Consider the following 57,671-nt stretch of genomic DNA (forward strand, 5'->3'; position numbering starts at 1 on the left):
ACACTGGCGCAAGCATGCTTTTAGGACCAACAATGGACAGTTTGCGTTCTGCAAGTGTGATGAAAAACCTGAGAACACTTCATATTAGAATTAAACAGCACAGTCATAATGCGCATTTTCTAGCAGATCAATTTGAAAAAGACGGTTTAAAAACGGTTTATCCGGGATTGAAAAGTCATCCGAGTCATGAATTGTATAAAACGATGATTAATCCCGAATATGGTTTTGGTGGTATGCTGACCATTGATGTTGGATCTTTGGAAAAAGCTAATGAATTAATGGAATTAATGCAGGATAGAAATCTGGGTTATTTAGCAGTAAGTTTAGGTTTTTATAAAACGTTATTCAGTGCACCGGGAACTTCAACTTCAAGTGAAATTCCGTTAGAAGAACAAAAAGAAATGGGATTGACTGATGGTTTGATTCGTTTTTCTATTGGTTTAGACAATGATATTCAGCGTACTTACGAAATGATGAAAGCTTGTATGATTGAACTTGGGGTTTTACAAAAAGATTCTAAGGTTCTGAGCTGCTAAGGTTCTAAGTTTTTTAATCCTCTTGCTGATCTTGCTGATCTTTTTCTTAGCAAATAATCTGTTTAATCGGCGAGAGAAAAAATTACCCACAATAAATAGGAAACATTACTTTATAAATAAATTTGCATCATTTTTTTAGATTGTTTCAAATCCGCTGGAGATTTTCTCTAAGCGGATTTTTTATTTTGAAGTTTGAGTAAAAAAGCCGTTCTGAATATTCAGAACGGCTTTATAATTATCTAGGCTCGTAACCTCTAAATGTTCGCCAATATTTGTCTTTATAAATTTCGTAGCTTATCTCAAAAGTGCCATTGAATTTTTTAATTAATTCATCGGCTATTTTAGTTGGTTTTCTGAAATCTTTACACGCAAAAAAGATTTCTCTTTTATTGGTGCGTGTTTCTCTTCCTATGTTCAAATAACCATCCAAATCTTTAAGTTCCAATACTACATCATCCTCAATTTCATTTAATAATTGATATGTTTCTTTATCCGGCATTCCGCTATTGTTGCTTCCATCAAATGGAATTGTAATAATAAATACCCACGGATGAGATGCTTTTTTATCCCATTGTAAAATATCACTATTTATAATGGCGATAATAGCCCCACCATCTTTTGCAGTACCCTCAAGACTTGAATAATTATCATTTTCTGTATTATGTCTCGTGCCTTCATATTTCTCAACAAATTCCTTCTCTCTCCAGATTAAATAATCTTTTAATTTTTCGATTGGAATTAATTCTTCTGAAATTTCATTAGATCCAACAACATTCATGTTATCTATCAATGTCAAAGAATTTAGTTCTCCTAAATAATTATCTAGAAAAATATAAACCCCGTTTGTTACTTTTCCTTTTTCTTCTTCAACAAATCCATCGTATACTATTGTCAAATCTATTTCGTCTGGATAACCTTCGTGAATATTAGGGTAAAATTTTAAATTCTCTTTATCAAATTTGAAATTTTCATACTCAATACCAACACCCTTAATATCTGAAGCTGGTTTAAGAGCAGTAATTTTCCATCCTACCATTTTTGGAGCCGCATTTACCAGCTCTTCTATAGCATAAATATTTCTGATTGCTCCATCTGGCGTTAAGATTAATTCAACTGTATTGTCATCAAACATTCCAGTTAAAAAATAAATTCCGTAGTGAACTTCATCTAGTTTCGGAGCTAATTTTTCAAAAAAACCTTGGTGGATATTTCCTCTGTTTTTAACGATTTTAAAAAACTCTTTTTCCTTTTTTAGAAACCAATTCCAGAAGTCATTATTAGATTGTATTGGAGCATCATTTTTGCCCAATATTTTATCAAGAAAACTCATTTATTACAAATTATATTTTAAAATTTACTGAAAACAAACTTAAGGAAAAGCCTTTTAAAACATAAGATTATTTGTATAAAAATTAGAACATTTTAAAACACTCTCAACCAGAATGAGTTAAGTTCATAAAAATCATTTTTACCCAGATTTAAAGAGATTAAGGCAGATTTAAACTGATTTTTTATATAAAAATCCAAACTAGATCTGCTACAATCATTTAAAATCTGCGCGCAAATATCCCATAAAAAAAGCCGTTCTGAAATTATTCAGAACGGCTCACTTCTAATTTATAACTCTTAACTTATAACTTCTCCACGAAGTTCAATTTACTATTTTTTCGGCTGTAGCCAAAGTAAATCAGCAGTCCGATTATTAACCAAACGGTAAAATAAATCCAGTTCCAAACGCTTAATTCGGCCATCATATACAAACAGCAGATTAATCCTAAAAGCGGAATCAGAGAAAGATTTTTTCTGAAAGCCCAAACTGCCAATCCAACTAACACAAACAAGAAAATCCACATTGGAATTTTATGTTTGAATAACTGAAATCCCGTTTCGTATTTTAATGAATCTTTAATTGGAAGTCCTTTTACAACCTCAGCATATTTAACTTCATCATCCTGATATTGGCTTAACAAATGCTCTAAATCTGAAGTTTCAGAAGTTTTGTTGGTGGCATCTATACTTTTTAAATAATTAAACACTTTTTCAGAATCTTCTTTGTCTAAAGACGTTACAATAGATGTGGCATCAAAAGTTTGTGCCTCATTATTAATAAATGCCATTGTTGCTTTATTATTGAACGCAAAAGCATAATATAAACCAGCGATAATTAAAACTGGTAAAATGTATTTTGAATTGATGTAAGGCGTTTTGAATTTTCCTCTTGGGATTTCAGGTTTATTCTGCAATACTAAAACTCCGGCACAAACCAATACAAAGGCAAATAAAGTCCCGATACTGCATAAATCAGTAACCATTGTCAAGTTTAAAAATAATGCTGGAATCGCTACTACAAATCCTGTAACAATAGTGGCAAAAGACGGTGTTTTGAATCTTGGGTGAACGGTTGAGAATTTCTTTGGCAATAATCCGTCACGGCTCATACTCATCCAGATACGAGGCTGTCCCATTTGAAAAACCAATAAAACGCTTGCCATTGCTACTACAGCACTCACCGCAATAATTCCTGACATCCATTTTAAATCTAATTTATCGAAAACAAATGCTAGAGGATCTCCAACATTTAATTCGTGATATTTTACCATTCCAGTTAAAACCAAAGCAATAGCAATGTATAAAAGGGTACAAATGATAATCGCCCACATCATTCCGCGTGGTAAATCTCTTTGCGGATTTTTACATTCTTCTGCTGTTGTAGAAATAGCATCAAAACCAATATAAGCAAAGAAAACTGCCGATACACCTTTTAAAACCCCGCTAACTCCATTTGGCGCAAACGGATCCCAATTGGCAGTATCTACATAAAACACTCCAACTGCAATTACCAGCAGCACCACACAAAGTTTTACAACCACCATTAAATTACTTGCATTACGAGATTCTTTCATTCCTCTGTAAACCAAAGCGGTAATCAAAATAATGATGAATAAAGCTGGTAAATCAGTCACAAAGTGAAATGATCCTATTGTTGGTGCTGTTTGCCAAGCTGTATGCGCTTGTTGTAAAGCTGTGCTTAAATTTTCGAATGATTTTCCGCCTCGCATTAAAGCTTCAGCATCTTTAAAACCGTTTGAAGCGGTTAAGTAATCCATTTGAATCCATTGCGGTAAATGTATTCCGCCACTCTGGAGAAGTCCTGTAAAATAATCACTCCACGATATGGCAACCGTTATATTTCCTACAGCATATTCCATGATTAAAGCCCAACCGATAATCCAGGCAATGATTTCTCCAAAAGCTACATACGAATACGTGTAAGCACTTCCAGAAACGGGAACCATTGATGCAAACTCGGCATAAGCAAAGGCCGCAAAACTACAGGCAAGAGCAGTAAAAAGAAACAAAAATATTACGGCTGGTCCTCCGTCGGCACTCGCTTTTCCGATGGTGCTGAAAATTCCCGCTCCCACAATTGCAGCAATTCCGAAAGCAGTTAAATCTTTGGTTGTAAGATGCTTTCCTAATGCTTCATGCCCATCTGCTTCATTCTTTGCAACCTGTTTCAGAATATCCTGCACTGTTTTTTTTCGGAATAAACTTGAAAATGCCATATATTTTTCGCTATTATAAATTGATTTAATTCAGTCGTTCTGGTTTTATTTTGCAAATAATGCAAAAATTATCCTGATTTCAAATATATAAAACGATTTTGTTTTTTTGTGATTTTTTTTTCATGCCACGACCCGAGCGATAGCGAACAGGCGAAGCAATTCACGAATTATTTTTTCAAATCTTTGTCTTTAAATTTTCTCTCGCAGATTGAGCAGATTTGATTTTAAAATCTACATAAATATTTTCATCACAACAAAAATCTGCATTATCTGCCAAATCTGCGAGAGAAATAAAATCTTTGTGAACTTTGCGTAATTCTTTGCGCTCTTTGCGGTTAAATAAATTGCAAGTGTAACATTTCTCAAAATGAGCTTACTAATACAAGTAGTATTTAATTTAAAGAATCATTTTTATGGAAAAAATCACGAGACGTTCTTTTGTAAATAAATTTGGACTTGGCGTTGGCGCTTCTGTTGTCATGACTTCACTTCCTTCTTTTATCACCGAAACAGAAAAGGTTCACAAACCCTACTCTGGAAAAAAATTAAATATTGCACTGTGCGGTTTAGGAAACTACGCTTCGTTATTAGCCGATGGTCTTCAGGTTTCTGAATACTGCCAGCTTGCCGGAATCGTTACAGGAACGCCTTCTAAAGCGGAAACTTGGAAAAAGAAGTATAACATTCCAGAGAAAAATATTTACAACTACGAAAACTTCGATTCAATCGTAAAAAACAAAGATATTGATTTGGTGTATGTTGTAACTCCAAACTCACTTCATAAAGAATTTACTGTTCGCGCTGCAAAAGCAGGGAAACATGTTATTGTTGAAAAACCAATGGCCATTACAGTTGAAGATTGTAAAGAAATGATAAAAGCCTGCAACGATAATAATGTACAACTGGCAATGGGTTATCGTTTGCATTACGAACCGAATCATTTAGAAGTAAAACGATTGGGACAAGAAAAAGTTTTAGGGCAAGTTAGATATATAGAAGCTTCTCTAGGTTACAGCACTTATGACATTCATGACGTAAATAAACCTGTTGATTTAAATGCCCGTAACGAATGGAGATTGACTAAAAAGTTTGCAGGCGGTGGTGCATTGATTAATTTAGGAGTTTATTGCATTCAGGTTTCGCGTTATGTTTTAGGCGAAGAACCAATTGCAGTTACGGCACAATTTGGAACTGTAAACAACAAAAATAGATTTGCTCAGGTTGAAGAAAATATCACTTGGCAAATGGAATTTCCAAGCGGTGCTGTTGCTAATTGCTGCAGTTCGTATGGTTTTGGCATTGATAGATTTCACGCTGCTGCGGATGAAGGTTTCTTCGAAATGAGTCCTGCTGTAAGCTATGGGCCTTTTGTAGGTAAAAGATCTGACGGAAAATCATTTAATTTTCCTGTCATAAATCAGCAGCAAACTCAAATGGATGAGATTTGTAAAGTGATTTTAGCCAACCAGAAACTCCCAAATCACATTACAGGTGAAGAAGGCATTAAAGATGTTAGAATTATCAATGCTATTTATAAAGCCGCTGAAACAGGAAAAAAAGTTAGTCTGAAGTAGTTTTTCTGCCACGACCCGAGCGATAGCGAACAGGCGAAGCAATTCACGAATTATTTTTTTTTGCGTAAAATATTTTTTTAATGACGAATTAAAGAATTACTCAAATTTTTTAATTTGTGAAATCAGCGCAAAGTATAATTTGTGTAATTCGTGTAATTTGTGGCTAACTTTTTAAACAGCTACGCAGAATACTAACCGGATGCTGCGCTTCACGACTCGTTCCATCATAAATTTGATGGCGACAGCTTGTTCCTGCTGCAGCGATTTTTACGTTTTCAGCTGTTGCACGGACTTTTGGAAATAAAGTGTCCTCGCCCATTTGCATGCTCACTTGATAGTGCTCTTTTTCATAACCAAAAGAACCTGCCATTCCGCAACAGCCCGAATTGTAAATCGTAACCGTATTATTTTTAGGAAGATTCAGCATGGCGAAAGTCGCTTCAACAGAACTTAAAGATTTCTGATGGCAATGTCCGTGGATTTTGATTTCTTTAGTTTCTTCTGAAAAAGAATCGGCTGTGATTTTTCCGTCTATGATTTCTTTTTTGAAGAATTCTTCGATTGTAAAAGCATTTCTTGATAACTTTTCCGCAGCTTCTTTATCATCAGCTAAACGAAGATATTCATCTCTAAAAGTCAAAATCGCTGAAGGTTCAATTCCGATTAAAGGTGCATTTGCCAAAACCAAATCTTTAAAAACACTTACATTATGATTGGCTATTTTTTTCGCTTCTTCTAGAAATCCTTTTGAAAGATACGTTCTGCCACTTTCTTCATGATCAACAACTAAAACTTGATAACCTAATTTCGTCAATAATTCAAAAGCATCGATTCCGATATTTACATCATAATAATTCGTGAATTCGTCTACAAACAAATACAATCTTCCGTTTGGAAAATCTGTTTGTGATGGTTTATTATTGGAATACCATTTTCTAAAAGTCTTTTTCGCCAATAACGGAACTTGTCTTTCAGGTGCAATTCCCATAGTTTTTTTGACCAAAGACTGATTTGAAATAAAATTCGTAATCGCTGGGAATTTGCTTCCCATCTTGTTCAATTTGGCATTGTTGGCAAAAATCTTATTTCGGATTGAAAAGCCGTTTGCTTTTTGATATTGGTATAAAAATTCGGCTTTTAAAGTGGCTACGTCTACGTTACTCGGACATTCGCTTGCGCAGGCTTTACAGCTTACACACAACTCAAAAACTTCGTATAATTCTTTCTGGTCAAATTTATTTTCTTTTTCAGAATACGTTAAATATTCTCTCAAAGCATTTGCTCTTGCACGCGTAGTTTCTTTCTCGTTTCTCGTCGCACGATAACTCGGACACATCGCTCCTCCGCCCGACGGCAATTTTCGGCAGTCGCCGGAACCGTTGCATTTTTCGGCAGCACGTAAAATTCCTAAACTGTCTGAGAAATCCTGAAACGTTTTAATATCTGGTTCTACCCTTCCCGAAACCACACGATGGTTTTCGTCCATTTTCAGAGCGTTTACAATCTTACCGATATTTAGAACCGAGTTGGGATCAAATGCCAGTTTGATTCTTTTCAGCAATTCGTAATTCTTGTCGCCAATCATAAACGGAATAAACTCACCACGCACAATTCCATCGCCGTGTTCACCGCTTAACGAACCTCTATATTTTTTTACCAAATGCGCTACTTCTGTCGCAATGGTTCTGAATAATTTTAAATCAGATGTTTTCTTCAAATTCAAAACCGGACGAAGGTGCAATTCTCCCGCACCAGCATGAGCGTAGTAAATCGCTTCTTGTCCGTGGCTTAACATCATCGCCGAAAACTCTGCAATATAATTTGGCAAATCGCTCAATTCAACCGCAGTATCTTCAATAGAATCGGCTGCTTTATCATCGCCAACAATACTTCCCAAAAGTCCAAGACCTGCTTTTCTTAGTTCGTTGGCTTTGTCAATATCATTTCCGTAGATTTTTACTCGAGCGTAGCCAAAATTGTTGTTCTCTAAATCGGCAATCAAAGCATCGGCTTGTTTTTCGGCATCTTCCAAAGTGTGCGATGCCACTTCAAACAACATAATCGCTTTTGGTTCTCCAACCAAAAAGAAACGGTTTTTAATGTGCTCGCGATTCGTTTTCGTACAATCCAAAATTGTGTCGTCGATCATTTCGCAAGTGTACAAATGATGTTTCATCGCTACCACAACCGATTCTAAAGATTCCTGAATCGTATGATAATGCCCAACGACCATAATACTGTGAGGCGGCGGCAGATCATCAACTTTCAGCGTTACTTCGGTTGTAAAAGCCAAAGTTCCTTCGCTTCCGCAAAGTAGTTTTCCTAGATTTATGGTTGGTTCGGTTCCGCCAAATAATTCCGATTTCAAAAGAATATCAACCGCATAACCTGTATTTCTTCTGTGAATTTCTGGTTTCGGAAACTCTTTTACAATTTCTTCCTGCGCTTCTTTTATCGAAAGTTCATCATAAATTGTTTTGTATATTTTATTTTCTAAAGAATCGCCTTTTGTTTTTTCCATGAACTCAGCCGAAGTCAGGTCTTTAAAAACGACTTCAGAACCGTCACTTAAAAGTGCTTTTACTTCTGCAATTTTATCGCGCGTAACGCCGTATCGAATCGAAGTTGTTCCCGAAGAATTATTTCCCACCATTCCGCCAATCATCGCGCGGTTTGAGGTTGATGTAATTGGGGCAAAAAATACGCCGTGAGGTTTTAAGAACAAATTCAGCTCATCGCGAATTACGCCAGGCTGAACCGTTACCGTTTTCTTTTCGGCATTGTAGGAAATGATTTTTGTAAAATGTTTCGACACATCAACCACCAATCCATCTCCTACTGCTTGTCCTGCCAGTGAAGTTCCCGCAGTTCTTGGCGTAATCGACAGCTTATGTTCTGCCGCGAACTTAATCAGCTTGGCAATATCTTCGGTTGTTTTAGGAATTGCCACCGCATTCGGTTTAATTCGGTACACCGAAGCATCTGTGGAATAAAGCGTTTTATGAAGTTCATCGAATAAAAGGGTACCTTCGAGACTCGCGGATAATTGCTCTAAATGAGATTGGGTCAACATGTAAATGTGCTTTTTATAAAAATATTTCCTGAAAAAACTCAGACCACAAAGATAAAAATATCACAAGGTAAAACGATTCTATTTTTGTGAATTTATCTAACAACTCCGTCAATATTTTATAAAATTCGAAGAGAATCCTGTAAGTGTTTTATTTACTAAAAAAGTAATTTTAGAATTTTCGTTTGTTGGACGAAATAATTTTAAACACATAGAAACATAGATTTATTTCTTTAAATTCTGAGAATAGTTGAAAAAATCTAGATTTTAACACATAGCACTTTACGTTAAGCTATGTGAATTGAAACAAATGAAATGCCTTTAAGTGCAAACAAAAACTATGTTTCTATATGTTAAAAAAACAACTCAGCGAGTTTAAACATTTTACGCCTTAATTATTATGGAAAATTTCTTTCAGGACGTCATTAATCACCTCGAAGGTTACTACAATAGCATTGTCGATCTTACGCCAAAATTTATTTTAGCAATTTTGGTCATTCTGGTTTCATGGTTTATTGCGAGCCGTGTGGGTATTTTTGCAGGAAACCGACTCAAAGCTAAAATGCACGATCGTTTGCTTGCCATTTTTATTGCCCGTTTAATTAAATCGGTTTTGATTATTATCGGAATCTTATTTATGTTCCGAATTATTGGTCTCGAAGGCGTTGCACAAAGTATGTTGGCTGGTGCGGGAATCTCGGCTTTTGTAATTGGTTTTGCGCTTAAAGATATTGGCGAAAATTTCCTTGCCGGAATTCTGCTGGCTTTCAAAAGACCATTTTCTATTGGCGATATTATCGAAAGTAATGGTGTAAAAGGAGAAGTCATCAATCTTAATCTTCGTGATACTGAGGTCAAAAGCGATTCAAAAATCATTTATATTCCCAACGCACTTCTTATAAAAAACACGCTCATTAACTACAACAGCGAAGGTTTTCTGCTTCAGACTTTCACCGTCGGACTTGAATATGGTTCTGATTATACGCGAGCGATTGAACTTGTTAAAGAGATTCTAGGAAAGGACGAAAATGTAACTGAAAAAGACCACGAAAACGCCGCCGTAATTACCGATGTTATTGCTGGAGGTATTATTCAGCTTAATATTCGATATTGGGTTAAAACGGCATCAACAACCGAAAATTCAGAATGCCGATCTAAAATTATTGCTGCTGTTTTGAAAAAGTTGAAGGAAAATGGATTTATACTTAAATAAAGGTTCTAAGGTACTGAGATGCTAAGTTTTCTTTAAACACGATTGTCACCCTGAGCGTAGTCGAAGGCTTATGAAATCTAAAATTTACTAACTATTACCGATAGCGCGGATTTGCAATCCGTGCACGTAAAGTATATTTTTTTTTACTTATAATCTGTCCAATCCAATCTATGCGTGCACGGATTGCAAATCCGCGCTATCGGGTTGACGATTCTCTTTGCAGAATCCCGCGTGTGATTTCTCGTTCCTCGAAATGACAAACTCTCTGGAAATTTACTTCCGTTTATCTTTTCTCAAAATAACGTTTTATATTTACCGTGCAGAGATGATTTACTGCAAGGAAATTATTTTTAAATATAATATTTTTCTTACTTAAAATATTTTTTTTGATATCTTTACAATCCTAAACACAAAGAAAATGATATCAAAAAAACTTTTGCCCGTATGGTATGGTGGCGGTATTGGAAACAACTGCAACGCACTTTGTGGCGTAGGACACCTTAGCTGTACGGGTTTCTTTTCCTAAACACAAAGATTATGAGTATTAACACAATTTCACGAGAAACTGAAATTCGACTTTTGAATTTTTTCAGCGACAGAATCCTGCCCGAAGAAATGGCAAAAACACTAAGGCAGATTAATTTCACATTAGCTTTAGGCATTATGAGCGAGCACGAAACACTTCAAAATGAAATCGCAAAATTAAGAGACGGTTTATACTGGCTCAATGAATTAGCTGAAACTTTAAATCCTTATTTGGATTTGGAGTAGAAGTTTAAAAAATGAAAAACCTCGAATTAAAAAATCGAGGTTTCTTTATATTATTGATAGCGTGAATTTTATTTTATATTATAATCCAGCTTTTAGAGAAGTTCATATTTATAACAAAATTATTTTTCACCTATAATTATTTCGCTCCAAATGAAATATTTCTTTAAACTCATATTTCATTTGGAGCGATTTTTTTAGTTTGAAAAAATAAAATTCAAAGTTTATTTACCTTTATATCCGAAATAACCTGATTTTAGCGTTACTAATAAAATGACTTCTATAAAACCTCATTTTAAATGAATAAAAATATATCCGCACTTTATACTATAGCTCAAAAAGAAACCCGAAAAATACTGGGTTTAATGTCTGGAACTTCTCTCGACGGACTTGACATTGCTTTGTGCGCTGTTTCTGGTTCTGGCGAAAACACAGATGTAAAAATCCTTGAATTTGAAACGATTTCTTATTCTGAAGATATTAAAAATGAAATCAGAAAAGTATTTGCCCAAAGAACAATCGATTTTCAGCATTTGGCTTTGTTAAATGAGTGGATCGGAATATTGCATAGCGGCATGATTAACGATTGTTTGAAAAAATGGAATATTTCGTCAAGCGAAGTAGATTTAATTGCTTCGCACGGGCAAACAGTTTTGCACGCTCCGAAGTTTTTGCATCAGCAGGAAAAATTTCCAGATGCGACTTTACAAATTGGCGACGGCGATCATATTGCGGTGAAAACGGGAATTATTACACTATCCGATTTCAGACAAAAACACGTTGCGGCTGGTGGCGAAGGCGCGCCTTTGGCGGTTTACGGCGATTATTTATTATTTGGAAAAAAAGGCGAAAACAGAATCATGCTCAACATGGGCGGAATTGCAAATTATACCTATCTCCCAGCCTCTCTAAACGCCGAAGAAGTTTTTGTAACCGATACTGGAACAGCAAATACGTTAATCGACATTTTTACCAAACATTATTTCCCTAAAAAAAGTTACGATAAAGATGCTGAAATCGCCAAGCAAGGAACTGTAAATCAAGAACTTTTAGAGGAACTTAAAAAAGATGATTTCTTCCAGAAAAGTTTCCCAAAATCGATTGGACAAGAGTTATTTAATTTCGGTTTTGTACAGTCGGCTTTGGTAAAATGCAGTTTAGAAAACATTTCGGCATCAGATTTGCTGGCGACTTTAACGCGCTTAAGTGCTGAAACTATTGCAGAAGCGATTTATTTCACCATACAAAAAACTTCAATTCTGGCAGAAGATTTTCATATTTACATGTCGGGAGGCGGGACTAATAATCCGTTATTGGTAAAATGGCTGAAAGAATTATTGCCTTGTCAATTTCACACTAGCGACGATTTGGGCATTTTAAGCGATGCGAAAGAAGCCGTTTTATTTGCGCTTTTAGCAAATGAAACAGTTGCTGGAGGCGATTACAATTTTGGAAACAGCAAAATCCCATCTGTGACAATGGGAAAAATTTCGTTTCCTGATTAAAAAAGATATCCATGAGTTGACGAATTATTTTTAATGATTGAATATAATCCAATCGGCATAATTCGTTTTTAATTAGTAACGTTTTTTCGAATAGGTGATAACGAAATTCGTGAATTCGTGGCGGAAAAACTTTGATTAAAAAAAAATCGTGGCAGAAAAAAAATTAAACCTATTTTTGATTCCTGTTAAAAAACAATAAAATGCATAAAAAACAGCACTTAATATTTTCACTTTTATCTCTATTTTTCTTCACTTCGTTTATGAATGCGCAGGAAAACCTGCATCCTAAAAATGAATTCAGAGGTGTCTGGATTGCAACGGTTGTAAATATCGACTGGCCTAAAACGGCAATAGACAACGTAGAAAAAGAAAAAGCTGATTATCTTGAGATTCTGGAAACGTATAAAAAGTTAAATTACAACGCTGTCATTGTCCAAATTAGAAGCGTTGGCGATGCTTTTTATCCGTCAGAAATGGCGCCTTGGTCACGTTTTTTAACAGGTAAAGAAGGTCAAGCTCCAAATCCGTATTATGATGCTTTGGCTTGGATGATCGAAGAAGCCCACAACAGAGGTTTTGAATTTCATGCTTGGCTGAATCCGTATCGTGCAACTTTCGATTTAAACAAAAATCTTTTGAGTCCAAATCACGATATTTTCAAACATCCGGAATGGATGATCGAATACGGCGGAAAATACTATTACGATCCTGCATTACCTGAAGTGCAGACACATTTGACAAAAGTAGTTAAAGAAGTGGTTGACAAATACGATATCGATGCTATTCATTTTGATGATTATTTCTATCCATATGCCGTTCCTGGAAAAGTTTTTAACGATACCGCATCTTATAAAAAATACGGTGCAGGCTTAAGCCTTGCCGACTGGCGTCGAGCTAACGTGAGCAACTTCGTTCATACAATTTCAACTACCATAAAAACGAGTAAACCTTGGGTTCAGTTTGGAATTAGTCCGTTTGGGGTTTGGCGAAATAAATCGCAGGATCCTAGAGGTTCAGAAACACAGTCAACCTCTAATTACGACGATTTATATGCTGATCCTGTTTTATGGATGGAACAAAAATGGATCGATTATATTCTGCCTCAATTATATTGGAGTATGAACAACCCGAGAGCCAATTATTCAAAATTGGTAAAATGGTGGTCTGAAAATTCAAACAATACAGCTGTTTACATTGGTCACGCCTCTTATAAAATTAGAGGAGATGCTGATAAAAGCTGGAATTTTGCTACCGAAATTCCAAATCAAGTTGATTTTGCAAGAAGTTTTAAAAATGTTTCCGGAAGTGCATATTTCAGCGCTAAATGGTTCATGGATAAAAACTTCGACATTACACGTCTTTTAGCAGAAAACCAATATAAATATCCCGCACTTCCTGCAGCTGTTCCGAATTTAAAACGCATTATCATTGATAATCCTGTTTTTACTGAATTTACAAAAGACAGTTTAAAATATACTTTTTCGCTGAAAAGTCCGCTGAATACAAAAGTACGTTACATTGTAATTTATGGAGGTGAACACATGTCAAAAGTGAATACAAATGATGCAACTAAAATAATTGACAAAGTAAGAGCCATTGAAAAAGATGGCGAGATAAGCTTTTCAATTCCTGCTGAAAAAATCCGTCAGTATAAAGCTTGCGCTGTGACATTTATTGATTATTTTGCAAACGAAAGCACACCAGCTTCAGCCGACATAAAAAAGAATTTTAAAATCTATTCACCTGCTCAGCCAAATGAAAACAGATAATACTAAACCGTGGTTTTGGATTCCGCTTCTTAATTTTGCCTCAGGATTACCATATGCCGTAATAATTTCGGTTTCGGTATTGATGTACAAAAATCTCGGAATCAGCAACGAAGACATTGGTCTTTATACCAGTTTATTATATCTGCCTTGGGTTATTAAACCGCTTTGGAGTCCGTTTATTGAACTCACAGGAACCAAAAGAAAATGGTTTTTATCGATGCAGCTGTTAATTTCAATTGCATTTCTTCTAGTTGGTTTTACGATTCCAACAAACGGATTTTTCATGATGACTTTGGCAATTTTCTGGGTTGCCGCTTTTGCTTCGGCTTCAAATGATATTGCGAGCGATGGTTTTTATTTATTGGTTTTACCAAAAGAACAGCAGTCTTTTTTCCTCGGAATCAGAAGTACTTTTTACAGATTATCCATGCTGGCAGGAAACGGATTAATCGTCCTTTTTGCTGGATATCTAGAACATAAATACAGTGACAATACAAAAGCATGGTCATACACCATGATTTGTGTGGGCTTGCTAATGACTTTTATTACGATTTACAATTTTATTTTTACACCTAAAAACGAAATTAATCCAGCTGAAAATAGCGAACACCATCATCAAAACTTTGGAACTATTTTCATTAGCTTTTTTAAGAAAAAACAAATCGCTGTTGTTTTAATTTTTATTCTGGTTTTTAGATTAGGAGAATCACAGTTATTAAAAATGCTGACGCCATTTTTGATTGATCCTATTAAATATGAATTAGTAGAAAAAAGCTCAGATTTAGATGAAAATAAGGCTTTAGAATTATATAATACTAAAGTAAAAGCAGGTATAAAACTTGAAAATTCAGAATTAGAACTATTATATTCAAAACTACCAGTAGTGGTTGAAACTAGAAAAGGTAAAAAACCTATAGCAGAAACTAAACCTAAAGCGAATGAAGAATATAAAAAAGTAAATGAAGCAAGAGTTAGTTTTATTGATGGATTGATTTCTAAAAATGGAAATCAAAAAACCGTTCAAGTAGGCGGAATGGGTCTTGACACTGAAGACGTTGGTTTGATATATGGAACTTTGGGATTAATTGCTTTAACGATTGGAGGAATTTTGGGCGGAATCGCAATCTCAAAACAAGGACTTACTAAATGGATGTTTCCAATGTTTCTGGCTATGCACCTTCCAATTTTAGGTTTTATTTTATTGGCTTTCTTTCATCCTTCATTCATTTATTACATTTATGCCGTTGTAATTTTAGAACAATTTGGCTATGGTTTTGGCTTTACGGGCTTTATGATGTATTTAATTCATGTTGCCGAAGGAGAATCAAAAACAGCACATTATGCACTAGCAACTGGATTTATGGCATTAGGAATGATGCTTCCAGGAATGTTAAGCGGTTTTATACAAAAATATTTAGGCTATCAAAACTTCTTTATTTGGGTTTTTATTGCCACAATTCCAGGTCTAATTTTATCTCGTTTTTTAATTTTCCCGAAAGATTTTGGGAAAAAATCTGAAGAAGTTTAAACCCAAATCAAACTCTTACAATATGGAAATCAATGAAAATTTGCAGGCCGAACGCAATCTAAAAGGAGCTGAGTTCGAAAAAACAGGAGATTTTGAAAAAGCTATTGCTTTGTATGAAGAAAATGTAACTGAAGGTTTTAAAGGAAATCATCCTTATGATCGATTAGCTACAATATACAAAAACCAAAACGATTTGGATAATGAAATCCGCGTTTTAGAAAAAGCTATTATTGTTTACGAAGAAATCACGATCGAAGATCGATTAGAAGGACTTCCAAAACTTTTTCGTTTTAAAAACCGATTAGAAAAAGCAATTGAAACCAAAAAACAATTGGCTAAGCAAAAGAAAGCGAAATTGAAATAAAAGAATAATCTCAAAATCTTCAATAAACGATGAAAACAAAGATTTACATAATAACATTCATAATGTTAATATTATCTTGTGGACAAACTAATGAGAAGAAAAACAAAATATTGGATAAAAAACAGCCTGTTGTAAAAACGTTTGAGCAAAGAGAAAAAGATCGTTTAAAGAAAAGAGCTAAAATTGAAAAAGAGGAAAAAATAGATAGCATAAGGTTAGATAAAGTTTTATCTGACGCTTTGAAAATAGCTTCTCTGGAAATCAAACAAAATAAATTTCAAAAGAAATATAAAGTTAGACCTGATAACGAATATGATGTTGAAGTTGAAATAAATATAGGTGATTATTTCATAAAAAATAATCCTCAACTTATTATCCGAAGATTAGAACCTAATAATGTACATATAGATATTTATTCTAAGGATGGAAATAAATTTAAAAAAGTTCTATCTCATAAACAATGGAATTTAACATACGTAAATGACACAATCAGAGATATTAATGGAGACAATTTAAAAGATTTTGTTATTAATTGGTATGGTGCAACTGGATGTTGCTTAAAAGGATTTAGCGATGTTTACTTGCTTAGAAATGATAAGAAAACATTTTCTAAAAATTTTGAATTTATCAATCCTACTTTCTCTCCTCGTGAAAAAATAATAAGAGGAGTTACTTATGGTCATCCTGGACATACTGAAATGTATAAATATAAATGGAATGGCGAGACAGTTGACACCTTAGAGTATGTCTATTATGAAACTATCGAGAATGAGAAAAAAACTGGAAAAATAGTTATTTCAAAAAAAAGAGCTTACAGCAAAGATAAAAAAAACATAAAAAAACTAAACTCAATACCTGCTGAATATAAAAAAATTGAAGGTTTTGATTGGTTTACTGGAAATTTCCTTAAATAGAAAAATATAAGATAGGATATGATTAACCTAAATCGTACAAATTCAGACGATATTGATTTTATCAATCTGGTTGCTTTATTAGATCAAGATTTGGCTATTAGAGACGGAGATGATCATGCGTTTTACAATCAGTTTAATAAAACCGATAAAATAAAACGCACAATTGTTTATTACGAAAACGGAGTTCCTGTTGGCTGTGGCGCTTTTCGTGAAAAAGAAAGTGACAAAACCGAAATCAAAAGAATGTATGTTCATCCTGATTATCGCAAAAAAGGAATTGCATCAGCGGTTTTAAACGAATTAGAAATCTGGGCTAAAGAAGTCGGTTATAGTTATACGATTCTCGAAACCGGAAAAAATCAGCCTGAAGCCATCAACTTATATCAAAAATTAAATTATACCATAATACCGAATTATCCGCCTTACGAGAAAATGGATAATAGTGTCTGCATGCAAAAGACTTTATAATAATAAAAATGACAGCTGAAGCTCTACGACAAAGAATAGGACAATTTTTCTTTCCTGCAGTATTCATCAACGATACTGAAGAAAATATTCAAGAAACCGAACGTCTCATTAAAGAATATAATATTGGCGGACTTACCTTTTTCCATAGTCGTGCAAGCGCTGCCACAAATTACGAAAGCAAGCAAAAAATTGTTTTTAACGATGACAGTTACGAAAAAATCAAAGCGTTAATTGTTCGTTATCAAAAAGCTGCTTCCACTCCACTTTTAATTAGTATTGATGCCGAATGGGGTTTGGCAATGCGCATCGAGAAAACACCGCAATATCCGTATGCGATTACGCTTGGCGCTTTGCCGGAGAATAAATCAAATTTGGTTTACGAAGTGGGAAAACAAATTGGTTTGGATTTAAAAGCTGCTGGAATTCATTACAATTTGTCGCCTTTGGCAGATATCAATAATAATCCGAACAATCCGGTTATTGGCTATCGTTCTTTTGGTGAAAACAAAGAAAAAGTTGCCAATTTTGCTGTTGAATATCTAAAAGGAATGTCGGAAGTTGGCGTTTTGGGCTGTCTGAAACATTTTCCCGGACACGGAAATACCAATGTAGATTCGCATTTAGGATTACCGGTTTTAAAAGAAACTTTAGAGGAATTATTAGAAAACGAATTATATCCTTTCATCAAAGGAATCGAAAACAATGTCGACTCTATTATGATTGGACATTTGGCTGTTCCGAGTTTAAATGAAGGGAAAGATACTTCTGCAACATTATCAAAAGGGATAATTCAGGATCTTCTGCGTGACAAATTAGGTTACGACGGTTTAGTAATTTCTGATGCTTTAAACATGCACAGTGTTTCGAAATTGTACGAGACAAAAGGACAGTTAGAATGGGAAGCTTTCAATGCTGGAAATGATGTTTTATGTTTTGCCGAAAATGTTCCCGAAGGAATTGAAGCTATTTATAAAAATGCTTCGCCAGATCGTATTTTTGAAAGTTATAACAGAATCATGAAAGCGAAAGAAAAAGCAGGAATCCTTTCTGGAAATACTGCCGTTTCAGGCGAATTAAATTTCGAAAAAACATCTCAACTGAATCTTGAAATTGCTCAAAATGCAATTACGAAAATTATTGATAACGGAATTTTAGATTTAGCTGTTGAAGCTCAGAAAAACAGTAAATTAGCCAAACTCAGTTTGTATAAAAATACCGAAAATACATTTTTCAAAACTTTAAATTCAAAATTACCTTCACCTGAATTTGCTTTCGAAAGTTTAGAAACTTCGGATATTTCGTCTATTAACAATGAATTAGAAAATTTCGAAACGATAATTGTTTCATTATTTGTCCCAAAGGCAAAACCTTTGAATAATTTTGAAGTAAATAATGAAGTTTTTGAACTGCTTTCTAATCTTTTACAAACCAAAAAATGCATTATTTACGTTTTCGGAAATCCGTACGTTTTACCACTTATTCCAAATCTTAAAAAGGCTTCAGGATTAATTCAGGCTTATCAAGATTTTGAAGAATTTCAAAAAACAGCAGGAATTCAATTTTTAGAAAAAAATAGTTCCAATGGCATCTTACCTGTAAATATTGATATTCAATAGATTACAATTAAAGATAACCAAAATTTATCAACTTATAAATTTTTATAATCACATCTTATTGTAAGTACCTGTACTTATGCCCTACTTTTGCACCAAATAAATTTTTAACGTAAAACGAATATTATGTCTTTAGTAGGAAAAAAATTCCCAAGTATTGCAGTAGATGCTATCTCTGAAATGGGTGACAATTTAAAAATCAACATTTTTGAAGAAGCAGTAAACAACAATAAAAAAGTACTTTTATTTTGGTACCCAAAAGATTTTACTTTTGTATGTCCAACTGAATTACACGCCTTTCAAGCTGCATTACCAGAATTTGAAAAAAGAAATACTATCGTAATTGGTGCTTCTTGTGACACAAACGAAGTTCACTTTGCTTGGTTAAATACTCCAAAAAACAATGGTGGAATCGAAGGTGTTACTTACCCAATCTTGGCTGATACAAACCGTAACTTAGCTAACATTTTAGGTATTCTTGATATCGAATCTACAAGCTACAGCGAAGATACAGATTCAGTTATCATCGAAGGTTCAAACGTAACTTACAGAGCTACTTACCTAATCGACGAAACTGGAAAAATTTTCCACGAAAGCGTAAACGATATGCCATTAGGACGTAACGTAAACGAATACTTAAGAATGGTTGATGCTTACACACACATCCAAACTAAAGGTGAAGTTTGTCCTGCTAACTGGGAAGCTGGTAAAGAAGCAATGTCTGCTGACAGAGTTAGTACTGCTGAATACTTAAGCGCAAACTAATTTTTTATAAAGGTACAAAGGTTCAGAGGTACAAAGTGGCAAAGTTTTTTTTTGCTACGTACAAACAAAGTCAAATACTTTGCCCCTGAACTTTTGTTACCTTAAATTCCTTTCTAAATTAAATAAATGCAAAGGTCAAAATGCAAAAATCTTATTTGCATACTACCTCATAGACAGAGTTTTCAAAACTTTGTCACTTTGAACCTTTGCCACTTTGAACCTTAAAAAATAAACAAATGTTAATCGACTTAAACGAAGATACGTTAGCAGATTTAGTTGCTAAAAACGAAAAAGTAGTAGTACAATATTCAGCTTCATGGTGTGGAAATTGCCGTATTATGAAACCAAAATTCAAAAAATTAGCAACAGAAAATGAAGCTATTACTTTTGTTTTGGTTGATGCAGAAAATTCTCCAGAATCAAGAAAATTAGCTAACGTAAGCAACTTGCCTACTTTCGCTACTTTCGTAAACGGACAATTAGTTGGCGAAACTCAAACCAACAAACAAGAAGTTTTAATCGATCTAGTGAACGCTATTGTTTAATTGGTTATTTGTTTATTCGTTTAATCGATTAAACAAAAAAACGATTTAACGTTTAAACAAAAAATTATGAAATTACCAGTAATCAAACATTTAACACAATTCATTGAAGAAAACGATCAGGATTACATCATCGAAACGATCGAAGTTCTAGAAGCCATGACTGAAATTCCTTCTCTTAAAGACGAAGAATTGGACGTAATCGGCGAATTGATTTCAAATATGTACGGCGCCCTTGAAGTACAAAAATTGGTAGCTCAGGGAACAGACAAAAAAGAAGCTTTAAATACGTTTATGAAACGTGTTTTAGGATCTATCGATAAATAATCGAGCCTCTTTTTTCAAGAAAAAAACAAAAAAACATGACTGAGAAAGCGTTTCTATATTTTAGGACGCTTTTTTTTGTTTACAGTGATCAGTTTTTAAATCTTCAGTCGCAGTTCTCAGTATTCAGACAATGTTTTGTCAGGCTGAGTGAAGTTGAAGCCCACATAAGTAACTCCACATTCAAAATCAAACTTTGACAAAGTTGAACGTAAAAAAGTATCAAAACTAAAAGAACAATATTCACTTAAAATTAAAGTTATCACTAGAATAATCTGCGATAATAAACTGCAAATTCGTGAATTCGGGGCTATTCAAAAACCATCCTAAATCTATCCTTAAACCCATAACAAATACTTTTAGATTCAAATATTAATCCTTACTTTTGAACCTCATTAATTTTAAACAAAAATCATGGCATCAATCACATTAGGAGGAAATCCAGTTCATACATCAGGCGAATTACCAGCAGTTGGATCGCAATTAGCTGACTTTAAATTAGTTCAAAATGATTTATCAGTTGCTTCTTTAAGTACTTTCGCTGGTAAAAAATTAGTTTTAAATATTTTCCCAAGTGTTGATACAGGAACTTGTGCAGCATCTGTTAGAAAATTCAACGAAAGTGCAAGCGGATTAGAAAACACTACTGTTTTATGTATTTCTAGAGATTTACCTTTCGCACAAAAACGTTTTTGTGGCGCTGAAGGCTTAGAGAATGTTGTAAACTTATCAGATTTTCAAACTGGTGCTTTTGGTAAAGCAAACGGACTAGAAATCGTTGACGGACCTTTAGCAGGATTACACTCAAGAGTTATTATTGTTGTTGATGCTAATGGAAAAGTTCTTCATACAGAACAAGTTGCTGAAATTGCAAACGAACCAAATTACGAAGCCGCTTTAGCTGCACTATAATATACTCGCTCTAATGGAGTTTCAAAAAGACAATACTTTTGTTACAGGTCGCTTAAAAAGCGTTACATATGCTTTTAAAGGAGCTGTAAAATTAATAAAAACAGAACACAGCGTTATGGTTCAATTCTCATTGGGAATTATCATGACTATTGCTGGGTTCTATTTTCACATTTCACAAACCGAATGGCTGTGCCAAACATTAGCCATCGGTTTGGTTTTAAGCATTGAAGGATTAAATACAGCAGTTGAAAAAATTGCTGATTTTATTCATCCTGATTACAGCAGACGAATCGGATTTATTAAAGATATTGCTGCAGGAGCGGTATTTTTTGCCGCAATGACAGCAATTGCAATAGGTTTAATTATTTATATTCCAAAATTTATATAGGCAGGAACATAAGAATGGCAAAAAGTAAAAAAGAAACTGTAGACAAAAAAACCGAATCAAAAACTGCAGGCATTAGATCCTGGAAACTAAACAAACCTCAAAGATTTGTTTTGGGATGCCTTTTGGTACTCTTTTCTATTGCATTGTTAGTCGCATTTATTTCATTTTATGTTAACGGACAATGGCAGACAGACCAAAGTTCGGTTAACAGTCTTGGCGATCGTACAGAAGAAGTAGAAAACTGGCTTGGGAAATTCGGGGCTTACCTTGCTGATTTGATTGTTTATAGAGGTTTCGGTCTTGCTTCTTTTATATTTGTCCGTTTATTTTTCCTTACCGGATTATTTCTGGCATTGGAACTTTCAACCAAAAAACTAAAAAACACTTGGTTTTGGGACATTTTTGCTATTATTATTGTTTCAATCCTATTTGGTTTTTTTGCCACTTCAGCTCCAGAATTAGGCGGAACTATTGGTTATGAATTAAATCTTTTTCTTCAAGATTACATCGGAAAAACAGGAACTTTACTAACACTGCTTTTCGGATTAATTGTTTATTTAATCTTTAAGATAAAAGTTTCTCCAGAAAAAATTCAGTCTTATTTTGATTCTACTAAAAAAGAATTCAAATCAGAATTAAATTCTATTAAAACTGTTCAGCCAGCACAACAATCACAAGAAGAACCTGAAAGTGCTTATAATCTGGAAGAATTTGCGATTGAAGAAGATCCTGAATTAGACAACATCCATCTAAAAACAGTTGACACACAATTCGAACTCAATAAAGAAGCTTTAAAACCAACAATTTCTCATTCATCTGAAATTGAATTAAATCCGATTTTAAAACCAATTCAGCCGCCGCCAACGCAAATTACAGCCACTCCAGACGAGGCTTTTGTCATTGAAAAGGCAGAAGAAGAAGATATTATTGAAGAAAACCTGGCTTCTCGCCTAGTTGCTGATTTCGGATTATTTGATCCAACTTTGGATTTATCGAATTATAAATTCCCAACCATCGATTTGTTAAAAGAATATTCGACTGGAGGAATTACGATCAATCAAGAAGAATTAGAAGAAAATAAAAACAGAATTGTAGACACACTTCGTAACTACAAAATTGAAATTGCACAGATTAAAGCAACCGTTGGTCCATCGGTAACTTTGTATGAAATTGTTCCAGAAGCTGGAATCAGAATTTCCAAAATTAAGAGTTTAGAAGATGATATTGCGTTATCATTATCAGCATTAGGAATTCGTATTATTGCGCCAATTCCAGGAAAAGGTACTATCGGTATTGAGGTTCCAAACAAAAACCCAACTATGGTTTCCATGAAAAGCGTTATTGGAGCAGCTAAATTCCAAGAAGCTGAAATGGAACTTCCAATTGCTTTAGGAAAAACTATTTCTAATGAAACTTTTGTGGTCGATTTAGCCAAAATGCCTCACTTATTAATGGCGGGTGCTACTGGACAAGGTAAATCGGTTGGATTAAATGCGGTTTTAACTTCGCTTTTATACAAAAAACATCCTGCAGAAGTAAAATTCGTTTTAGTCGACCCGAAAAAAGTAGAACTTACGCTTTTCAATAAAATAGAAAGACATTATTTAGCCAAACTTCCTGATACAGAAGATGCTATTATTACTGATAATGCAAAAGTAGTTAATACCTTAAATTCGCTTTGTACCGAAATGGACAATCGTTATTCTTTATTAAAAGATGCGATGGTTCGTAATATTAAAGAGTACAACGAAAAATTCAAATCCAGAAAATTAAATCCAGAAGCCGGCCACCGATTTTTACCATACATTGTTCTGGTTGTCGACGAGTTTGCCGATTTAATTATGACTGCTGGAAAAGAAGTCGAAGTTCCTATTGCGCGTCTTGCGCAGTTAGCCCGTGCAATTGGTATTCACTTAATTATTGCTACACAAAGACCTTCTGTAAACGTTATTACAGGTTTAATTAAAGCGAATTTCCCTGCCAGAATTGCTTTTAGAGTAACTTCTAAAATTGACTCAAGAACCATTTTGGACACACAAGGAGCCGATCAGTTAATTGGACGAGGAGATTTATTATATACAAACGGAAACGACGTTATTCGTGTGCAGTGTGCTTTTATTGACACGCCTGAGGTTGAAAAAATTACAGATTTTATTGGTTCACAAAAGGCATATGCCACAGCTTATTTGCTTCCAGAGTTCGTTGGAGAAGAAAATGGCATCAATCTTGATGTGGATATTTCCGAAAGAGATGCCTTATTTAGAGAAGCGGCTGAAATTATTGTCAACGCACAGCAAGGTTCTGCTTCATTACTGCAGAGAAAATTAAAATTAGGATACAACAGAGCCGGTCGTTTGATCGATCAGCTGGAAGCAGCAGGAATTGTTGGTCCATTCGAAGGCAGTAAAGCCAGAAGCGTGAATATTTCAGATTTAAGTGCTCTTGATCAATTTTTTAATAATGAACAAAATTAACCCCATCATGAGAACAAAAATTCAGGAAATCAAAAACAATTCTATCACTAACATGACTAAAAAGTGTTTTCAAATAGCTCTTTTATTCCTTTTGAGCTTCACTTCTATTCACGCTCAGGATAAAAAAGCGAAGGATTTATTGAACGAAGTAACTGCAAAAATAAAGAGCTACGATAATATTGTTATCGATTTTAAGTATTCTCTAAACAATGCAAAAGAGAATATCAATCAAGACAGTAAAGGAAATGTAACAATGAAAGGAAATCAATATGTATTGAATTTCATGGGTGTTACTAAAATTTTCGACGGACAAAAAACTTATACTATTGTACCGGAAGATGAAGAAGTTACTGTTTCTAAAGTAAACGAAAAAGACGATAACGCCATTACACCGTCTAAAATGCTTACCTTTTTTAATTCAGGATACAAATACACTATGGATATTGTGCAAAACGTTAAAGGAAGAAAGATTCAATATATCAAATTAGTACCTACAACTGGAAAAGACCAAAGAAAAGAAATTTTGTTAGGTATTGACGTTCAGACAAAACACATCTACAATTTGATTGAAACTGGAAAAAACGGAACAAAAACAACTTTAACCGTTAATTCTTTTAAAACCAATCAGCCATTATCAAAAAATCAATTTACCTTTGTAGCGAGTAAATACCCAAAATACTACATTAATAAATTAGATTAATTAGAAGGTTGAAAATTCTAGACAGATACTTATTAAAAACATTCTTATTTACATTTACTACGGTATTTGTAATCTTATTTTTCATATTCATACTTCAAACAGTATGGCTATTTATATCAGAACTAGCAGGTAAAGATCTCGACCTAATATTGGTCGTGAAATTCCTGCTTTTTTCTATGCCCCGTATTATACCGCTGGTTTTACCACTTTCGGTTCTTTTGGCTTCAATCATGACTTTCGGAAACTTAGCCGAGAACTACGAATTCGCTGCTATGAAATCATCTGGAATTTCGCTACAGCGTGCTATGCGGGTTTTAATCATTTTTATTTTCCTTTTAAGTATTGTGGCATTTTGGTTTGCCAACAATGTTATTCCGTATGCCGAATTTAAATTCGTAAACTTCCGAAAAAACATCGCTCAGGCAAAACCTGCTATGGCTATTGCCGAAGGACAATTTAATGATGTTGGAACTTACAACATTAAAGTCAACAAAAAGTCAGGTGAAAACGGTAATATTTTAACTGGAGTTACAATTCACGAAAAAGCCAATAATATAGGTGAAAACAAAACCGTAATTAAAGCAAAAGACGGAGAATTAATCAGTAACGAAAAATCTAGTATTTTGAAACTGGTATTAAATGACGGTTATTATTATCAGGATGTTACTCCAAAAAAATACGAAGACAGAGCGAAAATGCCTTTCATAAAAGCCGCTTTCAAAAAGCACATTATCAACATCGATTTATCAGAATTAAATAAAGTTGATGACAGTAAAGAAAGTATTGCAGGAACAAACGCCATGCTTAACGTTAATGAATTACGTTATACGCTGGATTCTTTAAATAAAAATCTGGAAAATGAAATTGTTTCTTTTTCAGAAAATATAAATCAGCGTGTGGGAATTAGAAAACCTACGTTCAGACCAAATGCAAACGAGAAAGTAAAGAAAAAATCACTCCCAAATGATCTTTTGTCTTTGTATACCAATAAACAAAAATCTGATGTCATAAAAATGGCAAGCAGTAACGTTACCAATAACATCTACTCAGTCGAATCTACTCAAAAAGATTTAAAAGACAAACAACGAGAAATCAACAAACACTTAACCGCATTATATGAAAAGTTTGTGATTGCATTTGCCTGCTTCTTAATGTTCTTTATTGGCGCACCTTTAGGAGCAATTATACGAAAAGGAGGACTTGGCTTACCTATCGTTTTTGCTGTCTTGATTTTCATTACATTCCATTTCATCAATACATTTGGTAAAAGATTATCACAGGAAGGAGGAATGACACCATTTATGGGATCATGGATGTCATCTTTTATATTATCTCCATTAGCCATATTATTAACCTATCGTGCCACAAACGATAATGGGTTAATCAATTTTGATGCGATAACAACCCCAATATCACAACTATTTCAAAAAATTTCTGAGCGGTTCTTCCCTGCTCAAAACAAAGAATAATTATGTCAACAACAAAAATACAACTGAACACCATTGAGGAAGCTATAGAAGATATTCGTCAAGGTAAAGTAATCATTGTAGTCGATGATGAAGATCGTGAAAATGAAGGTGATTTTTTGGCTGCTGCCGAAAAAGTAACTCCAGAAATGATCAACTTCATGGCGACTCACGGACGTGGATTAATCTGTACTCCGCTTACCGAAAGCCGTTGCAAAGAACTTGATTTACGTGCTATGGTAACCAACAATACAGATCATATGGAAACTGCTTTTACGGTTTCTGTAGATTTAAAAGGACAAGGTGTTACTACTGGTATTTCAGCCGCTGACAGATCTAAAACCGTACAGTCACTAGTTGACCCAAATACAAAACCACACGATTTAGCTCGTCCAGGACATATTTTCCCTTTAATTGCAAAACAAGGAGGTGTTTTAAGAAGAACCGGACATACTGAGGCTGCTATCGATTTTGCACGTTTGGCAGGATTTAAACCAGCAGGTGTAATCTGCGAAATTTTGAACGAAGACGGAACAATGTCTCGTTTACCAGAATTAATTAAAGTTGCTAAGAAATTCGATTTAAAATTGGTCTCTATCGAAGATTTAGTTGCTTATAGAATGCAGCACGATAGTTTGATTGTTAAAAAAGAAGATTTTGATATTGAAACTCGTTTCGGAACTTTCAGATTAAGAGCTTACGAACAGACTACAAATAAGCAAATTCATATCGCTTTAACAAAAGGAACTTGGAATCTTGGCGAACCAATCTTAACACGAATTCACTCTTCTCAAGTTAATAATGATTTATTAGGCACATTGACGAATAATGCTGAACAGCAGTTAGACGATATGTTTAAAGTGATTAACGAAAACGGAAAAGGTGCTGTTATTTTCATTAATCAAGATATGACGGCAGTTAATCTTTTAAACAGAATTTCTGAACTTAAAGCACTGCAATCACAAGGAACTTTAAAAGCACCTAAAGTAATTATTGATAGTAAAGATTACGGAATTGGGGCTCAAATCCTGCACGATATTGATATTTCTAAAATCAGATTGGTTTCAAATACAGAGCAAACCAAACGTGTAGGTATGATTGGTTATGGTCTTGAAATTACAGAATACGTTAATTATTAATATGGGAACAGTAGAAGAAAGAATTCACAAATCAGAAACTCGTATTTTTAAAGCGGTTTTTCCAAGCACAACAAACCATTACGATACTCTATTTGGAGGAACAGCACTACACCTTATGGATGAAGTTGCTTTTATATGTGCAACACGTTTCAGCCGTAAAAAAGTAGTTACAATTTCAACTGGCCAAATTGACTTTAAAAAAGCAATTCCAGCAGGAACTTTAATCGAATTAGTTGCAAAAGTAATCAGTGTGGGAAGAACAAGCTGCAAAATTCATGTTGATATTTTCATGGAACAGATGTATTCTGAACTTCGCGAAACAGTAGTCTCTGGGACTTTTTCATTTGTTGCTGTTGATGAAAACAAAAAACCAACGCCAATTTTAGACGATTTAGAATAATTTTCAAAACAAATCTATTTTCGGAAATACTGATAATTAGACACTTGAAAATTTATCTTAAAAAACTTCAAAAAAAGTCCGAAAAAAGTTTTTATAACCGAAAAACCGTCTTATATTTGCACCCGCAATCAGACAATGAGAGCGACATACTGGAGAAATGGCAGAGCGGTCGAATGCGGCAGTCTTGAAAACTGTTGACTGTAACAGGTCCGGGGGTTCGAATCCCTCTTTCTCCGCTGGAAGCTAAAAAAGAGACTTTTCAAAGTTTACAAAAAAGGCTAAAATTCACGGAAAACCCTGCAATCAAGCAGGGTTTTTTCTTTTATATATTAAAAAGAAATATCGACTTAATTAAAAATTCTCCCGAGCAGTATTATCTGCTGATTATTCCTGAATATGGCACCGCTTTAAACCATATTCCCCTAAAAAATATTGCTTCCTATCTGGGCATTCCCCAGCAAGCATTAAGCAGGATACGCCAGCGCATTTTTAAACCTGGATTCATTGTTTTATATTTGTTGGTTTGGAAGTTTGTACTTTAAAATTTACAATTATGATTAGAGAAATTACAGAGATGGATTATGCCAGATTAATGGAAATCTGGCATAGTGCGGTAATCAATACGCATGATTTTCTTAAAGAGGAAGATTTTTTATATTACAAGGAAATGCTTCCTGTCTACTTTAAACATGTTGCCTTATCTGGATTTGAGAAAGATGGAGTATTAGTCGGTTTTATAGGAACTTCAAAAGAAAATCTTGAAATGCTGTTTATTGATAATGATTTTCGAGGAACTGGAATAGGAAAAAAATTGACTGCATTCGCAATAACCAACTTAAAAGTAAGCAAAGTTGATGTGAATGAGCAGAATACGCAAGCACTTAACTTCTACAAACATCTAGGCTTTAAAATTGTAAAAAGATCAGCGCTAGATGAAAAAGGAAAAGAATATCCTATACTGCATATGGAATTATAATCCGCTTTTAAGCAAAATCTTAAGTTTAAAAACATAAAAATACTTGATTAGAGTCATCTACAATAAGACAAAAGCTTCAGAGAAAATCTGGAGCTTTTTTGTATTAATTAAGATAACAGTATAATTTTTAATTGTTTTTATGGTCGGATTTTACCTTTATTCCATCTTAAATTTTTCATTTTTACAATCTAAAATTAGTTTATGATTTAGGAAAAGTTTATTCCCTATCATTCCCTGCATTCCAGAACGTTTCATTAAAAATTGCTGCAGATCAGATATTCCTTCAATGTACGTGACTTCAGAGAGATTTAATGTCTTATTATCAAATTGTATTTTCTTTTTCGCGGAAGCAGAATAAATAGTTAACGTAGTTCCCCATGAATTTCCCTTTTCTTTTTTTACGGCACTATTTTTTATTCGGTAGTTCTGCCAGTTCTCTTTTGTCGTAATCAATTCATAACCACTGGTTCCAGAATCATAAAGTAATTTTAGCTTTTCATTTTCAACAGCTGCCGAAATAAGAATTTTACGTTTTTTAAATTCAAAATCGGAGAAATTATTTTCTTTATATTTTTCAACAAAATGACACAGGCTGTTTTTAAAGTCTAAAACCACAATTCTTTTTTCTAATAAATCTGTTCCGATCGTTCCGATGATATTCTCTGCTTTTGGACTGTCAAAATCAATCTTTCTGCCATAATTTAAAACTTCAAATGTTTTAGAAACAACTTTGAGATTTCCGGTTGTAAAAGCTGCCGGAATCTGATTTCGGTCATTTATTCTAAGAGAATTATGGAATTTTTCTGAAATCGATTTTAAAGAATTTCTGTAAAAAACGGTAACAGGCGAACCTGAGTCAAACTGCATATAAAAAGTCTGAGCAATTCCGTTGATTTTTATAGGCAAAAGCAGGGCAGAATGTGAATTTCCTTCGCTTGAAATCCATTTCATAGGAATATTTTCTGCAGCTCCAGCGACCTGTAGATAGTTTTCTGGCGGAGAGAATTTATTTTGAAAATAAAGATACCCTCCTAAAAGGAATAAAATGATAACGGCTAAAACTATGGCGGCGATTTTCTTAAATAATTTCATGTTTTTTTCTGCAAGATTCGGTTTTTATTTCCGATTTTCGAGCAAAAACAATACGACACCTTTACGTCAGTTTTATGACATTAGTTATAAAAAATTGGTTTTAAGCTTTATAGACAATTGTTTTTTTTGGTTTAAACTGATTCCATTTATAATAACAATCAATAATTTTAAACCTAAAATTATAATTAAAGGAATAAGGAAAAGCGGAAATTTCAGAGAAAATAGGCTTTGAACAAACGGACTTATAATCATTGAAACGGAAAGAATAAGACTTAAGAGAATTTGAAAACCTACAATTTGTTTTCCAAATTCTTTATTTAGTAAATCCTTAGTTTTATGAGTTAAAACCAAAGGAAAAATAACGCTTCCGAACGGGATAATAAGTCCGGATAAAACAGAAAGATTAATAAGTTTTGCTCTTTCGATTGTGCTGTTTTCTTTTTTAATAAATAGGTTATCAGGTTTGGTTTCTAAAGTTTGTGCTACTTTTTTTAACGTAAAACCTTTAAGAATATGTCCGGCTTCAACACGCTGAATAGTACGCAGCGAAAGGCCTGATTTTTCGGCAAGCTCATTTTGAGTCATATTTTTTTCTTCTCTCAAAATTTTGACTTTATTCTTCATCGTTTTTGGATTTAGTACTAAGACGAAATTATGAAAAAACTTTGATTCTGATTGTTTTACTGCTCGTAAACACACAGTTATTAAAGAATAGTCTAAACAAAAAAAGCTCGAGATTTCTCTGAAGCTTAAGTTGCATAAAGTAACTTTCGTTTGAAATGTGCTGCTTATAGGATAATAGACTATAGATGGCCATGACTTTTATTCATTTTTCGATTACTTAAAAATTCTTAAGATAAAGGTTATTCCAAGTACGATAGAAAAGAAAAACAGCCTTACGGCTGTTTTAATTTTTATGTGATGACACTATAATAAATGATTTGACATCTCTTAAAATCAGCCTCATGAACTAATCTTGACCAAAAACTTTTCCCAGATGTTCCTCCATAACAAAATACGGATCATCGGTGTGGGTCATCGATCTTATATGAATTAAACTTGTTTTACTCATCATTCTGAGCATTTGTCTTCTTTCACACGGAACAATTATTCCATTTTCTTCTCTCTGACCTGCTGTAAAAGCACTTCTTCCATGGGCACACAAGTGATTATTGACAAATATAACGTCTCCTGAATCCGGAATGTAATCACTGTTAATCAACTCTTTGGCTTCATTCCAGAATTCGGTTAAATTGTAAAGAGCTTCCGGTGTCTGCCCTGCTTTTTCATTAAATATCTGCTCTGCGGCATCAAATCTAATAAAAGGCAGGTCTTTATTTCCATATAAAACAGAAGCCAGCGGACCATCATTAATTTCATCCTGATAGTTAGCATCTTTAGGGCACTGATAAATAGGATCGAAAAGTTTTTCCATTATTTTATTTACCTTTCCGTGTGATCGTACAGAGTAAAGTGTAGAAGGAACTCTTTCTTCATTACGCAGATAAAGAAAGCTTAAAAAATCAGCCTGGTGCAGTAAAAATGCATCTTCAGTATGAACATATAAATTAGTTTTTGAACCAGAACCTGTCTGGGTACCCGCCATTTTTTCATCTGGGATAACAGCGTGCAGAATTCCTCCTCCTTTTCGCTGCGCATAATACTGAACAGGTTTAGAAGGAACTGCGCCATGCAGTAATGAACAAATAAAACCGTATTTATTCAGTTTTGAATAATCTGCGCTCTGCCAGTTAGCAGGTGTCGGCCCTAGATGGTCCTGATCAACTTCCAGAAGACCTCTAAAAATAATGGCTCCGTACTGGTCTGCTGAGAAATCTGTTCCAAAACGGCTTAGGATTCTGGCGATTCTTTCTGGAAGAAGCTGGAAAGAATAAAGATGAAGTGCCTCAATATAATCTGGATTTTCATAGCTTTTAAATGCCTTCTCGAGAAGGGTTCCTACATTAGATAAAATGTTTCTTTCCTGAGGCGTAACCTCTACTATCAGCGGGCTTGTAGGAATTTGATAACCATAGTTCTCTTTTACCAGTATTTCATCTTCAATTAATGATTGTGATTTCATTTTTTTAGTTTATTTAATAGTTAACAATAATTGGGACAAATAAAAAACACAAACTACTAAGAATAACCTATATACAAATAAAACATCATTCCATAACATTAAGATAATGTAGAGAATTTCGTATAATTTTTTTCTGTTTTATTTTTTTTATAAAGATTAATTTCTACATTTGCTCCTACTGTTTTTATTCATTCTAAATAAAATCTACTTACAAATGTATTTATTTTCACAAATAAAAAAAAGAATTTTCTTAAAAAATTTATTAAAAAAATATGAATATTAGCACTAAACCTAGTAAAATCAAGGTGTCCGATTTTACAGATAGACACAATATTTCAAAAATCATTCGAACAAGGCGGAGTGTTTATGCTGATGAATTCATAAAGCAAAACATACCCGACGAATTATTAAATGAAATCTTGACAAACGCGACTTATGCACCTACGCATAAAATGACGGAGCCATGGCGATTTATCGTTTTTAAGGATGGTTACTTAAAACAGCTTGGCTCTTTTCTGGCGGATTATTACAAAGACTTTTATTTTGAAAAGTTTGCTACCGAAGAAGCTTTTGAAAAGTATAATCTGCTGAAAGAATATCCGCTTAATTCGGCTTGTGTTATTGGTGTAATAATGGTTCGCAATACCAAAATTAATCTGCCCGAATGGGAAGAAGTCGCCGCCGTTTCCTCTGCTGTTCAGAACATAGCCCTCTCCTGCACTGCCCACGATATTGGCAGTTATTGGAGTACCTCAGCAGGTGCAGTTGATTACTTAAAGCAATTTGGTCTGGCCGAAAACGAGCAGTCTCTCGGTTTAATTTATGTAGGCTATTATCCTGAGGATCTTGAACCTTCCAAAAAAAAGAGAACCCCGATTTCTAACAAAGTAACGTATCACCAATAATCTCAATTCTAAAATTTATCATTATGCAAAACCTATTAGACAATGCCCCGGATGTCTTTGTTAAAAGCTCCACTGACGATTTTTACCAGGATATTTTTCATGAAAATTCAGGAGCAGAATATGCCAATGCAATAGAGTTAGTACAAAAACGTGTAGCTGGTTTTCTTGAAAACACAAAAACTCCTTTCAGCGGTATTAAACCTGATGAAATCAGAAATAAAGTCGAAGCTGTAAACTTAGATCAGCCGGTTCAGGATTATGAAAGCCTTTGGGATGAGATAGATGAAATTTATGTCAATCACGCAACTGCTTACCATTTACCAGAATATATAGCCCATTTAAACTGTCCTGTTGTGATTCCCGCTTTAGCTGCTGATGTATTGATAAGTGCTATTAACTCATCTCAGGATACATATGACCAAAGCGCAGGAGGAACATTTATAGAAAGAAAACTGATTGCCTGGACGGGTGAACAAATTGGATACAGCACAGATTGTGATGGTATTTTTACAGGAGGAGGCTCTCAAAGTAACCTTATGGGACTTCTTTTGGCAAGGGATTATTTTGCTTTAAAATATCTGAACTGGAATATCAAATTAAATGGCTGTCCTCCCGATTCAAGTAAGTTCAGAATTTTTGTTTCAGAGAAATCTCATTTCAGCAACCAAAAAAATGCTTCAATTCTGGGTCTTGGCGAACAATCTATTGTTCAAGTGGTTACAGACAGCCGTTACAGAATGGATGCCGAGAAATTAAAACAGGCTATTATTGAAGAAAAAGAAAAAGGCAACATTCCGATTGCTATTGTGGCCACAGCGGGTACAACAGATTTCGGTAATATAGATCCATTATCTGAAATTTCAGTTCTGGCAAGAGAACATGAATTATGGATGCATGTTGATGCAGCTTACGGTTGCGGATTATTGCTGACAGATAAATATAAACATCTGTTAAACGGCATCGAACAAGCTGATTCTGTTACAATTGATTATCATAAATCTTTCTTTCAGCCTATTTGCAGCAGTGCTTTTATGGTAAGAAACAAACAGCATCTTCACATTATAAAACATCATGCTGATTATTTAAATCCGAAAGAGCAGGATTATGATGAACTTCCGGCACAAATTAACAAATCTCTGGTGCAGAGCACACGCCGTTTTGATGCTTTAAAACTATGGTGCACACTACGTTATATGGGCAGAACTAAACTGGGTCAGTACACGGATACCATTATAGAAACTACCAAACAAACAGCTGAAATACTAGAAAACGCTAACGATTTTGAGCTTTTAACCGATTCAGATTTAAGTGTTTTGGTTTTTAGATATAAACTAGACGGCTGGCCTGGAGATACTTGTAAAATGAACTTACACATTAAAAAGAAAATGTTTTTTAATGGTGAAGTCTTAGTGGCAAGCACAAAAGTAAATGGCATTTTCTACCTGAAGTTCACCATTTTGAACCCTTTAACCACTATCGCACATATCAATAACATGCTTTCAATTATAAAAAAACACGGAAATGAATACATCTTCTCCTAAAGAGATTGCTCAGGAAGCAGTCAATATAACGTTTACCATTTTACTTAACTGCTGTGTGCGTGAACTAGGCAACAGTAGTTTTTATGAAGGAGTGCCTAAATACGATCCTGTACTTAAATCGTACATGTCAAAGCACAATCATAAACTTCATCTAAAACTGGACTTTCCAGTTGATCAGGTTGAAGTCTATGCACCAATACGTTACAGATCTGAAACCTTCAGACATTTGTATGACTTTCCGGTAATGGAACGCGATCTTACGAGTGAAACCATAAAAGAAATAGATGCTGACCGTTTATTAGAATTAATTACAGCTCATGTAAGACAGCAGTATCCGCTTGCAGATTCTAAAAATGTAAAAAAGAGAATGCAGCTGAGTACCGAGAAAATAGCGCAGTTCTTAGAACATTTTCAAACTTCGGGACAGCAGTTTAATAAACCGGAAATGACGTTTATCGAAGCCGAACAATTATTTCCGGCAGGTCATTTACTTCATCCACTTACCAAAGGTCGTGAAGGATTTACAGAATCAGAAGTTTTAAAATATGCTCCTGAAACTGGCGGTCATTTCCAGTTGTATTATTTTTTAATACATCCTGATCTGGTTATCGAAAAATCTGTAGATGCTATTCTTCCTTCTGATTTTGCAAAAAAAACAGTATTAGAAGCAAACAGCAGCGATAAAAAACTACACGATTTACTGGAGCAATATCCTGATTGGAAAGTGATTCCGGTTCATCCGTGGGAAGCTTCTCATTTTAAATCCCAAACTGTATTTGATACTCTGGTAAAAGAAAACCTGCTTATCGATTTAGGTGAATTTGGAAAAGAATTTACAGCAACCTCATCGGTAAGAACAGTATATAATGAAGAAAGCGATTATATGTATAAGTTTTCTCTTCATGTAAAAATTACTGGAGCAGAACGCATTAATCATTATCATGAACTTTACAGAGGTTATGAAGTATCGCGCTTAATGCAGACAGTCTGGGGAGACAATGTAAGGAAATCGTATCCAGAGATTGAACTGATCTGCGATCCGGGCTTTATATCAGTATCTTATAATGGAAATGTACTCGACAGTTTTTCTACCAGTGTGCGTTACAATCCATTTAAAATTGCTGCAGGCGAAAAGGAAAACAATGTTTGTTTATTGGCTTCTTTATGTCAGGACAGCGTATTGGGAAATCCTTCAAGAATGTACAACGTCATTGAAAAAGCTTCAGAGCAAACTGGATTATCTCTGGAAAAAACCAGTGAACTTTGGTTCAAAAAATATATAGACATTATAGTTGGCGGTGTAGTAAAAATGTTCAATGAGCAGGGAATGTTCTGCGAATGGCATCAGCAAAATACACTTGTACAATTGGATGCAGGGTTCATGCCTGAAAAACTATTTTTCCGTGATAATCAAAGTTTTTTATTCAGAAAACCTTTTGAAGAACAGCTAAATGAAATCGTACCCGGTTTAGCAGAAAATGGAAAAATGTTTATCCCAGACGATCGTTTATACAATTTATTGCTTCATTATTTCTGGGTTGGCAATATACTGGCCGTTGTAAATACTTTCGGCACCAGCGAGCTTGCAGATGAAAAAAATCTCCTAAACATTTTATATGACACTTTAGAAGATTTACAAAAACAAGACAAAAGCGGTCTGGTTACCTTTATTCTCGAAAGCAGATATTGGAAAGTTAAAGGCAATTTACTGACTGCACTAAATGATATTGACTGCGGCGGTAATCCTGCCGGTGTTACGCGTATCAACTTCCCTAATGTTTTACACAAACGCTTTTTCTCTGAGCAATTGATAAATCCAAAAGGAAAAGAATTGGTTTACAACCGTTATTTCCCTAAAGAAGATGTGACGATTAGTCTGCGTCCTCTTGATTTAGAAAATGACTTAGAAATGCTGCATGAATGGTTTCATCGTGACCATGCCAAAGCCAACTGGAAAATGGACTGGCCTTTACGCGAATTGGAAACATATTACAGAACGCTGCTTCCGGGTGACGGCTTGTACAGCTACATAGGAATGGCTAACGGAGAACCGACTTTTAATATTGAAGTCTACTGGCCTACCCGCGATGTATTGGGTGATTATTATGATGTGCTGCCTACGGATTATGGAACGCATCAATTTATTGCACCGACAGATCCGAAGCAAAAATATGTTTCTCCATCAACACAATGTATGATCGATTATGTATTCGCTCAATCTGAAACGGGCAGAATGGTTGGTGAAGGTTCTGTTGATTCCAGAGCTTCGATGATGAACAAAGCTTTTCATGGCTTTAAAATCGATAAAGTGATCGAAATGCCGCATAAAACCTCAAATCTTAATTTCTGCTATCGCGAATGGTATTGGGAAAAATTCCCTCAGAATAAAGACATTAACATAAACTCAGAAGCAGAACATAATCTTATAAACCAATAATATGGAAGATCGTAAAGTATATTCATTAATAGGCATCGGTATTGGACCTTTTAATTTAGGTTTAGCCGCTTTGTTAGAACCGGTTGATGACGTTTCATCACTTTTTTTTGACCAAAGAGAGCAATTCAACTGGCATCCGGGTCTGCTTTTTGACCATGTTACGCTGCAGACTCCATTTTTATGTGATTGTGTCTCCATGGCTGATCCTACAAGCAAGTTTAGTTTTTTAAATTTCCTTAAAAAGACAGATCGTTTATATAAATTCTTTATCCGCGAAAATTTCTTCGTACTGCGTAAAGAGTATAATTTATACTGCCAATGGGTCATTAAACAATTGCAAAACTGCCGTTTTTCATCCAGCGTAAGAGAAATTTATTATAAAGACGGTATTTATGAAATACATGTTTTTCACAAAGATCAGGATCAGACTAAAATCTACTACAGTGAAAAATTAGTATTAGGAACAGGTACTGTGCCTATACTTCCTGATTTCGTCGATTTAAATGAGATGGAAAAAGTCTGTCATACATCAAGCTATCTTTTTAGAAAAGAAGAAATATTAGAACAGGACACTGTAACTGTAATTGGTTCCGGACAAAGTGCTGCCGAAGTATTTTTTGATCTGCTTCAAAACAGACCTAAAAACTTAAAATTAAATTGGTATTCCCGTCCTGACCGCTTTTTTGCTATGGAATATTCTAAGCTTGTTTTAGAACATACATCGCCGGATTATATCGATTATTTCCATCAAATGTCATCTTCAGATCGAAAAGTCATGCTGGACCGTCAGAAATCACAATTTAAAGGAGTCAACTTTGATTTACTAAATGAGATTTATGATTATATGTATGCACTCAGCGTAGACAATGAAGACATTGGCGTAAAAATAAGACCGAACATTCAATTGGATGATATAACGGCTGGAATTCACAATAATTACGAATTGCATCTGGAACAGGTAGAACAGCGCAAAAAGTTTACAGACCATGCCGACTATGTGATTTTAGGAACCGGATATCACTATCAGGAACCTCAATTTCTTAAAGACATACAGCACCGCATCAGCAGAACTTCGACTGGCAGTTACGATGTAAAAAGAAACTATACCATAGACAATAACGGCAGTGAAATTTTTGTACAAAACGCAGAAATCCATACACACAGCTACATTTCATCTGATTTGGGTATGGGTGCATATCGTAATTCCTATATCATTAACGAAGTGGCGAAACGTGAAGTATACAAATTAGAAAAGAGAATTGCTTTTCAGGATTTTGACCTTTCACATATTGCAACAGAAAAAGCAGAAGAAATTAGTCTTTAACACACCTCTAAAATGAATATAGAAACAATACCACACATAGAAGTTTTTACTGCTCAAGTTTGGGAAAAGGTAAATCTTAATCTGCTGGCAAAGAGTTTAGCCGAATTAATGCATGAAGATGTTGCCAAACCTACAATTACAGGCGGTAAAGATGGTGTTAAACATTTTAAACTCACAACGGATCTTCCTGAGGTTTACTACACTTTTTCTGCTTATCCAAGACTTTTAGAATATTGGCATGTTGAAAAAGAAAGCATCCAGAGATGGGAAAACGGAATAGCGGAGCCTGCAAAAGATGTTCTTTGTCTTTTTATGGAATTGCAAAAAACTTTTGGCATAGATTCTTTTACACTGGCGAAATATACCGAAGAACTTCTCAATACATTATATGCAGATGCACATTTGTATACCCGCGAAAAGTTAAGTGCTGCTGATTTAACAAAAGCGGATTATCAGACTATCGAACACCAGATGGAAGGTCATCCGTGGGTTATTGCTAATAAAGGACGTGTTGGTTTCAACAACAGCGAGTATCACAATTACGCTCCCGAAGCCAATAAGAATACCGATTTATACTGGCTTGCTGCACATACAAAAAGAGCTTCATTTAACGCTTTGGAAACGATCAATTTTAATGATTTTTATGCCGAAGAATTAGGTCATGAAGTTTACAACAGATTTCAGGAAAAGCTGCGTAATTTAAATCTTGTGGTTGAAGATTACGTTTTTATTCCCGTGCATCCTTGGCAGTTAAATAATAAAATCTTATTGCAGTTTCATCAGGATCTGGCGCACCAATATTTAGTGATTTTGGGCAAAAACGACGATGTATATTCGCCTCAGCAAAGCATTCGGACTTTTTTCAATTTAAGCCATCCTTCCAAACATTATGTAAAAACAGCCATCTCTATTTTGAGTACAGGAAATATCCGCGGACTCTCTCCAAAACAAATGGATATTGCGCCCAGAGTGACAAAATGGGTAAAAGAGATGCTGGATAAAGATCCTTATTTTGAGGAAAAAGAAGTCGTGCTTTTAGGCGAAGTTGCAACGGTTTCTTATCGTCATCCGCAGTACAATTCTATAGCTGACAGTCCGTATCATTATCGCGAAATGTTAGGTGCCTTATGGAGAGAAAGTGCAGAGAAATACCGCAAACATGAAGAAAACCTAATGACGATGGCTTCTCTTTTATATATTGATGACAACGAACGTCCTTTTCTGCAGGAATTGATAAATGTCTCTGGACTAAGTATCCAAAACTGGCTGGAGCAATATTTAGAAGCTTATTTAAAACCTTTGCTTCATATTTATTATCAGCACTCTTTATGTGTAACTCCGCATGGCGAAAATATTATTTTGGTTATGAAAAATGGAGTGCCACAGCGTATCATCATAAAAGATTTTGTTGACGATATTGTTTTGACAGAAGAAGCCAAATCAAAATTACCGGATGATCTCAAAGACGGACTTATTCAATCTTCTAATAAAGAGAATACGCCTTTATTTATTTTGATTGGTGTTTTTGATGCCTTTTTTAGATATCTGTCTGATATTCTGCATACGCACATGGATTATGATGAACATCTGTTTTGGAAAACGGTTATAGGATCAATTGAAGAATATCAGCAGGCAAATCCGCATCTGACAGACCGTTTTGAAAAGTACAATCTTTTTGAACCGGAGTTTAAGCGGTTCTATATCAACAGTCTGAAACTGCTAAATAATGGATATGCTGAACAAACTGGTTTTGCAGTGCCGAAAAAAGGAAGCAAACTTCCAAATCCGCTTTATGTAATCAGACAGTATGAAATGAACGAGTTTACAGAGATCAGCGAAACAATACAGCACCAATCATGAAAGTAGTTGTATTAAGACTTCAGTCCTATACTGATTTGTTTCTTACCGCAGTATTAGGACGAGAGAAAAAATTCACTTCGGGCAGTATTAATCGTGCCATTGTATTGCTTGCCGTTCCTATGGTTTTAGAACTCGTAATGGAATCTGTTTTTGTTTGTGCCAGTTTGTTTTTTGTGAGCAAACTTGGTGCAGCAGCAGTTTCTATTGTCGGTTCTACAGAATCTGTTATCAGCTTTTCGTATTCGGTTTCAATTGGTTTAAGCATTGCGGCTTCGACTTTAATTGCCAGACGCGTTGGTGAGCAGAATTTTAAGGACGCAAGCATCACAGCCGGACAGGTAATAAACATAAGCGTTATCAGCGGTATTTTAATAAGCTTGATATGTTTTATATGGAGTAATGAAATACTTGGACTAGTAGGACTTTCTCCGGCAGTTATAGAACAAGGCAGTTTGTATGCCAAGGTAATGTTTGCCAGCTGCGGCTTTATTATTATCCGCATTGCGTTAAACGGTATTCTTCGCGGTGCCGGTTATGCCTCTATGGCAATGCGAACGCTCTGGCTTTCAAATGCTTTAAACATACTCTTGTGCCCGCTTCTTATTTTTGGATGGGGACCAATACCTGCCTACGGACTATTGGGAGTTGGTATCGCTACTGCTGTGGCCCGTTTTATCGGAGTCTGTTATCAGGCTTTTCATTTGATTAAAGGAACGACCATTATTCAAATTGGAAAAGAACAGCTGGCAATTCACCGTGAGACTTTCCAAAAAGTAATGAAACTTACTTTTGGAGGTATGCTGCAATATTTGATTCCTGCATCGAGCTGGCTGTTTATGATCAAAATTGTTTCTCATTTTGGAGGCAATGCTCTGGCAGGTTACATTATAGCACAGCGTGTTGCTTCAATAGTGACTACTCCGGCTTGGGGAATTGGAAATGCTGCCGGAATTTTAACCGGACAAAATCTGGGTGCCCAACAGCCCGAAAGAGCCGAAAAATCAGTCTGGAGAGCCGGAATGATTAATATGTGCTTTTTGATTACAGTGGCAATTGGATGGATTTTTATGGCCGATCCTGTGGTGAGAATCTTTTCTGACGTGCCGGAAGTAGTCGATAACAGCACAACCTACATTCACATTATTTCCATGGCTTACGTATTGCTGGGCTACACAATGGTTATTTCCAGAGCGCTTAATGCCGCTGGAAAAGTTATGATTGTTACCCTGCTTTACATCCTTATGTTTTACGTGATACAAATACCGCTTTCCTATGTCTTTGGAGTTGCATTGGGATTTGGTCCAAAAGGCATTTTTGCCGCGATATTACTTTCAGAGCTTATATTGGCTTTTGGCTGTATTACAATATTCAGAACAGGAAAATGGAAGTTAACTAAGGTTTAAAAATAGATAGTATAAATTTTTAACACATAGAAACATAGTTTTTTTGACTTGAGAAAAGGCGTTTCACTTTACTTAATTCACATAGATATGTGCGAGAAACTGGTTTCTTTCAATTATCCTTTTATAAAATAAAAATCTATGTTTCTATGCATTTAAAACAATTAAAACCAACACGTTAAAACAAATAACATAAACAAATTAAAAAATAAAATCATTATGAGTACAACACAAGAATTACATCAAGTTTTTGCCACTGCATTCGAAATCCCTGTAGAATCAATTACACCAGATTTAGAATATCAGGGAATTGTCGAATGGGATTCTATGAGCCATTTGCTTTTAGTAGAGGAACTAGAACGTTTTTATAATGTTTCTATTTCTATGGAAGATATTCTGGAAATGGGAAACATCGATAAAATAAAAGCAATATTGAAGAAAAACGGAGTAGAAATCCAATAATTCAAAAGAAAAAAGTATGGGACTTTATGATTTAATTCAAAAAAATAAAAAATTAAATTTTATAGATGCAGACACCAAGGTTGTTAAAACGTTTAACGATATACACAAATCTTTAGATATTGAAGATCTGCGTGCCGTGGTTTTCATTTACAATGACAATCAGCTGCCGGCAATTGAAGCGTTTTTGAATTTTTATCAAAAAAAGTACACAGTGGCGCTGCTTAATTCGGGGCTGCATCCTGAGTTTAAACAAAACCTGGAAAAGGAATACAAACCAGCTTATATCTTCGATCCGTCTAGAACGGTTGTTGAAGAATATGATATAAAGCAGGTTTCTAAAGACATTTCCGTTTTTAAAAGAAACGAAATTCGCCTTTACCCTATTCATGGTGACGTTAAACTTTTAATGAGTACATCCGGAACCACAGGGTCGCCTAAATTTGTTAAGATCTCAGATGATAATCTGGTACAGAATGCTTTATCGATCATGGAGTACATGCCAATAACGGAACACGATATTGTTCCGTTAAATGTGCCCATTAATTTTGTGTATGGTTTTTCGATTTTTACAACAAACTGCATAAAAGCAAAAACAATTGTCTGTACTGAGAGAGATGTGCTTCAAAAAGAATTCTGGTCAGATCTTGCCGAATACGGCTATTCGACCTTAAGTGGTGTTCCTTATTTTTACGAGTTACTGCAGCGTTTTGGTTTCTTCAAAAAAGACACGCCTTCTGTTCGTTATTTCACCCATACGGGAGGAATGCTGAATCAGGAACTGGCAAACGTCATTTCAAATTATACCCACATTTACAACAAACAGTTTTTTGCTCAATATGGACAAACGGAAGCCAGCGGCAGAATGGCTTTTTTACCGCCAAACGATTTTAAGACCAAAGGAACATCAATTGGATTTCCGGTGAAAAATGGAAGATTTGAAATTGATGAAAACACAGGAGAACTTATTTATTACGGCCCTAATGTTTCCGGAGGTTATGCCAACAACATTTTCGATCTACAGCATTACGATCATACTGACAAATTGTATACCGGCGATCTGGCGGAAAAAGATGAATTGGGCTACTATCACATTAAAGGACGTATTAAACGCATCATGAAATTATTTGGTGTCCGCTTAAACCTTGATGAAGTAGAGGTTTTACTTAAAAATCAATTGGGCGGACAAACCTTTATCTGTATAAGCGTTCAGGACAAATATATTGGTGTGATACATCAGGATCCTTCTTTGCAGCGTGAAACCATAACACAGGTAATAAAAGAAAAACTGGGATTACATGCCAGTTCTATAAAAAACTATTATTTCGATGAAGTACCCCTCACTGTCAACGGTAAAGTCGATTATCCGGCTATAAACAAATACATCAACGAAAACGAAAATTCATTTGCAGCTGCCAAAACAGTTGTCGGGTAATTTTTAATATTTAATAATCCATTGGTGAAATTAAAACACACAAATATTTTAACACATAGAGACATAGTCCAATAGCTATAGGGCTTACATCGAAAAAGAGTATCGAAGAAACATTTTTCCACATAGAGATAAAACTTGTGAATTTAAACTAGTGAAACACCTTTTTTAAGTTAAAAAACTATGTTTCTATGTGTTAAAAAATAATTTCACTTAAAAAGTATCTAACTAACAATTAGGTTATATAAACCTAAAATAAAAACAAAACCATGGAACAGCAAAGTAAAAGAATCCCAGCACTGGATTTAATAAAAGGAATGAGTGTTATAGGAATGATCATTATACATACACTGCTTACATTTGCAGATGTCAAATCACAGTCAGAAAGTGCTATTGGCCTTTTTATTGTTTTTCTGGGCAGAGGAACCTCTATTTTCCTAATCTGCATGGGAATAACATTTATGACCTCACGTCATCAAAGCCTTAAAAGTTCCATAACGCGAGGCGGAATGCTTTTGGGAGCAGCCCTTTCTATGAATTTCTTAAAATTTATTTTTCCGGTAATCTTTGGTTTTGCGCCCCATAATTTTATACAGCGATACGGCTGGCATGCACCAATCGAACAGCAGTATTTGTATTTAATGCTATTGGGTGATATTCTTCAATTGGCAGGAATGTCTTTGCTTTTCGTTGGTTTTATTAGAAAATACGTTACCAATAAATACGGAATTTTAGCTATTGGCTTATTAGTCGCGTTAGTTTCCAGAGAAGTCAGCGGTATTAATATTGATATTCCTGTTGTTAATTATGTTTTTGATCTTCTTTTCAATAATGATTTTCCGGCTTATGTTTATTTTCCTGTTTTTCCCTGGATGTCTTTTATTATCATCGGAATGTTTTTTGGAAAATGGTATCAGGAACTTAATTATAACAGACCGCAGTTGTTCAAAAATATGCTGTATATCGGCATTCCCTTCGCTGCATTAGGCGCACCACTTGTTTTTATTTACGGAGATTACAATTACAACGGTTTTTACCACATGGGTCCGGGCGGAGTGCTTTATTTCGCAGGATGGACTTTAATTTTTCTATGGGTAATTTTTAAAATATCTATAAATGTCAAAGAAAACAAATTCATTAAACTTTTAAAATATTGCAGCAAGAACCTGACTTCTATGTATATGACACAATGGATATTGATTTCTTGGGGAAAAGGTATTTTCGGTTTTAGAGAAAATGGAATAACAACTGTACTGGCGCTTATAGGAATGTATATCATATTGACTTTTTCATTGCAGATTCTTTTAGATTTATTGAGAAAAAAAAGCCAGAAATCAAAGGCTGTAGAAGTTTTAAATTAAAAATTTACATTTTTTGTTTTCCGATTAGGATATTATTAATAGATAATTTCATACTTTTAAATTTTTATTTATTCTAAATAAGAATAATTTCTTAATTATAAGTATATTTCATGAGGTTCAAATTAGTATTGCTTTTTATTCTCTCGTCGACATTTTTAATCGCGCAAAACACAATCACTGGTAAAGTAAATGATGAATACGGCAACCCGTTAAGCGGTGTTAACATTCAGCTATTAGGTACACCGATAAATGCAGCAACAAATGCTGACGGATTTTATCAAATAGAGAATCTCGCAAAAGGAAGCTATACTATAGAAGTGAGTTTAGAGGGATATATTTCAAGGAAGCAGACAATTGTTTTAGAAAATTCGCAAAATAATTCGGTTACTACAACTTTAGAAAAAGTTCATAATACATCAAAAGAGGCAGAAAAATTAAATGACGTAGTGGTAAAAGGTGTATCTGAAAAAAGAAAAAAAGAGGAAACAGCGCAAGCCGTTTCTGTAATAGAAATGAAGGAAGCTAAGTTTAAAACTGCTGATTTAGGCGAAGTGCTTGCCCAAACTCAGGGTATTAATGTTAGACGTACAGGAGGTTTAGGCTCAAGAACAAATTTTTCGATGAATGGACTCACAGGAAATCAAATCCGATTTTTCCTTGAGGGAATTCCTTTGGAATATCACGGTTACACTTTCGGGATTTCAACAGTTCCCGTAAATTTAATTGACCGTGTTGAAGTTTATAAAGGTGTTGTTCCTATCGAATTTGGAGCAGATGCACTTGGCGGAGCTGTCAATTTAATTACTCCAAAAATAAAATCTGGTTTTAGCGGTTCTTTTTCGGCTCAGGCAGGATCTTTTGGAACCTATAGAACATCATTGATACTTAGTAATTACAATGAAAAGACTGGATTTTTTATAAAAGGAAACGGATTTTACGACACCTCTCAAAACAACTATAAAGTAGATGTTGATGTTCCGGATGATGCCGGAAAGATCAAAAAAGTAACGGTACGCCGATTTCATGATGCCTACAAAGGATACGGATTGCAGTTAATAACAGGTGTTAAAGACAGAATCTGGGCAAAAGAATTAAGCATCGAAGGTTTTTATACCGATTACACAAAAGAAATTCAGCACAATCAATTAATGGTTGGAGTTCCTTACGGAGAGGTTATGACCTACCGAAAAGCAGCTGGAACTGTCCTTACCTATCGCAATGATTTTGGTGAAAATTTTAATTTAGATTTTACTTCGGGATATAATTACAGAGAACGCCAATTTAAAGATGTATCTGATTACGTTTACAATTGGTACGGTCAACGTATTGAAGATTCTGCCGGAAATGTCAGCGGGGAGATTTCGGAATCTACTGGTCCAAGTGATACGTATACGTGGAATAATGATGTTTTTGCTCGCCTAAAAGCTTCATGGAAAATCAGTGATCAATACGCTGTGAGTTTTACTTCGGCGCCTACCTACTCCAACCAAACTGGAGACGACAGACTTATTACTGGTTATGATCCGGCGAGCGCTGTAAGAGATTTATTTACATGGGTTAATGGTGCAGATTTTAAAATAAATGCATTTAATGAAAAATTAGAGAATCTCTTCTTTGTTAAAAATTATCTACAGAAAATCAATTCCGAAGAAAAAATACCTTCCAATAATTCGGTAATAAAAGAAGACCGAAGCGTAAACTATTTTGGTTTTGGAGACGGATTTCGCTTTAAATTTAATGAACAATTTGCCACGAGATTAACATATGAATACGCTACACGTTTACCACAAACAGACGAGTTATTTGGAGACGGACAATTTATACAAGGCAACCTAAACTTAAAGCCGGAACGCAGCCACAACGTTAATTTTGAACTTTTCTTCAAGTCTAAAGAAAATTATGAAAAGAGCTCCTGGCAGGTTCAGACGAATCTCTTTTTAAGAAAAATAGACAATCAAATCTTATTTGTTCCAGCTCTTGACCGAAATAATATCTATCAAAACGTATTTGCTGCTACTTCTAAAGGAATTGAATTGGCCGGAAATTGGACTTCTAAAAATGACCGACTTTCATTTCACGCAAACAGTACGTATCAGCATTTTTATAACGATTCGAACGAAGGAATATTTGCCGCTTATAAAGGCGACAGAGTTCCTAATCAGCCTTATTTTTTTGCTAACGGAGGCGTCAATTATTCATTCTTCAACCTCATCGGAAAATCAGATAAATTATCCCTTTTCCTTGACGCAAGATATGTCTATGAGTTTTTTAGAAGCTGGGAAAGTGCTTCTGTAAATCCATTTGTTATTCCGAGCCAGCAGACTTTTGATTTTGGAACCACCTATCACAGCAATATAAATGGGATTAAATATGCTTTAACCGCAGAAATTCAAAATTTAAGCAATGAAAAAAATTATGACTTCTTTGGTGTTCAAAAACCGGGAAGATCTTTTAATATCAAATTAGTAACACAATTTTAATTAATTATATAACCAGTAAATATGAAAACAAATCGATTTTTTATAAAAAATGCGGCATTAGCTCTAATGTGTTCACTATTCGCATTAACATCATGCAGTTCAGATGATAATAAGACAGATGACGAAGGTCAGGGTAATAATCCTGCCGTTATTGCATCTGTTCGTGTAAATACTCCATCAGGAAGAGTTTTTTATTTAGGAGCATATGATAAATTCCCTTCAACTCTTGACTATAAAACAATGACAGAGATTGGTCCCGGAGCTACAATCTATTCTTATGGCGAACATCCGTATGTTTGGAATGGTACAGCTTCAACATTAACAAGATATAATGTAAGCAACGAAATGAAAATTTCGGCTTCAGATGCTCTAAGTCTTGCAGGAACTGGTGTCAGCGGTACTTTTGGACCTCCTGCTTTTGTGTCTGAAACAGAAGCTTATTTTTTCGCTTTAAATGATGGAAAAATTATCAAGTTCAATCCAACGACTATGAGTATTACAGAAACTATCACAGTAACTCCGCTGCCGTTAAGTAACGATGCTGCTGTTAAAACATCAACTTATATGAGTTATGTTACTTCAGCTAAAAAAATTATTCTACCGGTCGCTGCAACTCCTACTGATTATAACAAGTTTCCACAATATGCTCAGATCGCCGTTTTTGATATTGCCTCAAAAGTAGTTACTTATGTTAAAGATACTCGTATGTCAATGGGATATGATACATTTGCTAAAGGTGATGATGGAACTCTGTACTACAGACCTTCACGTGCTACATCACTTTCATTAGATTACAGCACAGTTACTGGAGCTCCGCCAGCAGGAGCATTATTAAAAGTTAATCCTGACGGGACATTTGATCCAAACTTCTTTGTAGACTTAAAAACTCCTTTAAATGCGCATTCGGTAAACGTAGTAGCTTACATTAACGGAGGTAAAGCCCTTGCACAGTATCTGGATAATACATTTACGCCGCCTGCAAAACCAGCTGATTGGTACAATGCTCCAACAAAATTTGCTCTTGTAGATTTAAAAACATTAAAAGTTGAGCCATTTACTTCTTTTGAAAAATATGGTACCGTATATACTGTTGGTACAATTGACGGAGTGGAATATTATGGAAATATCACAGCTCCTGATGGTAAATTCAGCCTTTTAAAACAAAAAGGAGCCGCTGAGTTTGAAGCTGTTTCTGAAGCTCTTGGCGGTAGTTTAATATTTGTTGGGAGATTACGCTAATATCCACATTCACTTATTTTAGATTTCACTTATTCTTAAGAGAAATTAAATTATCATGCAGAGAGAAAAGACCCCATTAAAAGATAGGGTCTTTTCTCTTTTTATATTTTTCTGGGTATGCTTAAGCAGGTCCTTGTAAAATTTAATTTTCTTAAGTATTTTTTACAAATTTAAAATCCTTTTTTTTCTGAATTCTATAACGAAAATATGCTTTAATAAACTTAGCAACTGAACATGTAAAAAATGCAAAAACATGTTAAAATATAACATTAACGCAGCGATCCTTATTTTAATATCAGTATAATTTCATAACTTGAAAGGTAAATATCAAACTATGAAAATATTAAACGCTGCAACTGTATTTATAATAGTTCTTTTTGCTTCGTGCAATGGCACAAAAGAGAACGATCTTGAAGCCAGGGAACAAAAACTAATACTTCTGGAAAAAGAGTTTTCGGCAAAGGAAGAAGACTATAAAAACCTTCTAAGGCTCCGCGACAGCCTTGAGCTGGCTCTTTTGACGAAAAAAGAAAGTACGGATTCTATTAAGAGATTCTGGCCGGACAGTCTCACAGGAAGCTGGAATAGTAAACTGGTCTGTCGCGAATCTGCATGCGGAACCTATGTCATAGGCGATCAGCGCACTGAAAAATGGATTTTTTCCAATGACAGTATAGGCCCGATTGTCAATGTTATGGACAATAATAGACTTAAACGCACATTCAGGGCTGAATACAAGGATGGAAAAGCCAGACTATATATATATTTAGCAGACAGCACTGCCGCAAGAAATAATAAGACAACTGCCCTATTGGATAATTTCAGCAAAAAAGTAATTAAAGGCACTCAGTCACTTTCAGGGCAGGACGATTGTCTTGTAAAATTCTCCGTTGAGCTTTCTCCTTCTCCAAAAAAATAATCTATGTTTTTAAGTATACAGCATATTACCTTTCCTATTGAAGATCCGCTTTTAAAATTTCTTCTGGAACTTATCATTATTCTCTGCATACCGCTCCTGCTCAATAAAATTAAAGTACCGCATCTTTTAGGACTGTTAATTGCCGGTGCTGTAGTGGGACCAAATGGTTTTCATATTCTCTCGAGAGACAGCAGTGTTGTAGTAACAGGCACGACAGGACTCTTATACATTATGTTTTTGGCTGGATTAGAGATTAACATGGGTGATTTTAAAAAGAATAAATGGAAGAGCATCACTTTTTCCATCTATACTTTTGCTGTACCCTTTCTACTGGGGCTGGCAGGAGGATATTACATATTAGGCTTTAACATGCTTACCTGCGTTCTTTTTGCCAGTTTATTCTCTTCCCACACACTCATTGTATATCCAATGGTAAGTTCATTGGGCATCACCCGAAATCTGGCTGTAAATATCACCGTTGGAGGAACGATGATAACCGATGTGCTTTCTTTAGTAGTTCTGGCCGTGGTAGTCGGCATGTCACAGGGAGACGTAGGATCATCTTTCTGGATCAGACTTTCCATCTCGATGATTCTTTTTGGTGTTATTGTACTGATGCTGTTTCCTGTAATAGCCCGCTGGTTTTTTAAAAATGTACAGGATAAAATATCACAGTATATATTTGTGCTTGTTATGATTTATATGGCCGCGCTGATGGCTGAGCTGGCAGGCATTGAGGCTATTATCGGTGCCTTTTTTGCAGGACTGGCACTCAACAGGCTTATACCCCATACCTCCTCTTTGATGAACCGTGTGGAATTTGTCGGCAATGCTATATTCATTCCATTCTTTCTTATCAGCGTGGGAATGCTGATAGACTTTAACGCCTTCTTTAAAAGCTGGGAAACACTCGGCGTAGCTGCAGTGATGCTTGGCGCATCAATTGGAGGAAAATATCTTGCCGCTGTTGCAACGCAGAAAACTTTCCGTTTTACAGATGACGAAGGTAAATTAATATTCGGTCTCAGTGCTGCCTCTGCGGCCGCTACACTGGCTTCTGTTATGGTGGGTTATAATATTATACTTTCAGAAAATGAAGCGGGTGAACCTGTACGATTATTAAACGAACACGTGCTGAACGGAAGCATACTTCTGATCCTGATTTCCTGCACTGTATCTTCATTTGTATCAATGGCATCTGCCCAGCGTATTGCCGAAAAAGAAAAAGAAAATACCGTTTCAGGTGAAACCGAGGAAAAAGATAAAATTCTGCTGGCACTCCACCATGAAAGTACGGTGGAAAAAATGGTGAACCTTGGGCTGCTAATCAAGACCAAATCCCATCATAATAGTATGTATGCGCTAAATGTCATCAGTGAAGACAAAAACGAATCTTCTGCTAAAAATGCCGAAATTCTCTTAGATGCAGCCGTCAAAATGGGTGCTGCGGCTGATACAAAAATTATCCCTATCAGCAGACATGATTCTGATGCTGTCTCCGGAATTAATAATGTCATTAAAGAACAGTATATTTCCGATCTTGTAATAGGCATTGAAAATGATAAAGGTTTTTCATCCTCCTTTATTTATAATTTGTACAAAGGTTATCTTCAGAATAAACAAAGCAATATTCTTGTGTATCATGCAGCCCAGCCTATAGGAACTATTAAAAGTTATACAGTCCTTATACCCGCAAATGCTGAGCAGGAACCCGGATTTTTTCATTCACTTCTCAGAGTCTGGAACATCTGCAAAAATTCTGGAGCACAGATGATATTTTATACTAATGAAAACACAGCCAGAATTTTAAGACGAATCTGTGAGAAAGACAATATTGAAGCCACATTCAATATTGTTACTTCATGGCAGCAGGCACAGACAGCCGCTGCAACAATAAATGAAAATGAAGGTCTTATCATTTTTATGGCTGACAGAGGCATGAGATCGTACTTTGAAAAGATGAGAGAAGTTCCTGAATTTCTTAATATAAATTTGAATAGTAATAATTACCTATTAATCTATCCATATAGAACATTAAATGAAACTGCACTCGAAAAACGATCTGTAGCTAATCATGATGACTTTGCTGAAATTGGAAAAATGATCTCTAGAGTTTTTAAATAAATCTATACTAAAAATAAATTTTGAACATCAATTTCGAAAATCAAAATCGGAATGTTTCATGGATATTCAAAAGCCCCAATCTGTAATCGGGGCTTTTTATTGACGGGATAATCATTAAAAAATCCTGTCTATTATAACTTAATTCGGTAGATAAAATAGGGAGGTTTGCCGGCGTCTGAGCTGCCTGTAAATGCAGGGGTAGTATAGAGCTGGTTAACCGAAATATACAAATAGCCATCTTTTGAAAGCGCAAGATTATCCGGCCAGTTTAATTTACGGTCGGTTATATAGTCCTGCAAGTGACCCGAAGCATCCAATTTACTTATGCCAAAACCTCCAAGATTTGTAATATAGTGATTGCCATGCTGATCTGTAACCACTCCATCGCTGACAGGCTTGTCTCCAAATTTTACAATGGACTTACCAATAGTTTCATCATCTGCACCTTCTCTGAATAATTTTGCTGGAACCTGATACCATTTAGTGCCATTCATGGCACCAAAGAAAATAGTTTCTCTGTCATCGGATAATGTAATGGGATTAATCCCTACCCTAGCTGGTTTTCCGCCAAAGTTGATCACTTTTCCATCGATAAGCATATCCACATCTTCTGACTGCAGGGCCTTATCACCGCTGAAACGCCTTGCTGTTTTGGTAGAAAGATCAAAAGCAATTATTCCGGGATTTGAGATATCCGCCAAATAAACCCATCCTCTTGACTCATCAATGGCCAGATCCTGGATAAAGCTTCCTTTGGGCGCAATTATCTGGTCAAACTCAATTGTATTTGTAATTTGATTTTTCTTCAGATCAAAACTGAAAAGCCTTGTTCTGCCCAGCTCTAATCCCATATCAATCATCCACAGATTGTTTTTCTTGTCGACAACTATTCCAAGCGGAGTGTCGAAAGTTTCAGCACTCGCTGCCTTTCCATTTTTCTGCAGGTCAGCTGAAGGATAAGGGACAGCTCTGCCTTTTATAATTTCGACCAGCTGTTCATTAGGAGCTCCAAGCGGATGAATCGTCGCAAATACCCTTCCATCAGCACTCACCGCCACATTTCCGGGACGTGTTTTATCGAATCTGGCTACCACTTCCAGAGAATTATTGGCTATTCTTCGCTCATTTTTCAAAACGGTGGAAGTACCTTGTGCATAACTGCCGAAAAAAAACAGACTGGCTGCTGTAGACACAATTAAGCTTTTAAATGTTTTCATAATATTCATGAGTTAAAATTTTAAATATATTATTTCCTCAAACAGGAACTTGAGTGACAAAATTATACCAAAGAAAGCCGTTTATGTAGTATAAATTTGCTTTTATAGTGTATAAATTTGCCACAAGACCCTTCAATTATGACATTACACAATCTTCTTTACGAACCCTACACCATTCATTTTGAGACATTGGATGTTTTTCCCGATACAAGAGGAAAAAAGAACTTTTTTGAACTGATCTTTGTCTTGTCTGGCAACGGCGAACACTGCATTAACCAGCATAGTTTCAGCTATAAAGAAAACCACATGTTTTTAATTACACCTCAAGACTGCAGTAAATTCTATATTGAAGAAACTTCTATATTCTTTTTTTTACGTTTCAGCAACATTTACCTCAGCAGAAACGGATTTTCAGGGGATATTATACGTCGTCTCGAATATATCCTTCACAATGCAAACCATAAACCAGGTTGCATCTTAAAAAACCAAAGCGATAAAGCATTGATTCGTCCTGTAGTGGAAGCTCTACTGAGAGAAACAGTGAACAATGATTTACATCAGCAAGAAATAACGATGCAGCTGATCAATACTCTTATTGTAATTGTAGCTCGGAATATTGCCAAATATCTTCCTCATAAAATAGAAAGCACAACGGAGGAGCGGATTATGGAAATACTGCACTATATCCAGCGTAACATTTATCAGCCTGCCACAATACGCACTGAGAGGATCTGCAAAGAATTTGGAATTTCTGAAAATTATCTGGGCAAATATTTTAAACAGCATAATGGAGAAACCCTGCAATCCTACATCAACAATTACAAAGCTACCCTTATAGAACACCGTTTAAAATACAGTGACCTCCGCATGAATGAAATTGCCGACGAGCTTGGTTTTACGGATGAAAGCCATTTAAATAAATTCTTTAAGCTAAAAAGGGGAATAAGTCCTCGAAAATATAGAATCGATTTCCAGAAAGATCAGCGTAGTTCTAATTAATTGAGGTAAAAGGATACAAAAATGATAGACTTAATATTATTTCTGCCGCAAAAATTTGAGGTGAATTTACAAATAATTTGACATTGCAAGTTTCGTGGAGTATTAAGAAAGCCCCACCTACAGCTCTCTAAGTACTTTATTTTAACACGCAATTTACTGGGTTTTATTTTACTTATGAAGCAGATGTCATTTTCTTTATAAATAATGCAAAAAAAATTTCTACAATCGAAAAAACGTTCTATATTTGCACCCGCAATCAGACAATGATAGCGACATTTTTGGAGGAATGGCAGAGCGGTCGAATGCGGCAGTCTTGAAAACTGTTGACTGTAACAGGTCCGGGGGTTCGAATCCCTCTTCCTCCGCTTAGAGAGCTTAAAGGACAACTTTTCAAAGTTTACAAAAGGCTAAAAATTAACAAAAAAACCCTGCAGATCATACGATTTGCAGGGTTTTGTCTTTGTATGAATTTCAATATTTAAAGTTTTGAATAGAAAAATTATGTACGTAAGCGATATTTTTTTATTTCAAAGATTCTGGTTATTCATGCCTCCAAAAATCAAATAGATCAAAAAGGTCTAAAAAATAACGATGAAATATTTATTAGTTATCACATGATTACAACTGTGCCTTTATTTTACCAGACGAATTCCAGAGAATTGCCACTGATGTCTGGGATGGAAAAAATTACGATAGCTTGAACGGCTATGGCCTTTCGGCGTAGCAATAGAACTGCCTCTTAAAACCATTTGATTCACCATAAACTTTCCGTTGTATTCCCCGATCGCGCCAGAGGCTTTACTGTATCTCGGATAAGGAAGATAAGCGCTATTAGTCCATTCCCATCTTTCACCCCAGCCAAAAAGACTGCTTGCAGCCTCCCATTCCTCTTCAAGGGGCAGGCGCATTCCTTTCCATGAAGCAAAAGCAGATGCTTCATAAAAATTCACATGGCAGACTGCTTCAGACCAGTTAATACTCTGAAATCCAGACAGCTTATAATACCCCCAATCTCCATCTGTAAAATGCCAGTAAAGTGGCGATCTGGCCTGGTGTTGCTTTACCCAATCCCATCCTTCAGAATGCCAGTGCCTAAAATCTTCATATCCTCTGTCCTGCATAAATTCAAAATACTCAGCATTAGTGACGGGTGATGCAGCGATCTGATAAGCCTCGAGATACTTTTTATGGCGACCTGATTCATTGTCGAAGCTGAAACCTGCACCGCTGAAACCTATCTCATAAATTCCTTCAGACATTTCAATGAAATCTAAATTGTCTTGCAGATCTGATGCAAGATTAAATTGAACTCCAATATCGTCTGCTTCGTATAAGGGAAAGAGCGGATTGTGACCCAATATGTATTTGATATCTGTCAACAACAGCTCCTGATGCTGCTGTTCATGGTTTAATCCCAGTTCTAAAACAGCATAAATCTCATCAGACAGCACAGCTTTAGTCAGATATTTTTCCATCTGTTCATCTACATAAGATCGGTAGGCATAAATATCCGAAACCGAAGGTCGGCTTAAATTACCTCGGTCTGTGCGCACTACCCTTGCTCCTACAGTTTCATAATAGCTGTTAAAAACAAAATTATACTGCGGGTTAAATTCCAGATATCCTTCAAAATAAGGAATCAGAATGAAGGTTTCAAAAAACCAAGTGGTATGCCCCAAATGCCATTTAGGAGGACTGACATCTTCAATTGGCTGAACCACATAATCTTCTGTCTGCAGTGGACCGCAGATTGATTCCGAATGTTTTCGTATTTTTTTATACTGCTCCAGCAGAAGCTGTGCCTTATTTTTTACTGATGTTTCCATACTATAATATCTTCTTTTAAACTGCTGTCCAAAACGTATCAACAAACCATTCTCTGCTGTCCATAATATTGTAATGTGGCTCAAATCCAGACTGGCTAGCTATCTTACGTGTGTCCTCAAGAGAGAATTTCTGGGATACTTCCATGTAAACGGGTTCATTTTCCAAGAAATGAAATGTCTGATCTCCAACATTGACCTGTTGCTCCTGCAGGCTGATCAAATAACTGCGACAGGCACCGCTGACTGGATCATAGGTTTCATAATGTTCAAATTGATCTACAATAAAATCAGCATCAAGCTCTCTGTTGATACGATGGAGAAGATTTAGATTAAAAGCAGCTGTAACACCATTAGAATCGTTATAAGCATTTAAAATAGTATTAGGCTCTTTCTTCAAATCAAATCCAATCATCACCACATCTCCCTTGTTCAGATTCTTGCGGAGTTCAAAACAGAAACGATAGACATCTTCCATCTCCATATTCCCAATGTTACTGCCTAGAAACAAAATAACTTTACGGCGTGTAGATAGTTGAGAAGCTTTGTAAAGCATATCAAAGTATTCACCCTGCAGACATTCGATATCAAGATCAGGAAGATGTTTGCTAAGCTTCTTTTCAAGAACGGATAAGATGTTTCCCGAGATATCGATAGGCATGTACCTGAAATCGGCATCTTGCTTCTTTAGATACTCTAACAGATGAATGGATTTAGAAGCATCTCCCGCTCCAAGCTCTATTAGATCAAACGGCGTTTGTTCAGCCCTTATGACAGAGGCTATCTCAGCAGTTTGATTCTTAAAAATATCCATCTCACAGCGGGTTAGATAATATTCAGGCATGGCCATAATCTTCTGAAAAAGACTATCTCCATACTGGTCATAAAAATATTTGGAGTTTAAATATTTGGGACTCTGCCGTAGTCCTGCATGCACATCTTCCTTAAAATGCTCTGTATTTTGTTTAGATATTTCTATATTTTTTTCTATGGTTGAAGTTGTAGCTGTTAATTTCATTGTAGTGTATTTTAATAGTTTCAGAAAGACGCGCTTTCTTTCTCTAAAATACATTTCAATTACCGTAGAAAGGATTCTGATAAAATAGAATATTAACTCAAAAAAATTAGAGTTCGTGCAACTTTGCAATTCCATTCCTTAAATTAACTCCTATCCCATTAGAGGTAAGTATTAAAATCATGTAAATCAACGTTATGAAGACTGTAATTTTTAATAGATGAATTAGAGTTAAATTGCATAAATAAAAATGAATAATAATAAAATTTAAAAAGTTACTGCCATGAATGATCTAATTGAACAATTTGAATCAGAACTGAAAGCCTTTCTTGAATTCCGCTATAATTTATCCCTGCAGCAGAATACCGCAGAGAGATTCAATGAAACCGAGAGAGCAGCATTTGACTTTGTAGATGACTATCTGCTGAATACCCCTGATCTGATTGCAGGCGATGTAGAAAAATCTATTCAGAATATTTTAAACGATTTCATTGATAAGAAAATAAGAGACAATTAATGCATCTAATTAAAAAGTGCTAAGATTTCGGCATAATTGTCATCATCATCAAACCATTCCTGGTATTGATATGCTAAAAAGATCGGTAAATGCGATCTGTCAAATATTGGATGTATAAATGCCGAGTCATGAAATAATATAACTCTGCTCCATAATTCTATAATTTAAAAACCTGTAGTGCTTTCTATTTTTGGGATAAATAATTACAAAACCTTCTTAATAATGAAATCACATACAGCTTCCTACTCTTTTAAACCTTTCAGCATAGCGAATACGAATTTCACAGATGCAGAATTTCATTTTGAAAAACAGAACACATCACAAATATTAGATTTATACCGTAAACATGAGGATGAACCAGATTTTGACTGTGAATTTTTAAAAGGCATCACTCATGAGCAAACCGAAAATTCAATAGATCTAGATTCTGAGCAAGAACAGATGGATGATTACAATGATTATGAATGGGA

48 protein-coding genes and 2 tRNA genes (2 of these 50 running past the window's edge) are annotated in these 57,671 nt (G+C 35.1%); 41 read left to right on the top strand and 9 right to left on the bottom strand.

Annotated features, from left to right (window positions below):
- Nucleotides 1-536, top strand: the 3' end of a protein-coding gene (locus J0383_RS04575; protein ID WP_207297269.1) for an aminotransferase class I/II-fold pyridoxal phosphate-dependent enzyme. Its footprint begins 694 nt before the window's first position; only the last 536 of its 1,230 coding nucleotides appear in the window; its start codon lies beyond the left edge, outside the window; the stop codon is at nucleotides 534-536.
- Nucleotides 537-771: 235 nt separating this feature from the next.
- Here J0383_RS04575 and J0383_RS04580 read toward each other — a convergent pair whose 3' ends face one another.
- The gene (locus tag J0383_RS04580; RefSeq protein ID WP_207297270.1) at nucleotides 772-1,866 is read right to left on the bottom strand and encodes a DUF695 domain-containing protein; all 1,095 of its coding nucleotides are present in this window, start codon (nucleotides 1,864-1,866) and stop codon (nucleotides 772-774) included.
- A 301-nt stretch (nucleotides 1,867-2,167) separates the two neighbouring features.
- Entirely contained in the window at nucleotides 2,168-4,102 is a 1,935-nt protein-coding gene (locus tag J0383_RS04585) for an amino acid permease (protein WP_207297271.1), read from the bottom strand.
- Between the two features lie 413 nt (nucleotides 4,103-4,515).
- Here J0383_RS04585 and J0383_RS04590 point away from each other — a divergent pair, with 413 nt between their 5' ends.
- The gene (locus J0383_RS04590; RefSeq protein WP_207297272.1) at nucleotides 4,516-5,676 is read left to right on the top strand and encodes a Gfo/Idh/MocA family protein; all 1,161 of its coding nucleotides are present in this window, start codon (nucleotides 4,516-4,518) and stop codon (nucleotides 5,674-5,676) included.
- Between the two features lie 163 nt (nucleotides 5,677-5,839).
- Here the strand turns inward: J0383_RS04590 and J0383_RS04595 are convergent, their stop codons facing one another.
- Entirely contained in the window at nucleotides 5,840-8,749 is a 2,910-nt protein-coding gene (locus J0383_RS04595) for an FAD-binding and (Fe-S)-binding domain-containing protein (RefSeq protein ID WP_207297273.1), read from the bottom strand.
- Nucleotides 8,750-9,146: 397 nt separating this feature from the next.
- Here J0383_RS04595 and J0383_RS04600 point away from each other — a divergent pair, with 397 nt between their 5' ends.
- The 22 genes from J0383_RS04600 to J0383_RS04705 all read left to right on the top strand — a co-directional run bounded on the left by J0383_RS04600 (nucleotide 9,147) and on the right by J0383_RS04705 (nucleotide 28,974).
- Nucleotides 9,147-9,959: a mechanosensitive ion channel family protein gene (locus J0383_RS04600; protein WP_207297274.1), complete on the top strand. Its 813-nt coding sequence runs from the start codon at nucleotides 9,147-9,149 to the stop codon at nucleotides 9,957-9,959.
- A 537-nt stretch (nucleotides 9,960-10,496) separates the two neighbouring features.
- Entirely contained in the window at nucleotides 10,497-10,730 is a 234-nt protein-coding gene (locus J0383_RS04605; RefSeq protein WP_207297275.1) for a hypothetical protein, read from the top strand.
- 296 nt (nucleotides 10,731-11,026) lie between these two features.
- Nucleotides 11,027-12,232, top strand: a complete 1,206-nt coding sequence (locus J0383_RS04610; RefSeq protein ID WP_207297276.1) for an anhydro-N-acetylmuramic acid kinase — start codon at nucleotides 11,027-11,029, stop codon at nucleotides 12,230-12,232.
- A 200-nt stretch (nucleotides 12,233-12,432) separates the two neighbouring features.
- Nucleotides 12,433-14,001: a glycoside hydrolase family 10 protein gene (locus J0383_RS04615; protein ID WP_207297277.1), complete on the top strand. Its 1,569-nt coding sequence runs from the start codon at nucleotides 12,433-12,435 to the stop codon at nucleotides 13,999-14,001.
- On the top strand, nucleotides 13,988-15,529 hold the full coding sequence (locus tag J0383_RS04620) for an MFS transporter (RefSeq protein ID WP_207297278.1): 1,542 nt from the start codon (nucleotides 13,988-13,990) through the stop codon (nucleotides 15,527-15,529). Before J0383_RS04615 ends, J0383_RS04620 begins: the two co-directional genes overlap by 14 nt.
- A gap of 22 nt (nucleotides 15,530-15,551) precedes the next feature.
- Nucleotides 15,552-15,893 (top strand): tetratricopeptide repeat protein, encoded by a 342-nt coding sequence (locus J0383_RS04625; protein WP_207297279.1) that lies wholly within the window; start codon nucleotides 15,552-15,554, stop codon nucleotides 15,891-15,893.
- A 29-nt stretch (nucleotides 15,894-15,922) separates the two neighbouring features.
- Nucleotides 15,923-16,807 (top strand): XAC2610-related protein, encoded by an 885-nt coding sequence (locus tag J0383_RS04630; protein ID WP_207297280.1) that lies wholly within the window; start codon nucleotides 15,923-15,925, stop codon nucleotides 16,805-16,807.
- A gap of 18 nt (nucleotides 16,808-16,825) precedes the next feature.
- Nucleotides 16,826-17,275, top strand: coding sequence for a GNAT family N-acetyltransferase (locus J0383_RS04635; RefSeq protein WP_207297281.1), 450 nt, complete (start codon nucleotides 16,826-16,828; stop codon nucleotides 17,273-17,275).
- 2 nt (nucleotides 17,276-17,277) lie between these two features.
- Nucleotides 17,278-18,891 (top strand): glycoside hydrolase family 3 protein, encoded by a 1,614-nt coding sequence (locus J0383_RS04640; protein ID WP_207298652.1) that lies wholly within the window; start codon nucleotides 17,278-17,280, stop codon nucleotides 18,889-18,891.
- 123 nt (nucleotides 18,892-19,014) lie between these two features.
- Entirely contained in the window at nucleotides 19,015-19,653 is a 639-nt protein-coding gene (locus J0383_RS04645; protein WP_053471125.1) for a peroxiredoxin, read from the top strand.
- 236 nt (nucleotides 19,654-19,889) lie between these two features.
- Entirely contained in the window at nucleotides 19,890-20,198 is a 309-nt protein-coding gene (locus J0383_RS04650; protein WP_008462030.1) for a thioredoxin family protein, read from the top strand.
- Between the two features lie 66 nt (nucleotides 20,199-20,264).
- A complete protein-coding gene (locus tag J0383_RS04655) occupies nucleotides 20,265-20,522 on the top strand; it encodes a DUF6952 family protein (protein WP_008462029.1) in 258 nt (85 codons plus the stop codon).
- A gap of 411 nt (nucleotides 20,523-20,933) precedes the next feature.
- Nucleotides 20,934-21,431, top strand: coding sequence for a thiol peroxidase (tpx, locus tag J0383_RS04660; protein WP_207297282.1), 498 nt, complete (start codon nucleotides 20,934-20,936; stop codon nucleotides 21,429-21,431).
- Between the two features lie 13 nt (nucleotides 21,432-21,444).
- Complete coding sequence (locus J0383_RS04665; protein WP_180859357.1) at nucleotides 21,445-21,819, top strand: diacylglycerol kinase; 375 nt, start codon at nucleotides 21,445-21,447, stop codon at nucleotides 21,817-21,819.
- A 14-nt stretch (nucleotides 21,820-21,833) separates the two neighbouring features.
- The gene (locus J0383_RS04670) at nucleotides 21,834-24,293 is read left to right on the top strand and encodes a DNA translocase FtsK (protein WP_207297283.1); all 2,460 of its coding nucleotides are present in this window, start codon (nucleotides 21,834-21,836) and stop codon (nucleotides 24,291-24,293) included.
- A 7-nt stretch (nucleotides 24,294-24,300) separates the two neighbouring features.
- The gene (locus tag J0383_RS04675; RefSeq protein ID WP_239023239.1) at nucleotides 24,301-24,993 is read left to right on the top strand and encodes a LolA family protein; all 693 of its coding nucleotides are present in this window, start codon (nucleotides 24,301-24,303) and stop codon (nucleotides 24,991-24,993) included.
- Between the two features lie 8 nt (nucleotides 24,994-25,001).
- Complete coding sequence (locus J0383_RS04680; RefSeq protein WP_207297284.1) at nucleotides 25,002-26,462, top strand: LptF/LptG family permease; 1,461 nt, start codon at nucleotides 25,002-25,004, stop codon at nucleotides 26,460-26,462.
- A 2-nt stretch (nucleotides 26,463-26,464) separates the two neighbouring features.
- On the top strand, nucleotides 26,465-27,598 hold the full coding sequence (gene ribB, locus J0383_RS04685) for a 3,4-dihydroxy-2-butanone-4-phosphate synthase (protein WP_207297285.1): 1,134 nt from the start codon (nucleotides 26,465-26,467) through the stop codon (nucleotides 27,596-27,598).
- 1 nt (nucleotide 27,599) lies between these two features.
- Complete coding sequence (locus J0383_RS04690) at nucleotides 27,600-27,998, top strand: acyl-CoA thioesterase (RefSeq protein ID WP_207297286.1); 399 nt, start codon at nucleotides 27,600-27,602, stop codon at nucleotides 27,996-27,998.
- 151 nt (nucleotides 27,999-28,149) lie between these two features.
- Nucleotides 28,150-28,234: transfer RNA gene (locus J0383_RS04695), tRNA-Ser, on the top strand.
- Nucleotides 28,193-28,540 carry a cyclic nucleotide-binding domain-containing protein gene (locus J0383_RS04700; protein WP_207297287.1) on the top strand — a complete coding sequence of 116 codons (348 nt, stop codon included), beginning with the start codon at nucleotides 28,193-28,195 and terminating at the stop codon, nucleotides 28,538-28,540. Before J0383_RS04695 ends, J0383_RS04700 begins: the two co-directional genes overlap by 42 nt.
- Nucleotides 28,541-28,551: 11 nt before the next feature.
- Nucleotides 28,552-28,974 carry a GNAT family N-acetyltransferase gene (locus J0383_RS04705; protein ID WP_207297288.1) on the top strand — a complete coding sequence of 141 codons (423 nt, stop codon included), beginning with the start codon at nucleotides 28,552-28,554 and terminating at the stop codon, nucleotides 28,972-28,974.
- A gap of 156 nt (nucleotides 28,975-29,130) precedes the next feature.
- Here the strand turns inward: J0383_RS04705 and J0383_RS04710 are convergent, their stop codons facing one another.
- From J0383_RS04710 to J0383_RS04720, 3 genes are all read right to left on the bottom strand, one after another.
- On the bottom strand, nucleotides 29,131-30,066 hold the full coding sequence (locus J0383_RS04710) for a hypothetical protein (RefSeq protein ID WP_207297289.1): 936 nt from the start codon (nucleotides 30,064-30,066) through the stop codon (nucleotides 29,131-29,133).
- 84 nt (nucleotides 30,067-30,150) lie between these two features.
- Nucleotides 30,151-30,690, bottom strand: coding sequence for a helix-turn-helix domain-containing protein (locus J0383_RS04715; RefSeq protein WP_207297290.1), 540 nt, complete (start codon nucleotides 30,688-30,690; stop codon nucleotides 30,151-30,153).
- A gap of 346 nt (nucleotides 30,691-31,036) precedes the next feature.
- Nucleotides 31,037-32,149 carry a Fe(II)-2OG oxygenase family protein gene (locus J0383_RS04720; protein ID WP_207297291.1) on the bottom strand — a complete coding sequence of 371 codons (1,113 nt, stop codon included), beginning with the start codon at nucleotides 32,147-32,149 and terminating at the stop codon, nucleotides 31,037-31,039.
- 272 nt (nucleotides 32,150-32,421) lie between these two features.
- Here J0383_RS04720 and J0383_RS04725 point away from each other — a divergent pair, with 272 nt between their 5' ends.
- The 13 genes from J0383_RS04725 to J0383_RS04785 all read left to right on the top strand — a co-directional run bounded on the left by J0383_RS04725 (nucleotide 32,422) and on the right by J0383_RS04785 (nucleotide 51,630).
- Nucleotides 32,422-33,054 (top strand): nitroreductase family protein, encoded by a 633-nt coding sequence (locus tag J0383_RS04725; RefSeq protein WP_207297292.1) that lies wholly within the window; start codon nucleotides 32,422-32,424, stop codon nucleotides 33,052-33,054.
- 23 nt (nucleotides 33,055-33,077) lie between these two features.
- Nucleotides 33,078-34,595: a pyridoxal phosphate-dependent decarboxylase family protein gene (locus tag J0383_RS04730; RefSeq protein WP_207297293.1), complete on the top strand. Its 1,518-nt coding sequence runs from the start codon at nucleotides 33,078-33,080 to the stop codon at nucleotides 34,593-34,595.
- A complete protein-coding gene (locus J0383_RS04735) occupies nucleotides 34,576-37,032 on the top strand; it encodes a GNAT family N-acetyltransferase (RefSeq protein ID WP_207297294.1) in 2,457 nt (818 codons plus the stop codon). Before J0383_RS04730 ends, J0383_RS04735 begins: the two co-directional genes overlap by 20 nt.
- Nucleotide 37,033: 1 nt before the next feature.
- Nucleotides 37,034-38,356 carry a lysine N(6)-hydroxylase/L-ornithine N(5)-oxygenase family protein gene (locus J0383_RS04740; RefSeq protein WP_207297295.1) on the top strand — a complete coding sequence of 441 codons (1,323 nt, stop codon included), beginning with the start codon at nucleotides 37,034-37,036 and terminating at the stop codon, nucleotides 38,354-38,356.
- A 12-nt stretch (nucleotides 38,357-38,368) separates the two neighbouring features.
- Nucleotides 38,369-40,216 (top strand): IucA/IucC family protein, encoded by a 1,848-nt coding sequence (locus J0383_RS04745; RefSeq protein ID WP_207297296.1) that lies wholly within the window; start codon nucleotides 38,369-38,371, stop codon nucleotides 40,214-40,216.
- A complete protein-coding gene (locus J0383_RS04750; protein ID WP_207297297.1) occupies nucleotides 40,213-41,619 on the top strand; it encodes an MATE family efflux transporter in 1,407 nt (468 codons plus the stop codon). The genes J0383_RS04745 and J0383_RS04750 overlap by 4 nt, the downstream gene beginning before the upstream one ends.
- A gap of 216 nt (nucleotides 41,620-41,835) precedes the next feature.
- Entirely contained in the window at nucleotides 41,836-42,078 is a 243-nt protein-coding gene (locus tag J0383_RS04755; protein ID WP_012025162.1) for an acyl carrier protein, read from the top strand.
- A gap of 16 nt (nucleotides 42,079-42,094) precedes the next feature.
- Nucleotides 42,095-43,510 (top strand): AMP-binding protein, encoded by a 1,416-nt coding sequence (locus tag J0383_RS04760; RefSeq protein WP_207297298.1) that lies wholly within the window; start codon nucleotides 42,095-42,097, stop codon nucleotides 43,508-43,510.
- Between the two features lie 266 nt (nucleotides 43,511-43,776).
- Nucleotides 43,777-44,868 carry a heparan-alpha-glucosaminide N-acetyltransferase domain-containing protein gene (locus J0383_RS04765; protein ID WP_207297299.1) on the top strand — a complete coding sequence of 364 codons (1,092 nt, stop codon included), beginning with the start codon at nucleotides 43,777-43,779 and terminating at the stop codon, nucleotides 44,866-44,868.
- Nucleotides 44,869-44,978: 110 nt separating this feature from the next.
- The gene (locus J0383_RS04770; protein WP_207297300.1) at nucleotides 44,979-47,348 is read left to right on the top strand and encodes a TonB-dependent receptor; all 2,370 of its coding nucleotides are present in this window, start codon (nucleotides 44,979-44,981) and stop codon (nucleotides 47,346-47,348) included.
- A gap of 21 nt (nucleotides 47,349-47,369) precedes the next feature.
- The gene (locus J0383_RS04775; protein WP_207297301.1) at nucleotides 47,370-48,587 is read left to right on the top strand and encodes a hypothetical protein; all 1,218 of its coding nucleotides are present in this window, start codon (nucleotides 47,370-47,372) and stop codon (nucleotides 48,585-48,587) included.
- A 334-nt stretch (nucleotides 48,588-48,921) separates the two neighbouring features.
- Nucleotides 48,922-49,506 carry a hypothetical protein gene (locus J0383_RS04780; RefSeq protein WP_207297302.1) on the top strand — a complete coding sequence of 195 codons (585 nt, stop codon included), beginning with the start codon at nucleotides 48,922-48,924 and terminating at the stop codon, nucleotides 49,504-49,506.
- Nucleotides 49,507-49,509: 3 nt separating this feature from the next.
- Nucleotides 49,510-51,630 (top strand): cation:proton antiporter, encoded by a 2,121-nt coding sequence (locus J0383_RS04785; RefSeq protein WP_207297303.1) that lies wholly within the window; start codon nucleotides 49,510-49,512, stop codon nucleotides 51,628-51,630.
- 131 nt (nucleotides 51,631-51,761) lie between these two features.
- Here the strand turns inward: J0383_RS04785 and J0383_RS04790 are convergent, their stop codons facing one another.
- On the bottom strand, nucleotides 51,762-52,856 hold the full coding sequence (locus J0383_RS04790; RefSeq protein WP_207297304.1) for an L-dopachrome tautomerase-related protein: 1,095 nt from the start codon (nucleotides 52,854-52,856) through the stop codon (nucleotides 51,762-51,764).
- A 129-nt stretch (nucleotides 52,857-52,985) separates the two neighbouring features.
- Between J0383_RS04790 and J0383_RS04795 the strand changes: the two genes are divergently transcribed.
- Together J0383_RS04795 and J0383_RS04800 are read left to right on the top strand one after the other, a co-directional pair.
- On the top strand, nucleotides 52,986-53,846 hold the full coding sequence (locus J0383_RS04795) for a helix-turn-helix transcriptional regulator (RefSeq protein ID WP_207297305.1): 861 nt from the start codon (nucleotides 52,986-52,988) through the stop codon (nucleotides 53,844-53,846).
- A gap of 280 nt (nucleotides 53,847-54,126) precedes the next feature.
- A tRNA-Ser gene (locus tag J0383_RS04800) sits at nucleotides 54,127-54,211 on the top strand.
- A gap of 267 nt (nucleotides 54,212-54,478) precedes the next feature.
- On the opposite strand, the gene egtB is transcribed toward J0383_RS04800, so the two are convergent.
- Together egtB and egtD are read right to left on the bottom strand one after the other, a co-directional pair.
- Nucleotides 54,479-55,672 (bottom strand): ergothioneine biosynthesis protein EgtB, encoded by a 1,194-nt coding sequence (egtB, locus tag J0383_RS04805; protein WP_207297306.1) that lies wholly within the window; start codon nucleotides 55,670-55,672, stop codon nucleotides 54,479-54,481.
- Between the two features lie 16 nt (nucleotides 55,673-55,688).
- Nucleotides 55,689-56,687 (bottom strand): L-histidine N(alpha)-methyltransferase, encoded by a 999-nt coding sequence (gene egtD / locus J0383_RS04810; protein WP_207297307.1) that lies wholly within the window; start codon nucleotides 56,685-56,687, stop codon nucleotides 55,689-55,691.
- A 280-nt stretch (nucleotides 56,688-56,967) separates the two neighbouring features.
- Between egtD and J0383_RS04815 the strand changes: the two genes are divergently transcribed.
- On the top strand, nucleotides 56,968-57,201 hold the full coding sequence (locus J0383_RS04815; protein WP_207297308.1) for a hypothetical protein: 234 nt from the start codon (nucleotides 56,968-56,970) through the stop codon (nucleotides 57,199-57,201).
- 222 nt (nucleotides 57,202-57,423) lie between these two features.
- Nucleotides 57,424-57,671, top strand: partial view of a hypothetical protein gene (locus J0383_RS04820; RefSeq protein ID WP_207297309.1) — the 5' portion only. The gene runs 43 nt beyond the window's last position; 248 of the gene's 291 nt are visible here — the first part of the coding sequence; the start codon lies at nucleotides 57,424-57,426; its stop codon lies beyond the right edge, outside the window.

It is taken from the genome of Flavobacterium endoglycinae (assembly GCF_017352115.1).
Classification (GTDB): domain Bacteria; phylum Bacteroidota; class Bacteroidia; order Flavobacteriales; family Flavobacteriaceae; genus Flavobacterium; species Flavobacterium endoglycinae.

Coding starts and splice junctions, on each gene's coding strand:
- J0383_RS04635 (WP_207297281.1), top strand. CDS start 16,826: ATGATTAACCTAAATCGTACAAATTCAGACGATATTGATTTTATCAAT.
- J0383_RS04815 (WP_207297308.1), top strand. CDS start 56,968: ATGAATGATCTAATTGAACAATTTGAATCAGAACTGAAAGCCTTTCTT.
- egtB (WP_207297306.1), bottom strand. CDS start 55,672: ATGGAAACATCAGTAAAAAATAAGGCACAGCTTCTGCTGGAGCAGTAT.
- J0383_RS04750 (WP_207297297.1), top strand. CDS start 40,213: ATGAAAGTAGTTGTATTAAGACTTCAGTCCTATACTGATTTGTTTCTT.
- J0383_RS04620 (WP_207297278.1), top strand. CDS start 13,988: ATGAAAACAGATAATACTAAACCGTGGTTTTGGATTCCGCTTCTTAAT.
- egtD (WP_207297307.1), bottom strand. CDS start 56,687: ATGAAATTAACAGCTACAACTTCAACCATAGAAAAAAATATAGAAATA.
- J0383_RS04790 (WP_207297304.1), bottom strand. CDS start 52,856: ATGAATATTATGAAAACATTTAAAAGCTTAATTGTGTCTACAGCAGCC.
- J0383_RS04590 (WP_207297272.1), top strand. CDS start 4,516: ATGGAAAAAATCACGAGACGTTCTTTTGTAAATAAATTTGGACTTGGC.
- J0383_RS04730 (WP_207297293.1), top strand. CDS start 33,078: ATGCAAAACCTATTAGACAATGCCCCGGATGTCTTTGTTAAAAGCTCC.
- J0383_RS04665 (WP_180859357.1), top strand. CDS start 21,445: ATGGAGTTTCAAAAAGACAATACTTTTGTTACAGGTCGCTTAAAAAGC.
- J0383_RS04645 (WP_053471125.1), top strand. CDS start 19,015: ATGTCTTTAGTAGGAAAAAAATTCCCAAGTATTGCAGTAGATGCTATC.
- J0383_RS04710 (WP_207297289.1), bottom strand. CDS start 30,066: ATGAAATTATTTAAGAAAATCGCCGCCATAGTTTTAGCCGTTATCATT.
- J0383_RS04625 (WP_207297279.1), top strand. CDS start 15,552: ATGGAAATCAATGAAAATTTGCAGGCCGAACGCAATCTAAAAGGAGCT.
- J0383_RS04720 (WP_207297291.1), bottom strand. CDS start 32,149: ATGAAATCACAATCATTAATTGAAGATGAAATACTGGTAAAAGAGAAC.
- J0383_RS04735 (WP_207297294.1), top strand. CDS start 34,576: ATGAATACATCTTCTCCTAAAGAGATTGCTCAGGAAGCAGTCAATATA.
- J0383_RS04670 (WP_207297283.1), top strand. CDS start 21,834: ATGGCAAAAAGTAAAAAAGAAACTGTAGACAAAAAAACCGAATCAAAA.
- J0383_RS04615 (WP_207297277.1), top strand. CDS start 12,433: ATGCATAAAAAACAGCACTTAATATTTTCACTTTTATCTCTATTTTTC.
- J0383_RS04785 (WP_207297303.1), top strand. CDS start 49,510: ATGTTTTTAAGTATACAGCATATTACCTTTCCTATTGAAGATCCGCTT.
- J0383_RS04630 (WP_207297280.1), top strand. CDS start 15,923: ATGAAAACAAAGATTTACATAATAACATTCATAATGTTAATATTATCT.
- J0383_RS04745 (WP_207297296.1), top strand. CDS start 38,369: ATGAATATAGAAACAATACCACACATAGAAGTTTTTACTGCTCAAGTT.
- J0383_RS04775 (WP_207297301.1), top strand. CDS start 47,370: ATGAAAACAAATCGATTTTTTATAAAAAATGCGGCATTAGCTCTAATG.
- J0383_RS04760 (WP_207297298.1), top strand. CDS start 42,095: ATGGGACTTTATGATTTAATTCAAAAAAATAAAAAATTAAATTTTATA.
- J0383_RS04690 (WP_207297286.1), top strand. CDS start 27,600: ATGGGAACAGTAGAAGAAAGAATTCACAAATCAGAAACTCGTATTTTT.
- J0383_RS04595 (WP_207297273.1), bottom strand. CDS start 8,749: ATGTTGACCCAATCTCATTTAGAGCAATTATCCGCGAGTCTCGAAGGT.
- J0383_RS04585 (WP_207297271.1), bottom strand. CDS start 4,102: ATGGCATTTTCAAGTTTATTCCGAAAAAAAACAGTGCAGGATATTCTG.
- J0383_RS04715 (WP_207297290.1), bottom strand. CDS start 30,690: ATGAAGAATAAAGTCAAAATTTTGAGAGAAGAAAAAAATATGACTCAA.
- J0383_RS04765 (WP_207297299.1), top strand. CDS start 43,777: ATGGAACAGCAAAGTAAAAGAATCCCAGCACTGGATTTAATAAAAGGA.
- J0383_RS04755 (WP_012025162.1), top strand. CDS start 41,836: ATGAGTACAACACAAGAATTACATCAAGTTTTTGCCACTGCATTCGAA.
- J0383_RS04780 (WP_207297302.1), top strand. CDS start 48,922: ATGAAAATATTAAACGCTGCAACTGTATTTATAATAGTTCTTTTTGCT.
- J0383_RS04675 (WP_239023239.1), top strand. CDS start 24,301: ATGAGAACAAAAATTCAGGAAATCAAAAACAATTCTATCACTAACATG.
- J0383_RS04705 (WP_207297288.1), top strand. CDS start 28,552: ATGATTAGAGAAATTACAGAGATGGATTATGCCAGATTAATGGAAATC.
- J0383_RS04605 (WP_207297275.1), top strand. CDS start 10,497: ATGAGTATTAACACAATTTCACGAGAAACTGAAATTCGACTTTTGAAT.
- J0383_RS04740 (WP_207297295.1), top strand. CDS start 37,034: ATGGAAGATCGTAAAGTATATTCATTAATAGGCATCGGTATTGGACCT.
- tpx (WP_207297282.1), top strand. CDS start 20,934: ATGGCATCAATCACATTAGGAGGAAATCCAGTTCATACATCAGGCGAA.
- J0383_RS04725 (WP_207297292.1), top strand. CDS start 32,422: ATGAATATTAGCACTAAACCTAGTAAAATCAAGGTGTCCGATTTTACA.
- J0383_RS04650 (WP_008462030.1), top strand. CDS start 19,890: ATGTTAATCGACTTAAACGAAGATACGTTAGCAGATTTAGTTGCTAAA.
- J0383_RS04610 (WP_207297276.1), top strand. CDS start 11,027: ATGAATAAAAATATATCCGCACTTTATACTATAGCTCAAAAAGAAACC.
- J0383_RS04795 (WP_207297305.1), top strand. CDS start 52,986: ATGACATTACACAATCTTCTTTACGAACCCTACACCATTCATTTTGAG.
- J0383_RS04770 (WP_207297300.1), top strand. CDS start 44,979: ATGAGGTTCAAATTAGTATTGCTTTTTATTCTCTCGTCGACATTTTTA.
- J0383_RS04655 (WP_008462029.1), top strand. CDS start 20,265: ATGAAATTACCAGTAATCAAACATTTAACACAATTCATTGAAGAAAAC.
- J0383_RS04600 (WP_207297274.1), top strand. CDS start 9,147: ATGGAAAATTTCTTTCAGGACGTCATTAATCACCTCGAAGGTTACTAC.
- J0383_RS04580 (WP_207297270.1), bottom strand. CDS start 1,866: ATGAGTTTTCTTGATAAAATATTGGGCAAAAATGATGCTCCAATACAA.
- ribB (WP_207297285.1), top strand. CDS start 26,465: ATGTCAACAACAAAAATACAACTGAACACCATTGAGGAAGCTATAGAA.